54 protein-coding genes, 1 tRNA gene and 3 pseudogenes (1 of these 58 only partly in view) are annotated in these 55,215 nt (G+C 70.1%); 36 read left to right on the top strand and 22 right to left on the bottom strand.

The genetic code is table 11. From position 1 onward, the window contains the following. Positions 1 to 55 precede the first annotated feature (55 nt). The 3 genes from ACIP8W_RS05585 to ACIP8W_RS05595 form a co-directional block, all read right to left on the bottom strand. The gene (locus ACIP8W_RS05585; RefSeq protein WP_402202057.1) at positions 56 to 799 is read right to left on the bottom strand and encodes a lasso peptide biosynthesis B2 protein; all 744 of its coding nucleotides are present in this window, start codon (positions 797 to 799) and stop codon (positions 56 to 58) included. After that, a complete protein-coding gene (locus tag ACIP8W_RS05590; RefSeq protein WP_402202059.1) occupies positions 771 to 2,594 on the bottom strand; it encodes an albusnodin/ikarugamycin family macrolactam cyclase in 1,824 nt (607 codons plus the stop codon). Before ACIP8W_RS05590 ends, ACIP8W_RS05585 begins: the two co-directional genes overlap by 29 nt. An 81-nt stretch (positions 2,595 to 2,675) precedes the next feature. Then, positions 2,676 to 2,813, bottom strand: a complete 138-nt coding sequence (locus ACIP8W_RS05595) for an albusnodin family lasso peptide (protein ID WP_401946600.1) — start codon at positions 2,811 to 2,813, stop codon at positions 2,676 to 2,678. A 298-nt stretch (positions 2,814 to 3,111) separates the two neighbouring features. Between ACIP8W_RS05595 and ACIP8W_RS05600 the strand changes: the two genes are divergently transcribed. Next, positions 3,112 to 3,594, top strand: a complete 483-nt coding sequence (locus ACIP8W_RS05600; RefSeq protein ID WP_401946603.1) for a hypothetical protein — start codon at positions 3,112 to 3,114, stop codon at positions 3,592 to 3,594. Beyond that, a complete protein-coding gene (locus ACIP8W_RS05605; protein ID WP_401946606.1) occupies positions 3,579 to 4,361 on the top strand; it encodes a hypothetical protein in 783 nt (260 codons plus the stop codon). Before ACIP8W_RS05600 ends, ACIP8W_RS05605 begins: the two co-directional genes overlap by 16 nt. A 151-nt stretch (positions 4,362 to 4,512) precedes the next feature. Here the strand turns inward: ACIP8W_RS05605 and ACIP8W_RS05610 are convergent, their stop codons facing one another. Further along, a complete protein-coding gene (locus ACIP8W_RS05610) occupies positions 4,513 to 4,737 on the bottom strand; it encodes a DUF397 domain-containing protein (RefSeq protein ID WP_401946609.1) in 225 nt (74 codons plus the stop codon). A gap of 3 nt (positions 4,738 to 4,740) precedes the next feature. Beyond that, positions 4,741 to 5,616 carry a helix-turn-helix domain-containing protein gene (locus tag ACIP8W_RS05615; RefSeq protein WP_401946612.1) on the bottom strand — a complete coding sequence of 292 codons (876 nt, stop codon included), beginning with the start codon at positions 5,614 to 5,616 and terminating at the stop codon, positions 4,741 to 4,743. A gap of 283 nt (positions 5,617 to 5,899) precedes the next feature. On the opposite strand from ACIP8W_RS05615, the gene ACIP8W_RS05620 reads away from it, so the two are divergent. Together ACIP8W_RS05620 and ACIP8W_RS05625 are read left to right on the top strand one after the other, a co-directional pair. Next, a complete protein-coding gene (locus ACIP8W_RS05620; protein ID WP_401946615.1) occupies positions 5,900 to 6,292 on the top strand; it encodes an ATP-binding protein in 393 nt (130 codons plus the stop codon). A 53-nt stretch (positions 6,293 to 6,345) separates the two neighbouring features. Next, positions 6,346 to 6,555 (top strand): hypothetical protein, encoded by a 210-nt coding sequence (locus ACIP8W_RS05625; RefSeq protein WP_401946618.1) that lies wholly within the window; start codon positions 6,346 to 6,348, stop codon positions 6,553 to 6,555. A 342-nt stretch (positions 6,556 to 6,897) separates the two neighbouring features. On the opposite strand, the gene ACIP8W_RS05630 is transcribed toward ACIP8W_RS05625, so the two are convergent. Together ACIP8W_RS05630 and ACIP8W_RS05635 are read right to left on the bottom strand one after the other, a co-directional pair. Further along, positions 6,898 to 6,969, bottom strand: a tRNA-Arg gene (locus ACIP8W_RS05630). Between the two features lie 101 nt (positions 6,970 to 7,070). Further along, positions 7,071 to 7,988 carry a Ku protein gene (locus ACIP8W_RS05635; protein WP_402202063.1) on the bottom strand — a complete coding sequence of 306 codons (918 nt, stop codon included), beginning with the start codon at positions 7,986 to 7,988 and terminating at the stop codon, positions 7,071 to 7,073. Positions 7,989 to 8,038: 50 nt separating this feature from the next. Here ACIP8W_RS05635 and ligD point away from each other — a divergent pair, with 50 nt between their 5' ends. Both ligD and ACIP8W_RS05645 read left to right on the top strand, forming a co-directional pair. After that, the gene (ligD, locus tag ACIP8W_RS05640; protein WP_401946624.1) at positions 8,039 to 8,953 is read left to right on the top strand and encodes a non-homologous end-joining DNA ligase; all 915 of its coding nucleotides are present in this window, start codon (positions 8,039 to 8,041) and stop codon (positions 8,951 to 8,953) included. 82 nt (positions 8,954 to 9,035) lie between these two features. After that, positions 9,036 to 9,320, top strand: coding sequence for a zinc-ribbon domain-containing protein (locus ACIP8W_RS05645; RefSeq protein WP_401946626.1), 285 nt, complete (start codon positions 9,036 to 9,038; stop codon positions 9,318 to 9,320). Here the strand turns inward: ACIP8W_RS05645 and ACIP8W_RS05650 are convergent. Continuing rightward, on the bottom strand, positions 9,297 to 9,998 hold the full coding sequence (locus ACIP8W_RS05650) for a FadR/GntR family transcriptional regulator (RefSeq protein ID WP_401947406.1): 702 nt from the start codon (positions 9,996 to 9,998) through the stop codon (positions 9,297 to 9,299). The two genes, ACIP8W_RS05645 and ACIP8W_RS05650, sit on opposite strands and share 24 nt — an antisense overlap. Positions 9,999 to 10,205: 207 nt before the next feature. Between ACIP8W_RS05650 and ACIP8W_RS05655 the strand changes: the two genes are divergently transcribed. The 13 genes from ACIP8W_RS05655 to ACIP8W_RS05715 all read left to right on the top strand — a co-directional run bounded on the left by ACIP8W_RS05655 (position 10,206) and on the right by ACIP8W_RS05715 (position 23,943). After that, a complete protein-coding gene (locus ACIP8W_RS05655; RefSeq protein WP_401946629.1) occupies positions 10,206 to 11,276 on the top strand; it encodes a sugar ABC transporter substrate-binding protein in 1,071 nt (356 codons plus the stop codon). Continuing rightward, on the top strand, positions 11,273 to 12,778 hold the full coding sequence (locus ACIP8W_RS05660) for a sugar ABC transporter ATP-binding protein (protein ID WP_402148678.1): 1,506 nt from the start codon (positions 11,273 to 11,275) through the stop codon (positions 12,776 to 12,778). Before ACIP8W_RS05655 ends, ACIP8W_RS05660 begins: the two co-directional genes overlap by 4 nt. Then, complete coding sequence (locus tag ACIP8W_RS05665; RefSeq protein ID WP_401946635.1) at positions 12,771 to 13,796, top strand: ABC transporter permease; 1,026 nt, start codon at positions 12,771 to 12,773, stop codon at positions 13,794 to 13,796. Before ACIP8W_RS05660 ends, ACIP8W_RS05665 begins: the two co-directional genes overlap by 8 nt. A gap of 96 nt (positions 13,797 to 13,892) precedes the next feature. Beyond that, entirely contained in the window at positions 13,893 to 15,266 is a 1,374-nt protein-coding gene (locus ACIP8W_RS05670; RefSeq protein ID WP_401946637.1) for an L-fuconate dehydratase, read from the top strand. Next, on the top strand, positions 15,263 to 16,018 hold the full coding sequence (locus ACIP8W_RS05675) for an SDR family NAD(P)-dependent oxidoreductase (protein ID WP_401946641.1): 756 nt from the start codon (positions 15,263 to 15,265) through the stop codon (positions 16,016 to 16,018). Before ACIP8W_RS05670 ends, ACIP8W_RS05675 begins: the two co-directional genes overlap by 4 nt. Continuing rightward, on the top strand, positions 16,015 to 17,025 hold the full coding sequence (locus ACIP8W_RS05680) for an aldo/keto reductase (protein WP_401946643.1): 1,011 nt from the start codon (positions 16,015 to 16,017) through the stop codon (positions 17,023 to 17,025). The genes ACIP8W_RS05675 and ACIP8W_RS05680 overlap by 4 nt, the downstream gene beginning before the upstream one ends. Beyond that, the gene (locus tag ACIP8W_RS05685; protein WP_401946646.1) at positions 17,022 to 17,336 is read left to right on the top strand and encodes an L-rhamnose mutarotase; all 315 of its coding nucleotides are present in this window, start codon (positions 17,022 to 17,024) and stop codon (positions 17,334 to 17,336) included. Before ACIP8W_RS05680 ends, ACIP8W_RS05685 begins: the two co-directional genes overlap by 4 nt. Before the next feature lie 26 nt (positions 17,337 to 17,362). Beyond that, entirely contained in the window at positions 17,363 to 18,217 is an 855-nt protein-coding gene (locus ACIP8W_RS05690) for an amidohydrolase family protein (protein WP_401947408.1), read from the top strand. A 105-nt stretch (positions 18,218 to 18,322) separates the two neighbouring features. After that, positions 18,323 to 19,072, top strand: a complete 750-nt coding sequence (locus tag ACIP8W_RS05695; RefSeq protein ID WP_402202067.1) for a hypothetical protein — start codon at positions 18,323 to 18,325, stop codon at positions 19,070 to 19,072. Continuing rightward, positions 19,069 to 20,352 carry an ATP-binding protein gene (locus ACIP8W_RS05700; RefSeq protein WP_402202069.1) on the top strand — a complete coding sequence of 428 codons (1,284 nt, stop codon included), beginning with the start codon at positions 19,069 to 19,071 and terminating at the stop codon, positions 20,350 to 20,352. The genes ACIP8W_RS05695 and ACIP8W_RS05700 overlap by 4 nt, the downstream gene beginning before the upstream one ends. A 187-nt stretch (positions 20,353 to 20,539) precedes the next feature. After that, complete coding sequence (locus ACIP8W_RS05705) at positions 20,540 to 20,953, top strand: SH3 domain-containing protein (RefSeq protein ID WP_401946655.1); 414 nt, start codon at positions 20,540 to 20,542, stop codon at positions 20,951 to 20,953. A gap of 162 nt (positions 20,954 to 21,115) precedes the next feature. Next, a complete protein-coding gene (locus ACIP8W_RS05710; RefSeq protein ID WP_401946657.1) occupies positions 21,116 to 22,489 on the top strand; it encodes an FtsW/RodA/SpoVE family cell cycle protein in 1,374 nt (457 codons plus the stop codon). Beyond that, complete coding sequence (locus ACIP8W_RS05715; protein WP_401946660.1) at positions 22,486 to 23,943, top strand: penicillin-binding transpeptidase domain-containing protein; 1,458 nt, start codon at positions 22,486 to 22,488, stop codon at positions 23,941 to 23,943. Before ACIP8W_RS05710 ends, ACIP8W_RS05715 begins: the two co-directional genes overlap by 4 nt. Before the next feature lie 201 nt (positions 23,944 to 24,144). Here ACIP8W_RS05715 and ACIP8W_RS05720 read toward each other — a convergent pair whose 3' ends face one another. Continuing rightward, positions 24,145 to 25,044: an ADP-ribosylglycohydrolase family protein gene (locus ACIP8W_RS05720; RefSeq protein ID WP_401947411.1), complete on the bottom strand. Its 900-nt coding sequence runs from the start codon at positions 25,042 to 25,044 to the stop codon at positions 24,145 to 24,147. A 127-nt stretch (positions 25,045 to 25,171) separates the two neighbouring features. Between ACIP8W_RS05720 and ACIP8W_RS05725 the strand changes: the two genes are divergently transcribed. From ACIP8W_RS05725 to ACIP8W_RS05740, 4 genes are all read left to right on the top strand, one after another. Next, positions 25,172 to 26,137: an alpha/beta fold hydrolase gene (locus ACIP8W_RS05725; protein ID WP_402202072.1), complete on the top strand. Its 966-nt coding sequence runs from the start codon at positions 25,172 to 25,174 to the stop codon at positions 26,135 to 26,137. Positions 26,138 to 26,235: 98 nt separating this feature from the next. Further along, positions 26,236 to 27,171 carry a diiron oxygenase gene (locus ACIP8W_RS05730; RefSeq protein WP_402148654.1) on the top strand — a complete coding sequence of 312 codons (936 nt, stop codon included), beginning with the start codon at positions 26,236 to 26,238 and terminating at the stop codon, positions 27,169 to 27,171. A 255-nt stretch (positions 27,172 to 27,426) separates the two neighbouring features. Next, positions 27,427 to 27,735: a hypothetical protein gene (locus tag ACIP8W_RS05735; protein WP_402202074.1), complete on the top strand. Its 309-nt coding sequence runs from the start codon at positions 27,427 to 27,429 to the stop codon at positions 27,733 to 27,735. A gap of 214 nt (positions 27,736 to 27,949) precedes the next feature. Beyond that, complete coding sequence (locus ACIP8W_RS05740) at positions 27,950 to 28,363, top strand: hypothetical protein (protein WP_402202076.1); 414 nt, start codon at positions 27,950 to 27,952, stop codon at positions 28,361 to 28,363. Positions 28,364 to 28,426: 63 nt separating this feature from the next. Here the strand turns inward: ACIP8W_RS05740 and ACIP8W_RS05745 are convergent, their stop codons facing one another. Both ACIP8W_RS05745 and ACIP8W_RS05750 read right to left on the bottom strand, forming a co-directional pair. Continuing rightward, a complete protein-coding gene (locus tag ACIP8W_RS05745; protein WP_402202078.1) occupies positions 28,427 to 28,642 on the bottom strand; it encodes a hypothetical protein in 216 nt (71 codons plus the stop codon). Between the two features lie 244 nt (positions 28,643 to 28,886). Beyond that, positions 28,887 to 29,210, bottom strand: coding sequence for a hypothetical protein (locus tag ACIP8W_RS05750; RefSeq protein ID WP_402202080.1), 324 nt, complete (start codon positions 29,208 to 29,210; stop codon positions 28,887 to 28,889). A 178-nt stretch (positions 29,211 to 29,388) separates the two neighbouring features. Here ACIP8W_RS05750 and ACIP8W_RS05755 point away from each other — a divergent pair, with 178 nt between their 5' ends. After that, positions 29,389 to 30,243, top strand: coding sequence for a helix-turn-helix domain-containing protein (locus tag ACIP8W_RS05755; protein WP_402202082.1), 855 nt, complete (start codon positions 29,389 to 29,391; stop codon positions 30,241 to 30,243). A 14-nt stretch (positions 30,244 to 30,257) separates the two neighbouring features. Beyond that, complete coding sequence (locus ACIP8W_RS05760) at positions 30,258 to 30,455, top strand: DUF397 domain-containing protein (protein ID WP_402202083.1); 198 nt, start codon at positions 30,258 to 30,260, stop codon at positions 30,453 to 30,455. Between the two features lie 83 nt (positions 30,456 to 30,538). Here the strand turns inward: ACIP8W_RS05760 and ACIP8W_RS05765 are convergent, their stop codons facing one another. Continuing rightward, on the bottom strand, positions 30,539 to 30,835 hold the full coding sequence (locus ACIP8W_RS05765; RefSeq protein ID WP_401946675.1) for a hypothetical protein: 297 nt from the start codon (positions 30,833 to 30,835) through the stop codon (positions 30,539 to 30,541). Between the two features lie 216 nt (positions 30,836 to 31,051). On the opposite strand from ACIP8W_RS05765, the gene ACIP8W_RS05770 reads away from it, so the two are divergent. Both ACIP8W_RS05770 and ACIP8W_RS05775 read left to right on the top strand, forming a co-directional pair. Next, positions 31,052 to 31,330 (top strand): hypothetical protein, encoded by a 279-nt coding sequence (locus tag ACIP8W_RS05770; protein WP_401946678.1) that lies wholly within the window; start codon positions 31,052 to 31,054, stop codon positions 31,328 to 31,330. Between the two features lie 121 nt (positions 31,331 to 31,451). Then, complete coding sequence (locus ACIP8W_RS05775) at positions 31,452 to 32,717, top strand: NlpC/P60 family protein (protein ID WP_402202086.1); 1,266 nt, start codon at positions 31,452 to 31,454, stop codon at positions 32,715 to 32,717. Between the two features lie 75 nt (positions 32,718 to 32,792). Here the strand turns inward: ACIP8W_RS05775 and ACIP8W_RS05780 are convergent, their stop codons facing one another. The 5 genes from ACIP8W_RS05780 to ACIP8W_RS05800 form a co-directional block, all read right to left on the bottom strand. Then, positions 32,793 to 34,031 (bottom strand): styrene monooxygenase/indole monooxygenase family protein, encoded by a 1,239-nt coding sequence (locus tag ACIP8W_RS05780; RefSeq protein WP_401946683.1) that lies wholly within the window; start codon positions 34,029 to 34,031, stop codon positions 32,793 to 32,795. A gap of 64 nt (positions 34,032 to 34,095) precedes the next feature. Beyond that, positions 34,096 to 34,749 (bottom strand): GTP-binding protein, encoded by a 654-nt coding sequence (locus tag ACIP8W_RS05785; RefSeq protein ID WP_401946686.1) that lies wholly within the window; start codon positions 34,747 to 34,749, stop codon positions 34,096 to 34,098. Next, the gene (locus ACIP8W_RS05790) at positions 34,730 to 35,143 is read right to left on the bottom strand and encodes a DUF742 domain-containing protein (RefSeq protein ID WP_401946688.1); all 414 of its coding nucleotides are present in this window, start codon (positions 35,141 to 35,143) and stop codon (positions 34,730 to 34,732) included. The genes ACIP8W_RS05785 and ACIP8W_RS05790 overlap by 20 nt, the downstream gene beginning before the upstream one ends. Continuing rightward, positions 35,143 to 35,628: a roadblock/LC7 domain-containing protein gene (locus ACIP8W_RS05795; RefSeq protein ID WP_401946691.1), complete on the bottom strand. Its 486-nt coding sequence runs from the start codon at positions 35,626 to 35,628 to the stop codon at positions 35,143 to 35,145. Before ACIP8W_RS05795 ends, ACIP8W_RS05790 begins: the two co-directional genes overlap by 1 nt. After that, positions 35,625 to 38,444, bottom strand: a complete 2,820-nt coding sequence (locus ACIP8W_RS05800; protein WP_402202089.1) for a nitrate- and nitrite sensing domain-containing protein — start codon at positions 38,442 to 38,444, stop codon at positions 35,625 to 35,627. Before ACIP8W_RS05800 ends, ACIP8W_RS05795 begins: the two co-directional genes overlap by 4 nt. 587 nt (positions 38,445 to 39,031) lie before the next feature. On the opposite strand from ACIP8W_RS05800, the gene ACIP8W_RS05805 reads away from it, so the two are divergent. Further along, positions 39,032 to 39,820 carry a protein phosphatase 2C domain-containing protein gene (locus ACIP8W_RS05805; protein ID WP_401946697.1) on the top strand — a complete coding sequence of 263 codons (789 nt, stop codon included), beginning with the start codon at positions 39,032 to 39,034 and terminating at the stop codon, positions 39,818 to 39,820. A 204-nt stretch (positions 39,821 to 40,024) separates the two neighbouring features. Here the strand turns inward: ACIP8W_RS05805 and ACIP8W_RS05810 are convergent, their stop codons facing one another. After that, positions 40,025 to 40,522 carry a MarR family winged helix-turn-helix transcriptional regulator gene (locus ACIP8W_RS05810; protein ID WP_401946699.1) on the bottom strand — a complete coding sequence of 166 codons (498 nt, stop codon included), beginning with the start codon at positions 40,520 to 40,522 and terminating at the stop codon, positions 40,025 to 40,027. A gap of 209 nt (positions 40,523 to 40,731) precedes the next feature. On the opposite strand from ACIP8W_RS05810, the gene ACIP8W_RS05815 reads away from it, so the two are divergent. Next, positions 40,732 to 41,520, top strand: coding sequence for a lysozyme (locus tag ACIP8W_RS05815; protein ID WP_402202091.1), 789 nt, complete (start codon positions 40,732 to 40,734; stop codon positions 41,518 to 41,520). Between the two features lie 19 nt (positions 41,521 to 41,539). On the opposite strand, the pseudogene ACIP8W_RS05820 reads toward ACIP8W_RS05815, so the two are convergent. Next, positions 41,540 to 41,949: pseudogene (locus tag ACIP8W_RS05820) on the bottom strand (S16 family serine protease); the annotation flags it as partial. Positions 41,950 to 42,654: 705 nt separating this feature from the next. On the opposite strand from ACIP8W_RS05820, the gene ACIP8W_RS05825 reads away from it, so the two are divergent. Next, a complete protein-coding gene (locus tag ACIP8W_RS05825; protein ID WP_402202093.1) occupies positions 42,655 to 44,310 on the top strand; it encodes an L-lactate permease in 1,656 nt (551 codons plus the stop codon). Positions 44,311 to 44,400: 90 nt separating this feature from the next. Here ACIP8W_RS05825 and ACIP8W_RS05830 read toward each other — a convergent pair. Continuing rightward, positions 44,401 to 45,198: pseudogene (locus tag ACIP8W_RS05830) on the bottom strand (rhomboid-like protein); the annotation flags it as partial. A gap of 163 nt (positions 45,199 to 45,361) precedes the next feature. On the opposite strand from ACIP8W_RS05830, the pseudogene ACIP8W_RS05835 reads away from it, so the two are divergent. From ACIP8W_RS05835 to ACIP8W_RS05855, 5 genes and pseudogenes are all read left to right on the top strand, one after another. Beyond that, positions 45,362 to 45,658, top strand: a pseudogene (locus ACIP8W_RS05835) (RNA polymerase sigma factor); the annotation flags it as partial. Between the two features lie 638 nt (positions 45,659 to 46,296). Next, positions 46,297 to 47,019 (top strand): spermidine synthase, encoded by a 723-nt coding sequence (locus ACIP8W_RS05840; protein ID WP_402202095.1) that lies wholly within the window; start codon positions 46,297 to 46,299, stop codon positions 47,017 to 47,019. A 104-nt stretch (positions 47,020 to 47,123) separates the two neighbouring features. Beyond that, positions 47,124 to 47,861: a response regulator transcription factor gene (locus tag ACIP8W_RS05845; RefSeq protein WP_401946710.1), complete on the top strand. Its 738-nt coding sequence runs from the start codon at positions 47,124 to 47,126 to the stop codon at positions 47,859 to 47,861. Positions 47,862 to 48,395: 534 nt separating this feature from the next. Then, the gene (locus ACIP8W_RS05850; RefSeq protein WP_401947416.1) at positions 48,396 to 49,457 is read left to right on the top strand and encodes an ATP-binding protein; all 1,062 of its coding nucleotides are present in this window, start codon (positions 48,396 to 48,398) and stop codon (positions 49,455 to 49,457) included. Positions 49,458 to 49,784: 327 nt separating this feature from the next. After that, positions 49,785 to 53,603, top strand: coding sequence for a multifunctional oxoglutarate decarboxylase/oxoglutarate dehydrogenase thiamine pyrophosphate-binding subunit/dihydrolipoyllysine-residue succinyltransferase subunit (locus tag ACIP8W_RS05855; protein WP_401946713.1), 3,819 nt, complete (start codon positions 49,785 to 49,787; stop codon positions 53,601 to 53,603). A 98-nt stretch (positions 53,604 to 53,701) separates the two neighbouring features. Here the strand turns inward: ACIP8W_RS05855 and ACIP8W_RS05860 are convergent, their stop codons facing one another. Both ACIP8W_RS05860 and ACIP8W_RS05865 read right to left on the bottom strand, forming a co-directional pair. Then, positions 53,702 to 54,370: a lantibiotic dehydratase gene (locus tag ACIP8W_RS05860; protein WP_402202098.1), complete on the bottom strand. Its 669-nt coding sequence runs from the start codon at positions 54,368 to 54,370 to the stop codon at positions 53,702 to 53,704. A gap of 98 nt (positions 54,371 to 54,468) precedes the next feature. Next, complete coding sequence (locus tag ACIP8W_RS05865) at positions 54,469 to 54,627, bottom strand: FxLD family lanthipeptide (protein WP_401946718.1); 159 nt, start codon at positions 54,625 to 54,627, stop codon at positions 54,469 to 54,471. A gap of 125 nt (positions 54,628 to 54,752) precedes the next feature. Between ACIP8W_RS05865 and ACIP8W_RS05870 the strand changes: the two genes are divergently transcribed. Continuing rightward, positions 54,753 to 55,215, top strand: partial view of a tetratricopeptide repeat protein gene (locus ACIP8W_RS05870; RefSeq protein ID WP_402202100.1) — the beginning only. 926 nt of this gene lie beyond the right edge of the window; 463 of the gene's 1,389 nt are visible here — the first part of the coding sequence; it begins with the start codon at positions 54,753 to 54,755; its stop codon lies off the right edge, out of view.

Here is a 55,215-nt window from a genome sequence, read left to right on the forward strand (position 1 = left end):
GGGGAGATTATCTGGCCGCCACCAGGGACACCCACGAGGCCACCAGCGGGGAAGATCACTGGCCGCCCACGGGGAGCACTACGAGGCCGTTGACAAGCGTTGAAGGCGGCTCTGCGACAGGGCTGCCGTCCACAGTCTGCACCCACGCATGCAGACGTACGGGGTCGGAGGCAATGCCGTGGCACCAGATGACGGCGCGTCGGCGTGACGCAAGGAGAAGAGCTGCTGCGGCGGACTCTTCCAGGCATGCGGTGCGGCCCGGTGAATACCAGCCCGCATATCGAACAGCGACGACAGCGGCTTCTGCCTGAGATGGGGTGGCAGCCAGACGACAGGAGGCTGTGGCTGCTCTCAGCAAAGTGATGACACGGTGCATCACAGCTGTGTCATCTCCAGCGTGCTTGACGACGAAGACAGTCGCCAGGGCGGCTGCTGCGGCGATACCGGATCGGGCAGGAACATGCGGGGGACAGTCTGTTCCCGCGAGATGCTCAGCGCTCCCCCAACTCGCGGGGGCGGGCTCTGCTGTCAGCACATCGGGCCACGGCCTCGGAGCTGCTGTGGGGATCAACAGACCTGTGCCGAGAAGCCGTACGGCCAGGGCAGGGGCCATGTCGCCCAGGTCACCGGTGACAGCTGTGGCACGCCACAGGTTTGCAGCGGCGGGCAGCAGACACTGGACGTGGCCGCTGCGGTAGTTGATAAGGACCAGAATGTGCCCAAAGTCCAAGGCCCGCACATGGTGTGGAGAAGTAGCGAAGCGCGGGAGGTCAAGCATGTGTGCTCCTCGCCGGTTCATCGGTCCAGGCCGGTCCCCGATCCTCGGAGTGTGCGCGCAGCCAGGCTTCGGAGCTCAGGGCCTGTTCGATAGTGGCCAGCGACATGGGGATGCCTGCGGCGGCCTCGCGCAGATGCCGACGCAACCTGTCGGGGGCGATAATCCCGAGGCCGGCGAGCTGACCGTCTGCGAGGCTCAGAAGATCGGGAAGATTGGCGCGCAATCCGGTGTAGTGGTCGGAATTGAAACTGCCTTTGGTGGTACGGGCCGCGACTGCGGGAGGCAACAGGTGCCGCATCGCGCGACTGAGCACCGGTTTGTAGGTGTGGACCGAGGGACGAAGGTCGATCGGAGTCCGCAGTACGGCGTCCATGACACGCGGGTCGAGGAACGGATTATACAGGTCGATACCACATGTGGCAGCGATTTCATTGTCAGCAGCGGCAGTTCGGGCAACCTCTCGGATCTCGTCCACGAGAGTTCGCACCGAGGCATCGAGACCTGGTAGAGGGTCTTCGGCGTCAACTGCCTCACTTGCCGCGTCAGCCAGCAATTTCACTGCCGCAGGCTCGGCCCAGGTCGGTATCGGCAGGAGTGTGAACCAGGCGACACCACCTCGGTCAGCACCACGGGGAATCGGATGGGCAAAGCCTCGGGCCACCCTGGTCAGCGCATCGCGTCGGCCAGTTCGGGCCATGACAGCGGCCTCGCGTAGGAGCGAAGCCACGGAGCGGTGCCGCAGGCGGGCCCACCCGAGAGTCTCGTTCACTGCCCGCAGCAACTTGCGGTGACGGATGAGATCCGAGAGATGAGCCGGCGGCTGAAACAGAACGCTGTCACCCCCATCACCCGTCAGATGGGTCCGGCTGCCCAGATGCTGGTGCATCCAGTGCAATTGGCTGGTCGGTCTGGAGTGGGTGAGAGTCGAAGGCGCGGGCTCATCGGTAGCCGGTACAGCGCTTATCCGCGTGTAAGGCAAATGCTGGGACGTCAGCGGTAAGAGGTGGTGATTGATGCGGTCGGGGTAAGCAGCCGAGGCCAGCTGGGCGTAACGGAGATCCGCCCCGTTCTCGTTGCCTGCGGGATGAATGGTGACGGCATCAAGACGTTGTCCGCCGGATAGGGAGGATGCGGCCAGAACAGTAACCGTGGTCGAGTCCAGGCCGCCGGACAGATCACAGGACAGACCGGGGGCGGTGTCCACTCGCAGAGCCACCGCCGCCGACAGGGCGTCTCGCAAGCGGCGATCCGGCGGGCCGGGAATCACGTCGGGACGCCACCTGGTACTGCACCGCAGGCTGCCGCCGTTCGTGGGCAATTCGATCCGGCTGCCGGGGGCCAGTTGCTTCACCCCTGTGAAAAAAGTACGTGAGCCCGCAAGAGCCGGCACCGACGGCGAGAGTACGGAGCAGGCGATCCGCTGTGTGTCCACACCCGTCGAAATAAGACGAGCGAGCCTCCGAGCCGAGGAGGAGCAGACCCAGCCGCGCCGCCAAACAGTCACGTAAATGGGCAGGGCAGCACTGGGTTCCGTATGTAACACCACACCGCGAGGTGTCTCTTCGGCAACCGCATACAGCCCCGGCCAGCGCCAGGCGATATCGGTCGGCAGCCTGTCGTCGGTCAGACAGCTCAGCTCGGAGGCAGTCGCGCCACACCAGCCCAGAACCAGAACGTGCCGGTGACCACCCTGAGATGCGGCAAGGCGTACGGGAACACCACCCATCCTCCAGACAGACGATTCGTCACTGACCAACTCGGCACCTTCGGGGCGCACGCTGTCACACCGGGGAACGGTAGAGCCGCCGAAGATCATGTGTCCTCCATGGGGGTGCTCTCCAGATGGGATGTGGTGCGGCCCCTGGCTCCCGGGGCCGCACCACATCGTGCGAGCAGGTCAGCTGTTGTAGGCGCGACGTTTGTCTTCGCTGCTGCCGCCGCCCTGGCCCTCGGTCAACTTGGCGGCGTCACCGAGTTCGACCGGAAGCAACTCGTTCTCGTCACTGCTATCGGCATGACGCAAGTCGTTGTCCATCGTGATTCCTTTCTCCAGAGGTGCAGAGTGGCTCATGCGCTGTTCCGTCCGCTCTCGACATACGCGGACGAGAGTTGGGCATGAGGGAGCTGTCATAGCCGGAAGGGTTCGGTCCCGTCCGTCGCTCACTTGGCCCGACGCACAGTCAACTCGTTCTCTCAAGGTTTCTCGGGTGCCGGAAAAGGGTGCGTTTCCACACAAGGGGGCCGCTCGGGGTACCAGGATTGGGTACGAGGGAAATCAGACGCTTGAGGGAGCGGCATGATGGCATCAGAGGGCATCAGAGGGCATCGGCGCCATGCTGAGGGAGATTCGCGAAGAGGCCAACCTCACCCGCGAGGAACAGGCCCAGATCCTGGCAAAGATTCAGGGCAACCAGTGGTTCGATCCGGAGAACCTGAAGCGCTGGGAGACCGAGCGCCGTCTACCCACCCCGAGATGGCACCAGTTACTGGCCGACGGCTATGGACGATCAATGGAGGAAATCCTCCAAGCGGTAGCGGCTTCCAAGCATCGGCGCAGGTCTGAGCGCCAAACATCCCGCATCGAGGAAGAGGAGGTTACGGCAGTGGACCGAAGGAAGTTTCTCGGCGCGGCGGCGCTGGCGACAGGGGGCTTGCGCTGCCCGGAATCTCGGAGGCACGGCAGGGCATCAACATCGGCCTGTCCGGCTCCGATGCCGGCGATCTCGCCTACCTCAATAGTGCGTTCGAACGTCATAGGGGCGGGTACCACGGGCGTTCACCGAGCGTTGTCCTTGCGCAGATGTACGACGACCTGAACCTCCTGCGCGATGTCCTCGGGCGTCCGCACCCCGCCGCCGTCCGCGCGGACCTGGCCCGCACCGCCACCGGAATCACCGGACTGGTTGCGATCATCCAGCACGACCGGGGCGATCAGCGTGACTCCCACGGCTGGTTCGCCAGCGCCGAGCAGGCAGCCCGAGAGTCCGGCGACCGGCAGATGCTGGCCTGGGTCCTGGCTCGGCATGCGATGCTCCCGCTCAACTACGGTGCCCCGAACGCCGCCGCGCACCTTGCCGCGCGTGCCAGGGCCGAAGCCGGCCGGACCCCGAACGCTGTCGCCGCGCTCGCGGCAGCGGTTGCGGCGCGATCACTCGCCTCGGCCGGTGACCACAAGGGCGCCCTCCGAGCGGTAGCCGATGCCCGCTCCGTAGCGGAACGCCTGAACACCGCCCAGTCGGCCGACACCTGGTTCAGCTATCCCCTTCAGAAACATCACGTCCATCTCTCCCAGGCGTTCACGCTGATGGGCCGTACCCGCGAGGCACACGCCGAGCAGGAGGCCGCACTCACACTCACCGTGTCCCAGTCCGTCATGACGCGCGCCCTCCTCGCGATGGACGCCGCGACCTGCCTCCGTAAAGACGGTGACCACACAGCCTCTGCGGACATGGCGGTAGACATCTGGCAACGGCTTCCCGAGGGATATCTCGACGGACTGGTCCGATCCCGTGCCGAAGCTCTGCATCAGACGCTTTCCGGCAGAGCCCGGACACAACTCGGCGAAGCTCTCGGCTGTCGTTAGCAGTCTGTCGGGAACCCCTTGGCGGCCTCCGGCTCGACGGCACAGTGAGGAGACCGACAGAACGGCTCGCGTTAGTGGCCAGTTGAGATAGTTCTAATCCAGCTGGCCGCTGTCAGCTCGTACCAACCGCTGGCAGACGGGCAGGCGACGACTACAGGTTGTCGAAGTCCCCCGCCGCCATGCCCGACTTGAACGCCCGCCACTCACCGGGGGTGAAGCAGAGATGCGGACCGGAGGGATTCTTCGAGTCGCGGACGGCCACACCACCACCGGGGAGGGTGGCCAGCTCGAAACACTGACTGTCGCCTGCGGTGAAGCTGCTCTTCTGCCAGGAGAGCGTGGTGGGGTCTATCGAGTAGAGATCGGCCTTCTCCATCAGTCAATCTTCCTTGTTCTTGATACCGGCGATCAGGTCGCGGCTCTTGTCGGGATCGAGTGCCGCCCCGGAGAGGTTGTTGAAGATGCGGTGCAGGCGCCGCAGGTCCCGCGGGTCATCCAGCGTCAAGTTACCAGCGACAGATTCACCGAAGGCGATGTCAGGCACATCATCATCAGAGAACCGGAAGACCTGGAACGCGGCGATCTGTGCACCTTCTTCCCCCTTCTCGTAAGGAATTACCTTCAGTTCGACGGTCTCGCGCTCCGACTGCTCCAAGAGGTGCCGAAGCTGCTCCCGATGCCCCTGCACTCCACCCACCTGAAACTCCAGGGCCGCCTGCGTCACTACGTAGTGGCACACCAGCGGCTGGTCGGTCTCCAGCAACCGGTGACGCTGGCGCAAGTCACGAACCTCAACAAGTGCGTCGATCTGGTCGGGCCCCAACGAGGCGAACCCGGCCCCGATCACCGCACGCGCATAGCGTTCAGTCTGCAACAGCCCAGGAATCACGCCCACTTGATATTCACGCACGACCGATGCCGCAGCCTCGAAGCCGAGGAAACGCTCGTACTCGGCCGTGATGACCTCGCCGTACCGCGCCCACCAGGGTTGGCGCCGCTCCCGCGTGGCGGTGTGCAACTCGGCAAGGCCCACCCGCTCAGGTTCTGAGACCTCGTAGAGATCCATGAGCTTGGCGAAGTGTTCGTGTGAGCAGTTGCGCTTACCCAGCTCTATGCGGCTGATCAGGGAGATGTCGCAGCCGATGGCCGTTGCGACATCCGCGAGGGTCAAGTGATTGACCTCGTCGCGAAGGCGGCGTAGCGCCCGGCCAAGAGTGACACGAGACATCAGTGGCGTACTGCTGGCGGCAGACATGAGGCTCCTCTACTGACCGGTCGATCACGAGATTAACCCGCTCGACCACGCCCCGTTACCGAAAGTCGATTCGAACTGACGATTGGCCTGTCAATTGGACAGGCCAATAGCTTGACCTTTCTCTACAGCGAGTGCCACCTTGACATCGTCACAGAACACACTCAGGAGAACGCCGAGTGTGTTCACGTCTCGCGCGGCCAAGCCGTGCCGGGCAACTGATCGACGAGCAGATGCCCGTACTCATCCGGGAGTTCGGACCGCTCGCGAATCGGTAGGAGCTGTCATGGGTGAACCGAACGAAGTGAGCTTCAGGCTGACCCGTCGCCGCAGCAGCGTCCCCAGAGCGCGGGCGACGCTGCATGCGGCGCTCGGGGGCCGGGCCGTGGGTCAGGACACGCTGGACGAAGCGGAGTTGGTGCTCTCCAAGCTGGTGACCAACGCCCTGCGCGTACCCGTACCGAGTGACCGGCAGGTCGGCGTACGGATCGCGTGGCTGCCGGACGAGAGCCTCGTTCGTCTGGAGGTGAGTGACGCGGGGTCGGGCAAACCGGAGGTTCAGGTGCCCGGCGAGGACGAGACGGGCGGGCGCGGGCTCCTGCTCGTGGAGGCGCTGGCGCACCGTTGGGGCGTGGCGGAGCGCGAGGGCGGCGTCGGGAAAACGGCTGGGCGGAGCTGAACGCCCCGGTCGTCGTACCGGCCCCCACTCCCCCGGCCGAGGTCCCCGCCGCGATGGTTCTGCCGGGTCACTGCGTACGGATGTGGGGATCCTGGCGTACCGCCCTCGGCGTACGCGGCGAACTGGACGCGGACGGAGCGCTCCACGTCGTCATCGACTTCGACGAAGGCCCCGCGCTACGGGTCCACTCGCGCGAGCCCCTGACGGTACGGAAGGCAGGCGCGCCCACCCCGCCCAGAGCCACCGAGACCGTGCCGGGGTGATCGGCTCCGGCGGCCCGCCGCGTTCCGGCGGCCCCGGCGCGGCCGGAACCATAGCCCGGCGGCACCCCCGGGCTATGCACATTTCTGCAAGATCCTCGAACAGGTCGCGACCGGCGAGGAAGTCGTGATCAGCAAGGCGGGAGAGCCACAGGACGACTGCCCGCCCACCACCGGGATCCCTTCGACCGGATACTCGTCGAGCGACTCCGAAAGCGGGTAGATCCTGGATGCGACCTACGGGGCTCCGCCTCGCGGCTCTCCGTCCAAGTTGGCCGTGTGCGTTGCGACAACAACAAAAAGGCGCTGACCTGTGTTTCCACAGTTCAGCGCCTTGATCCGGAGTGCCCCCGGCAGGATTCGAACCTGCGCACCCGGCTCCGGAGGCCGATGCTCTATCCCCTGAGCTACGGGGGCGTGTCGCCGGTTTGCTTGGCGACGAGGGAAACACTACCAGCTTCTACGGGGTGGCTGTGAACGGGTATTTCGGGGCGGGGGTGGGGTGGGGACGGGGGAGGTCAGGCCGAGGCGCGTTTGGTTTTGGTGGGTGTGGTCTTCTTCGCGGCCCGCTTCTTGGCCGGGGTGGTCTTCCGCGCCGCCTTCTTCGCGGTCTTCTTGGCCGGGAGCCTCGTGACCTCGGCGACGGGTTCGTCCGTGGCGCGGGCCTCCTTGGCCGCGCGGACGCTGTTCTCCAGGGCCGCCATCAGGTCGAGGACCTTGCCGCCGCCCTCGGTGGGGGTGGTCTGCGGGGCGACCGGTTCGCCGTCGGCCTTGGCCGCGATCATCTCCTCGACGGCCTCGCGGTAGTCGTCGCGCAGGGTTTCCAGGTCGACCGTGCCCAGGGTGTCCATCAGGGCGTCGGCCAGGTCGAGTTCGGCTTCGCGTACGGTCACCGGGGTCTCCGGGGCGACGCCCTCGGGGGTGCGGATCTCGTCGGGCCAGAGGAGGCCGTGCATGGCGATGACGTCGTCGACGACACGGAGCATGCCGAGCCGTTCGCGTCCCCGCAGGGCGAATTTGGCGATGGCGACCTTCTGGCTGCGCTTCAGCGCCTCGCGCAGCAGGGTGTACGGCTTGGCGGCGGGGACGCCGCTCGCGGAGAGGTAGTACGCGGTGTCCATCTGGAGGGGGTCGATCGAGGCGGCCGGGACGAACGCGACGATCTCGATCGTCTTCGCCGTGGGCAGCGGCAGCCCGGCCAGGTCCTCCTCGGTGATCGGGATGATCGAGCCGGTCGCGTCCTCGTACCCCTTGCCGATCTCCGCCGTCGTCACCTCCTGGTCGTCCAGTTCGCAGACCTTGCGGTAGCGGATCCGGCCGCCGTCCGTCCGGTGGACCTGGCGGAAGGAGACCGAGTGGTTCTCGGTGGCGTTGACCAGCTTGATCGGGATGCTGACCAGCCCGAAGGAGATCGCGCCGTTCCATATGGATCGCACGTTTCATCCCTTTCATCAGCAGTGAGCGGTATGTGTGGGATTCTTATCGTATGACGCCTCTCACGGAGGTGGAGGGGCGGCGCCTCGCGCTCAGCAACCTCGACAAGGTCCTCTACGCCGCCACCGGCACCACCAAGGGCGAGGTCCTCCACTACTACGCCCGGACGGCGGCCCCCCTGCTGGCCCATCTCGCCGACCGTCCCGTCTCCTTCCTGCGCTATCCGGACGGCCCCGGCGGCCAGCACTTCTTCACCAAGAACCCGCCCCCCGGCACCCCGTCCTGGGTGCGGCTGGCCGACGTGCCCCGAACCACCACGCAGACCGGCCGGCAGGTGGTCGTGGGGGATCTGGCGACGCTGATGTGGGCGGCCAACCTGGTCGTGGAGTTCCACACCCCGCAGTGGCGGGCCGGCGCACCCGGGCTGGCCGACCGGCTCGTCCTCGATCTGGATCCCGGCGCCCCGGCCGGGGTCGCGGAGTGCTGCGCGGTGGCCCTCTGGCTGCGCGAGCGGCTGCGGGCGGACGGCCTCGACGCGTACGCGAAGACCTCGGGGTCCAAGGGGCTGCATGTGCTCGTACCGCTGGTACGGACGGACTCGGCGGCCGTCTCGGCGTACGCGAAGGGGCTGGCCGTCGAGGCCGAGGAGGCGCACCCCGAGCTGGTGACGCACCGGATGCGGCGTTCGCTGCGGGCGGGGAAGGTCTTCGTCGACCACAGCCAGAACGCCGCGGCCAAGACCACCGCCGCCCCCTACACCCTGCGCGCCCGGCCCGAGCCGACCGTCTCCACCCCGGTGACCTGGGACGAGGTCGGGAGCTGCGGGGACGCCGGACAGCTGGCCTTCCGGCTGGACGACATCCCGGAACGGCTCGAACGGTACGGAGACCTCCTCGCCCCGCTCCTCGACCCCGCCCCGGCCGGGCGGCTGCCGCCCCCGCCGCCGGACTCACCGCCGCCGCCCTGACCGGCGCCCCGGCCGTATCCGGCCCCTTTGTCGGTGCGGTGCGGCACACTCTCCTCAGGACCCTCACGCTTTAAGGACCCTCATGATCATCTTCGGCACCAAGGGCTATCTCTACCAGCTGGCGATACTCACGCTGGTCTGCGGCCAGTGCGGCAACCCCGCCGCGCACACGCTCAAGAAGCGGGTCACGAAGTTCACGCTGTTCTTCATCCCGCTGTTCCCGTTCTCCACGAAGTTCGCCACGCAGTGCACCTTCTGCGGCGCCGAGCAGAGCGTGTCCAAGGAGCAGGCCGATCAGCTCCTGGCCGCCAACGCCGGCCGGCCCGGCCCCGACCAGAGCGCCTCAGCCCGCCAGCTGCGCTCGTAGCCACTCCTCCACCTCGCCCACATGCGCGGCCGCCGCCGCTCTGGCCGCCTCCGGGTCGCGGGCGACCAGCGCGCGGTAGATCGCGGCGTGCTCGCGGCGGGTCCGTTCGAACGCGTCCTCCTCCTGGTAGCCGCGCCAGACCCGGGCGCGGAACGTCCGCGAGGACAGGCCCTCCAGGATCGCCGCCATGGTGTCGTTGCCCGCGGCGGCCACGATCTCCCGGTGGAAGGCCAGATCGTGGGCGAGGATCTCCTCCGGGTCGTCCGTGGCGACCATCGCCAGCAGGTGCTTCTCCACCTCGGCGAGCCGCTCCGGGCCGATCCGCGCGGCGGCCAGCGCGGTCGCGGTCGACTCCAGGACGCGCCGTACCTCCAGCAGCTCGACCAGTTGCGGACCGCGCGACAGATCGGCCACGACGCCGAAGGTCTCCAGCAGGTCACCGGCCTCCAGCCGGGTCACATAGATCCCCGAGCCGTGCCGGGCCTCCAGGACGCCCAGGACGGTGAGCGCCCGGATCGCCTCGCGCATCGAGCTGCGCGACATGCTCAGCTGCGCCGCCAGATCCCGTTCGGTCGGCAGCCGCTGGCCCGGTTCCAGGCGGCCCTCGCCGATCATCTCCTTGATCCGGTCGATGGCGCGCTGCGTCACCGTGCCCTTGTACGGAGCGGTCGCCGTCACCCTGGGTGTGGTCTCGTCCACGCCACTCCTTCTGTCGCCGGATGCGCCGCAGTCTAACCAGCCAGTGGTCGGACCACTGGTGCCGGAAGCAGGACGGAAGCAGGGAAATTCTCGCTCCTGAGGGTGTTGCACGCATGAAGTGGTCTGATAAATATGCCTGGATCCGCTCGACCACGATTGTGTTCACGCTCGATGAGGAGCCGCCAGATGCCCGGCAGAACAGTGCGGAAGAGGAACCGGTCGAGGACCGTCGGCGCGGTGGCTGCGGCAGCCTGCGTCTCCCTCGTGCTCACCGCGTGCGGCAGTACCAAGGACAGCGTCGCCCCGGGCGGTGGCGGGGACGGCACCGGGCAGGTCGGGGTGATCCTGCCCCTGCTCACCTCACCGTTCTGGCAGTCGTACAACGCCTACGTGCCGAAGCTGGCGAAGTCCGAGGGCGTCGACGCGCTGAAGACCGTCAACTCCAACAGCGATCCCTCGCAGCAGATCACCGACATCAACAACCAGCTCAACCAAGGGGTGAAAGGGCTGGTCGTCGCCCCGCTCGACAGCGCCGCCATCGAAGCGGGGCTCGACCAGGCCGAGCGCAAGGGCGTGCCCGTGGTCGCCGTGGACGTGGCGCCCGAGAAGGGCAGGGTCGCGATGGTCGTACGCGCCGACAACGTGGCGTACGGCGAACAGGCATGCCAGTACCTGGGCAAGCAGATCCCGTCCGGCAAGGTCGTGCAGATCATGGGCGACCTCGCCTCGGTCAACGGCCGGGAGCGCTCCGAGGCGTTCCGCTCCTGCGTCGGGAAGGACTTCCCCGGGCTGAAGGTCCTGGAGATCCCGGCGAAGTGGGAGTCCGACGCGGCGGCCGCCAAGCTCGACACGCTCCTCAACGCCGACCCGGACATCAAGGGCATCTACCTCCAGGCGGGCGGCGTCTATCTCGCGCCCACGCTCCAGACCCTCAAGTCCAAGGGGATGCTGAAGAAGGCGGGCCGGGCCGGGCACATCACGATCATCTCGAACGACGGGATCCCGCAGGAGTTCGACGCCATCCGCAAGGGCGAGATCGACGCGACGATCTCGCAGCCCGCCGACCTGTACGCGAAGTACGGCATGTATTACATCAAGGCCGCCATGGCAGGGAAGACGTTCACCCCCGGGCCGACCGACCACGGCTCCGAGATCGTGAAGCTGCCCAGCGGCATCCTGGAGGACCAGTTGCCCGCCCCGCTGGTCACCAAGGACAACGTCGACGACCCCGCGCTCTGGGGCAACACGGTCGGATGAACACTCCCACCCCGACCCCACTGGTGGAGGCCCGGTCCATCGTCAAGCGGTACGGGCCCACCGTCGCGCTCCGGGACGGCCGGCTCACCGTACTGCCCGGCGAGTCCCACGCCCTCGTCGGCCGCAACGGCGCCGGGAAGTCCACCCTGGTCAGCGTCCTCACCGGCCTCCAGGCCCCCGACGAGGGCACGGTCCGCTTCGACGGCGAGCCCGCGCCCCCGCCGGCCGACCGGGACGCCTGGCGCCGCAAGGTGGCCTGCGTCTACCAGAAGCCCACGGTCGTCCCCGAACTGACCGTCGCCGAGAACCTCTTCATCAACCGGCAGCCGAAGGGCCGCGGCGGCCTCATCAACTGGCGCAGGCTGCGCACCGAGGCCGCCGACCTCCTCTCCACCTGGGACGTACACGTCGACCCCGAGGCGCGCACCGCCGACCTCAAGGTCGAGGACCGCCACATGGTGGAGATCGCGCGGGCGTTGAGCTTCGGCGCCCGGTTCATCGTCCTCGACGAACCGACCGCCCAGCTCGACAACCGCGAGATCGAGCGGCTCTTCACCCGCATGCGCGCGCTCCAGGAGTCCGGCGTCACCTTCCTGTTCATCTCGCACCACCTCCAGGAGGTGTACGAGGTGTGCCAGACGGTCACCGTCCTGCGGGACGCCCGCTGGATCACCACCGCGCCCGTCGCCGAACTCCCGCGCCGGTCACTGGTGGCGGCCATGGCGGGCGAGGCCATCGCCGAACAGGCCGTACCGCTCAAGGCGGTCGCGCCGGACGCGCCGGTGCTGCTCCGGGCCGAGGGGCTCACCTCGGAGGCGTACGAGGACATCGACCTGACCGTCCGCCGGGGCGAGGTCGTCGGCCTCGCCGGGTCCAGCGGCAGCGGCAAGACGGAGCTGGCCGAGTCGTTCGCCGGGCTGCGCACGCCGACCGGCGGAACGGCCCGGCTGGACGGCGAGCGGCTCCCGTTCGGGGATGTGCGGGCCGCGCTGGAGGCGGGCGTGGGCTGTGTCCCGCGCGACCGGCACGAACAGGGCCTGGTCGCCGGGATGAGCGTCGGCGACAACGCCACCCTGAGCGTCCTGGACCGGCTCGGGCGGTACGGATTCGTCGGCACCGACCGTAAACGCCGCTTCGCCACCGCCCTCGTCGAGCGCCTCGACATCCACACCGAGGGCCCCGAGCAGCCCGTCTCCGATCTGTCGGGCGGCAACGCGCAGAAGGTTGTCATGGCCCGCGCCCTCGCCTCCGACCCCAAGCTGCTCGTCCTCATCAACCCCACCGCGGGCGTCGACGTGAAGTCCAAGGAGTCCCTGCTCGCCCGCGTGGACAGCGCCCGCGACGACGGCACCGCCGTGCTCGTCGTCTCCGACGAACTCGACGACCTGCGCCGCTGCGACCGCGTCCTCGTCCTCTTCCACGGCCGTGTCGTCGCCGAATACCCGGCGGGCTGGCGCGACCCCGAGCTGATCGCCTCCATCGAAGGAGTGGACCATGGCTGACACCAAGGCGCCGCCGCTCGCCCCCCTCCGGACTCCGGGCGCCCGCCCGGCCAAGGCCGTACTGCTCCGTCGGGCCCGCGAACTGGCGCTCGTACCGGCCCTGTTGCTGCTCATGGTGCTCGGCTCCGTGGTCAACGACGCGTTCCTCACCGAACGCAACCTGATCTCGGTCCTCGGGGCCTCCGCCGCCCTCGCCATGGTCGTGCTCGCCGAGTCGCTCGTCCTGATCACCGGCAAGTTCGACCTGTCCCTGGAGTCGGTCGTCGGCGTCGCGCCCGCCGTGGGCGCGCTGCTCGTGCTCCCGGCGGCGCAGTCCGGGTGGGGGACGGAGTTCCCGGCCGTGTTCGCGCTGTGCGCCGTTCTCGTGGCGGGCGCGGCCGTCGGCGCCCTCAACGGCGTCCTCGTGGTGAAGTTCAAGCTCAACGCGTTCATCGTGACGCTCGCGATGCTGATCGTGCTGCGCGGGCTGCTGGTCGGCGCGACCGAGGGCAAGACGCTCTTCGGCATGCCGGACTCCTTCTACGCCCTGGCCACCACCACCTTCCTCGGCGTCCCCCTGTCGGTGTGGCTGGCCGGTGTCGCCTTCGCCGTCGCCGGACTGGTCCTGAAGTACCACCGGATCGGCCGCGCCCTGTACGCGATCGGCGGCAACGCGGACGCGGCCCGCGCGGCCGGTATCCGGGTCGAGCGCGTGATGCTCGGCGTGTTCGTCGTCGCGGGTGTCCTCGCCGCCGTCGGCGGGATCATGCAGACGGGGTACGTCGGCGCGATCAGCGCGAACCAGGGCAACAACATGATCTTCACCGTCTTCGCGGCGGCGGTGATCGGCGGCATCAGCCTGGACGGCGGCAAGGGCTCCATGCTCGGCGCCCTGACCGGCGTACTGCTGCTGGGTGTCGTACAGAACCTGCTCACCCTCGCCCAGGTCCCGTCCTTCTGGATCCAGGCCATCTACGGAGGGATCATCCTGGTAGCCCTCATGATCGCGCGGGTCACCACGGGCCGCGCCCAGGACTGACCCGCGCGCACCACCGAGGACCCGCGCCACCCCGCGCCCGCGCCACCGAGGACCCGCACCACCGAGGACCCCCTGCCCCTGACCGAAAGGCATTCCGTGTCCCCGACCCCCGCCGCCCGCGTCATCGCGGTCGACACCCATGACATCCGCTTCCCCACCTCGCGCGAGCTGGACGGCTCCGACGCGATGAACCCGGACCCCGACTACTCGGCGGCCTATGTCGTCCTGCGTACCGACGCGGCCGACGGCCACGAGGGGCACGGCTTCACCTTCACCATCGGGCGGGGCAACGAGGTGCAGGTCGCCGCGATCGACGCGTTGCGCGGGCACGTGGTCGGCCGGTCCGTCGACGAGCTGTGCACGGACCCCGGCTCCCTGAACCGCGATCTGATCGGCGACAGCCAACTGCGCTGGCTCGGACCCGAGAAGGGCGTGATGCACATGGCGATCGGCGCGGTCGTCAACGCGGTGTGGGACCTGGCCGCCAAGCGCGCCGGACAGCCCCTGTGGCGACTGCTCGCCGAGGCCGAACCGGAGTGGCTGGTCAGCCAGATCGACTTCCGCTACCTGACGGACGCGCTCACCCCCGAGGAGGCGCTGGAGCTGCTGCGCCGGGGCCGGGAGGGCGCGAAGGAACGGGCCGCCACCCTCCTGACCCGGGGCTTCCCCGCCTACACCACCTCGGCGGGCTGGCTCGGCTACGACGACGAGAAGCTCACCCGGCTCGCCGCCGGGGCCGTCGCCGACGGCTTCGGGCAGATCAAGCTCAAGGTCGGCGCCGATCTGGAGGACGATGTACGGCGCTGCCGCGTCGCCCGTTCCGTCATCGGCCCCGGGATCCGTATGGCGATCGACGCCAACCAGCGCTGGAACGTCGACGAGGCGATCCGCTGGACGGAGGCGCTCGCCGAGTTCGACCCGTACTGGATCGAGGAGCCCACCAGCCCCGACGACATCCTCGGCCACGCGACGATCCGCCGGGGCGTGGCGCCCGTCAAGGTCGCCACCGGCGAGCACGTCCAGAACCGCATCGTCTTCAAGCAGCTCCTCCAGGCCGACGCCATCGACATCCTCCAGATCGACGCGGCCCGGGTCGGCGGCGTCAACGAGAACCTCGCGATCCTGCTGCTCGCCGCCAAGTTCGGCGTGCCGGTCTGCCCGCACGCGGGCGGTGTCGGCCTGTGCGAACTCGTCCAGCACCTGTCGATGTTCGACTACGTGGCGCTGGCGGGCACGACCGAGAACCGGGTCATCGAGTACGTCGATCATCTGCACGCCCACTTCCTCGATCCGGTGGTGATCCGCGAGGGTCACTACATGGCACCCACCACACCCGGTTTCTCGGCCACCATGCGGCCCGGGTCGATCGCGGAGTTCACGTTCCCCGACGGCACCTTCTGGGCGGCCGACCTCGCGGGGACATCCACGGACCAGGCCGGGCAGGACGGACAGAAGGAGCACACGGCATGACGGACTTCGCAGGGCTCAGGGCGCTGGTCACCGGCGGCGGCTCCGGTATCGGCCGGGCCACCGCCGAGCTGCTCGCCGAGCGGGGCGCCGAGGTCGCCGTACTCGACCTCGACCCGTCGTCGGTCGGGAAGCCGCTGCGCGGCTACCGCGCCGATGTCGCCGACGACGCCTCCGTCCGTACGGCCGTCGCCGCCGCCGTCGCCGATCTCGGCGGCCTCGACGTGCTGGTCAACAACGCGGGCATCGGCGCCCAGGGCACGGTCGAGGACAACGACGACGAGCAGTGGCACCGCGTCCTCGACGTCAACGTCCTCGGCATCGTCCGCACGACCCGGGCCGCGCTGCCGCACCTGCGGGCATCGGCGCACGCGGCCATCGTGAACACCTGCTCCATCGCCGCCACCGCCGGGCTGCCGCAGCGCGCCCTCTACAGCGCGAGCAAGGGCGCCGTGTACTCCCTCACCCTCGCCATGGCCGCCGACCACGTCCGCGAGGGCATCCGCGTCAACTGCGTCAACCCCGGTACGGCCGACACCCCGTGGATCGGCCGCCTCCTCGACTCCGCCCCCGACCCGGCGGCCGAACGGGCCGCCCTGGAGGCCCGCCAGCCCACCGGACGCCTCGTCAGCGCCCCCCAGGTCGCGGGCGCCATCGCCTATCTGGCGAGCCCCCTCTCCGGCGCCACCACCGGCACCGCGCTCGCCGTCGACGGCGGCATGCAGGGGCTGCGGCTGCGCCCGGCGGGCCGGTGAGCGCCCTCGGCCGGAACACCCTCGGCCAAAGCGGTGTCGCGGTCAGCGGGCTGGCCTTCGGCGCGGCGGCCCTCGGCAACCTCTTCGCCGAGGTCACGCAGGAGCAGGCGTACGACGCCGTCGGGGCCGCCTGGGACGCGGGCATCCGCTCCTTCGACACCGCGCCGCACTACGGCCTCGGCCTGTCGGAGCGCCGGCTCGGCGCGGCGCTGCGCGAGCGCCCGCGCTCGGCGTACACCGTCTCCACCAAGGTCGGCCGCCGGCTGGAGCCCGCGGCGGCCGGGGAGGCCGTGGGCGACGACCTCGCCCACGGCTTCGCCGTACCCGCCACCCACCGCCGCGTGTGGGACTTCGGCGCGGACGGGATCCGCCGCACCCTGGACGCCAGCCTGGAGCGGCTCGGCCTCGACCGTGTGGACATCGTCTACCTCCACGACCCCGACGACCACGCCGAACAGGCGCTCCGCGAGGGCTATCCGGCGCTGGAGAAGCTGCGTTCCGAGGGGGTCGTGGGCGCGATCGGCGCGGGCATGAACCGGACCGGGCTGCTCACCCGCTTCGTCCGCGACACCGACATCGACGTGGTGCTGTGCGCGGGCCGCTACACCCTGCTCGACCACGACGCGCTGGCCGGGCTGCTCCCCGCCGCACAGGAACGCGGTACGTCCGTGGTGATCGGCGGCGCCTTCAACTCCGGGCTGCTGGCCGACCCGAGGCCGGGGGCGACGTACGACTACGCCGAGGCGCCGAAGGAGCTGCTGGACCGCGCCCTGGCCCTCAAGGCGGCGGCCGAACGCCACGGCACCACCCTGCGCGCCGCCGCCCTGGCCTTCTGCTCCGCCCATCCGGCGGTGGCGAGCGTCCTGGTCGGCGCCCGTACGCCGGACGAAGTCCGCGACTGCGCCGAGCAGTTCACCGCGCCCGTACCGGCCGCCCTCTGGCAGGAGCTGCGGGACACGGGTCTCCTGCCCGCCGGGGCTCCCGTACCCGACGGGGGGCCGTCATGAGGGTCGCGCTGCACACCAAGGTCCGCGCGGACCGCGTCGACGCCTACGACGCCGCCCACCGCGAGGTCCCCGCGGAGCTGACGGCCGCGATCCGGGCCGCCGGGGCGCGCTCCTGGACGATCTGGCGCAGCGGCACCGACCTGTTCCACGTCCTGGAGTGCGAGGACTACGCCCTGCTCCTCGCCGAGCTGGCGAAACTGCCGGTCAACGTCGGCTGGCAGGCCCGGATGGCGAATCTCCTCGATGTCGTGCACGACTACTCCGACGAGGGCGCGGCGGCGGGCCTGCCCGTGGTCTGGGAGCTGCCATGAACACCGACACCATGAACACCGGGACGATGAGCATCGTCGACGCGCATCACCATCTCTGGGACCTCTCCGTCCGGGACCAGGACTGGATCACCGGCCCCGGACTCCTGCCCATCCGGCGGAACTTCGGCGTCCCCGACCTCGTGCCCGAGGCGCGCGCGGCCGGGGTCGGCCGGACGGTCCTGGTGCAGACGATCACCGTGGCCGAGGAGACCCCGGAGTTCCTGGCGCTGGCCGCCGAGCACGAGCTGATCGGCGCGGTCGTCGGCTGGACCGACCTCACGCACCCCGGCATCGCCGACGAGCTGGCCCGGCTGCGCTCCCTCCCCGGCGGCCGGTATCTGAAGGGCGTACGCCACCAGGTCCAGGGCGAGAGCGACCCCCGGTGGCTGCTCCGCGCGGACGTGCGCCGGGGACTGGCCGCCGTCGCCGACGCGGGCCTCGTGTACGACCTGCTGGTCACGGACGCGCAACTCCCGGCCTGTGTCCGGGCCGCCGAGGACCACCCCGGCCTCACCTTCGTCCTGGACCATCTCGGCAAGCCGCCCATCGCCACGGGCCGGCGGGACCCCTGGGCGGCGGCGGTCCGGGCGCTCGCCGCGCTCCCCAACACCGTCTGCAAGCTCTCCGGCATGGTCACGGAGGCGGCCCCCGGCTCCTGGACCGTCGACGACCTGCGCCCGTACGCCGACACGGTCCTGGACGCCTTCGGCCCGGACCGGCTGATGTTCGGCTCGGACTGGCCGGTCTGCACGCTGGCGGCGACGTACGCGGAAGTGGTCGGCGTGACAAGGAAGTTGACGAGCGGGCTGGGCGACGGTGAGCGCGGGCTGATCCTCGCGGGCACCGCGACCCGCGTCTACGGCCTCCGATCCGGCCTCTGACGCTCCCCGGACGCGACGACGACCCCACCCGATCCGCAAAGACGGTGAAAACGCCCCATCCCGCCATAAGGTGCTCCTGGAACGGCCGATCGTCCCAGGAGCACCTTGTCGTCTCGTCGCCGCATCGCCGCCGCAGTACCGGCCACCGTCGCCACGCTGGCCCTCGCCCTGTCCGCGTGCGGCGGCGAGGGCGGACTCAGCAGCGCGGGCCCCACCCCCACGGCCATCGGGCCCGTGGAGCTGTGGCCCGACCTGCCCGCGATCTCCTCGCCGCCCCTCGGCCTCGACGCGAGCAGCCGCGAGCGTGTCCCCGGCGTCGAGGTCGCCCCCGGCCGTATCGGCACCCTGGACCCCGTCGCCGTCGTCCGCGCCGAGACCGCCGCCTCCCCGGAGGACGCGTCGGGCATCGACGGGCTCCCCCGGCAGACCGCCGCCCGCCTCGCGAGCTGCGACGGAACGCCCGTCGGACCCGCCGGACCCACCGGACCCACGGTCCCGGCCGCCCCCTCGGACTGCCCGGTCCTCCGCGCGTACCACCACGACCTGACCGGGGACGGGCGCGACGAGCTGATCGTGGCCGTCCGGCTGCCGTACCAGCGGCTCGCCGTCCGCTGCTACACCGCCGAGAAGGGCGGGCTGACCCGGATCATGTCCACCTCCGACCGGGTCATCGGCGCCGAGCTGGCGGGCCGGGGGCTGATCCTGCGCGTGGCCTCGGCGGGCATCCCCGGGTACGAGTACCGCACGACCTGGTCCTGGGACCGCCGCCGGGGGACCATGGTCCCCACCCGCGGCGAGATCGCCCCCGACACCACCCGCACCCCCTGGCCGGCGCCGACGGGCCTCCTGCCATGAGCCCCCGGCCGCCCGCCTGGACCGCCACGCTCACCTGGAAGGCCGCCGTCTTCATCACGGTGATGTGCTGCGCGCTCGCCGCGCTGCTCGGCGCGCTCGTCCACGTATCGGTGACCCGGCAGACCGTCCACTCCGTACGCGAGAAGGCCCTCTCCCGACTGTCCGAGGCCGTACAGGCGTACGAGGCGGGGCAGCCGCTGCCCCGGTTCGCCGGGGTGGACACGCCGGGCCTGCCCGAGCCGCTGCGGGCGCTCGCCACGAGCGGGCGGCGCGGCACCATGGTCGGGGACCGGAACGGCCTGCCCATCATGTGGGCGGCGGGCCCCGCCGACGGCCACACGCTCGTGGCCCAGGTCGACTACAGCCTCAGCCGGAGCACCATCACCCACCTCGACCGTTCGATCCTGGCCTCCTCCGCGCTCGCCATCGGCGCCACCCTCCTCGTCGGCGCCTTCGCGGTCACCCGGGTCACCCGGCGGCTGCATCTGACGGCGCGGGTCGCGGGGCGGATCAGCGCGGGCGATCTCGACGCCCGCGTCAACGACCCGCACACGAAGGGGCGTTCGCGGCCGCAGGACGAGGTGGCCATCGTCTCGGGCGCGCTGGACGCGATGGCCTCGACGCTCCAGGACAAGCTGCTGAGCGAGCAGCGCTTCACCGCCGATGTGGCCCACGAGCTGCGCACCCCGCTGACCGGCCTCTCCGCCGCCGCCGAGCTGCTGCCCGAGGGCCGGCCGACCGAGATGGTGCGCGAGCGGGTACGGACGATGCGGACCCTGACCGAGGACCTGCTGGAGATCTCCCGGCTGGACGCCCGTACGGAACGGGTGGACCTCGCCGTCCACACGCTCGCTCCGCTCGTCGAGGGGGTGGTACGGGCCTCGGGCGCCGACCGGGCGTCCCGGACGGAGGTGCGGATCGTCCGGGACGCCCGGGTGGAGACCGACCGGCGGCGGCTGGAACGGGTGCTCGGCAACCTCCTCGCCAACGCACACCGGCACGGACAGCCCCCGGTGGTGGTGACGGTGGACGGGCCGACCGTGACCGTACGGGACCACGGCGTCGGCTATCCGGCGTATCTGCTGGAGCACGGGCCGCAGCGGTTCCGCACGGAGGGGAGCGGGAAGGGCCACGGGCTGGGGCTGACCATCGCCGTGGGCCAGGCCACCGCGATCGGGGCGGAGCTGTTCTGCCACAACGCGCCGGACGGCGGGGCGCTGGCGCGGCTGACGCTCCCCGCGTACGTACGGTCCGCACCGCACGACGACGACGCGGGCTGAGACGGCGCGCGGACCGGAGAGGACACGCGGGCCGGGCGACACGCAGGGTGAAACACGCGGACCCTGAGTAGCGAACCCCGCGGGACGGATCTAGCGTGAAAACCGCGAGCCACATGCCGGAAATGACCGGCTTCGCACCCGCACTACGTCAGAACGCCCACCACAGCACTCGAAGCAGGAGAGTCACATGCCCGTGCGTTCCCTCGGCCGTACCGCCGCCGCCCTCGTCGTCTCCGCCGTCACCGCAGCCACCCTCGCGACCGCCGTCGTCGCGCCCGCCACCGCCGCGCCGAAGGCCGCCGACCCGACGCCGACGGTCGCCGACCAGGCGCCGGCGCCGGACGACACCTCCCACCACAGCGTGGGCCGGTACCGCGGCGAGGTCATCGCCAAGACCGGGCTGAACCTCCACGACAAGCCGTACCGCAGCGCACGGATCGTCGGCTCGCTCGAATACGGAACGATCGTGCGCATCTTCTGCCGGGTGTCCAGCGACCCCGTGGACAACACCAGCCAGTGGTACCTGCTCGCGGACGGCAGCTGGGCCTGGGCCACGGCCCGCTACATCCGGGACCTCGGCGAGGAGCCGCACGAGTGCTGACCGGCACCCGTACGCACCACCCGGCACATGTGACGCACTGAGCGCATGGTGACGCACAGGTGACGCAGTGAGCCGGGGCCGCGCGCCCCGGCACCCCCGGCGGCATGCCCCACGTACGCCATAAGCGGATATAAGGCATGCCGCCTTGCTAAGTTGCCGCGCATGACCGCACCGACAGCGGACGCGTCCCCGCCAGGTCCCCCTGGGCTCCCCGGGCCCCCCGGACCGCGCGTCCCCAAGCGCCGGGGCGTCGAACTCTCGCTCCTCTTCTGCGCCGTTCTCGTCTGCGTCCTCGGCTATGTCGCCGTCGGGCTCGGCAGGAACGGCGCCGTGCCGCCCGACGTGGCCCGTTACGGCGGCGGGCTCGGCGCGCTCGCCCTGCTCGCGCATCTCGCCGTCCGGCTGTGCGCCCCGTACGCGGATCCGCTGCCGCTGCCCATCGCGGTGCTCCTCAACGGCCTCGGGCTGGTGCTGATCTACCGGCTCGACCTGGAGACCCCGCACCAACCGGCCGCGCCCGCCCAGCTGGTGTGGTCGACGCTGGGGGGCGCCCTGTTCATCGCCGTCGTCGTCCTCCTGCGCGACCACCGGGTCCTGGCGCGGTACGCCTATCTCTCGGTCGCCACCGCGCTGGCGCTGATGATCGTGCCGATCTTCTTCCCCGCCGTGAACGGCGCGAAGATCTGGATCAGGGCCGGCGGATTCTCCATCCAGCCGGGCGAGTTCGCCAAGATCCTGCTCGCCGTCTTCTTCGCCGCGTATCTCGCCGCCAACCGCCACGCCCTCGCCTTCACCGGCCGCCGGTTCTGGCGGATCCAGCTCCCCACCGGCCGGGTGCTCGGTCCCCTGGTGGCGATCTGGCTGCTCAGCGTCGCCGTCCTGGTCCTGGAGCGCGATCTGGGCACCTCGCTGCTCTTCTTCGGCCTCTTCGTGATCATGCTGTACGTGGCGACCGGGCGCACCGGCTGGATCGCCGTCGGGCTGCTGCTCGCGGCGGTCGGCGCGTTCGCCGTCGGCTCGCTGGAGCCGCATGTGCACGGCCGGGTGGAGGACTGGCTGTCCCCGTTCGCCTCCATCGAAGCGGGGCGCGGGCCCGGCCAGCTCGCCCAGTCGCTGTTCGCGTTCGCGGCGGGCGGGCTGCTCGGCACGGGGCTGGGGCTCGGCCACTCGGTCCTCATCGGTTTCGCCGCCAAGTCCGACTTCATCCTGGCCACGGCGGGCGAGGAGCTGGGCCTGGTCGGGCTGACCGCCGTCCTCCTGCTGTACGCGCTGCTGGTGGCCCGGGGGCTGGGCACCGGGCTGGTGCTGCGCGACCCGTTCGGCCGACTGCTCGCCGTAGGGTTCGCCTCGATCCTGGGCCTCCAGGTCTTCGTCATCGCGGGCGGGGTGATGGGGCTGATCCCGCTGACCGGGATGGCGATGCCCTTCCTGGCCCAGGGCGGCTCGTCCGTGGTCACCAACTGGGTCATGGTCGCGCTGCTCGTACGGCTGAGCGACTCCGCGCGCCGGCCGCACCCCGGGGAGGTGGCCCGGTGACCCGCCACATCCGGTGGACCGCCGCCTTCTTCCTGGTCCTGCTGGCCGCGCTGCTGGTCAACGCGGCCAGGATCCAGGTCCTCGACGCGGACTCGCTCGACAACAACCCGGCCAACCGCCGCGACGCCGTCGCCCGTTACTCGCAGCCGCGCGGCGCCATCCTGGTCGACGGCGAGTCCGTCACCGGCTCCCGGGACTCGCGTCAGCAGTTGCGTTACGAGCGCACGTACACCCAGGGACCGCTGTACGCGCCCGTCACCGGCTACGCCTCCCAGACGTACGGCACGACCCTGCTGGAGAACGCCGAGGACCCCATCCTCTCCGGTACGGACCCGATGCTCGCCCCGTTCCCCTTCTGGCACGACATCACCCGTGGCCGCCGCCCCGGCGGCAAGGTCGCCACCACCATCAGCGCCCCGATGCAGCGCGCCGCCTACGAAGGACTCGCCGGACGGCGGGGCGCGGTCGCCGCGATCGAGCCGTTCAGCGGCCGGATCCTGGCGCTGGTCAGCAGCCCGTCGTACGATCCCGGACTGCTCTCCGGTACGGGCACCCGGACCATCGACGCCTGGACCCGGCTGACCGGCGACGACGCGCAGCCGATGCTCAACCGGGCGATCCGGCAGACCTATCCGCCGGGCTCCGCCTTCAAGATCGTGACAGCGGCGGCGGCACTGGACGCCGGGGTGGTCACCGATATCGACGAACCGACCGGCATCCCCGACCCGTACGTCCTGCCGGGGACCTCGACCACGCTCCCCAACGAGGCGGAGGGCTGCGACCGGGCGTCGCTGGCGTACGCGATCCGCTGGTCGTGCAATACGGTCATGGCCGGGCTCGGGGTGGAGACCGGGCTCACCAGGATGCGGGAATCGGCGGAGAGGTTCGGCTTCAACGACGACGGGATCCGCATCCCCTCGGGTGTGGCCGCCTCCCACTTCGACACCGAGATGAGCGACGATCAGCTCGCGCTCTCCGCCATCGGCCAGTTCGACACCCGGGCGACCCCGCTCCAGATGGCGATGGTCGCGTCCGCCGTCGCCAACGGCGGCGACCTCAAACGCCCCTATCTGGTGGACCGGACCCTGGCCTCGGACGGCACCACCGTCTCCCGCGACGGCCAGCGCACCTACCGGCGCGCGATGAACCCGCTGACGGCGCAGCGGCTCCGGGAGCTGATGATCGAGGTCGTCGAGGACGGTACGGGCACGAACGCGGCCATCGACGGCGCGACGGTCGGCGGCAAGACCGGAACGGCGCAGCACGGGGTGGGCAACTCCGGTACGCCGTACGCCTGGTTCATCTCCTGGGCGCAGTCCGGCACCTCGGGCCGCCCGGCGGTCGCGGTGGCGGTGGTCGTGGAGGACGCGGCGGCGGACCGCGCGGACATCAGCGGCGGGGGCGACGCGGCGCCGATCGCGCGGGCGGTGATGGAGGAGGCGCTGCGGGACTGAGGGCTGCCCTCGGTGTCCGCCTATCCAGGCCGGAACACCTGATGGCACATGTACGAGCGGCACGGGTTCGCGGCGGAGGACGAGGACCCGATCGATGTCCTCATGGTGCGACACCCATCGGGCCCGAACATCTCTCGGTAGGACGACAGCGGCTCGGTGGTGCTACGACAGCGGCTCGGCAGGGCTACGAAAGCGGTAGCGCTACGACAGCGGCTCGCGCCGTTCCCGCCAGGCCGCCGGGACCGCCCCCGTACCCGTGCGGGCCGCGACGATGCCCGCCGTGATCGCGCAGGTGGTGTCGACGTCGCCGAAGCCCTCCGCCGTGGACCAGAGCGCGGCGGCCAGATCGTCCCGGTGGCGGGCGGCGGTCCAGACGGCGAACGGCACGGTGTCGTCGGCGCGGATCCGCTGCCCGTTGCCCAGCAGGTCGGCCGCCTTCCAGGGCTCGGTGGCGAAGGGCAGCTCCGCCGCCCGCGCCAGGCCCTCGCGCACCGTGCCCTCCGGGGTGGCCTCGGCCACCGCCTCGACGGTCAGTTCGGCCCGTACGGAGAGCCCGGCGGCCACCGCGACGGCCACCGCGCCCGCTATGCCCTGGGGGTGGGCGTGGGTCACCTCGGCGGAGAGCGTGGCCTGTTCGGCCGCGTGGTCGAGGTCATCGGCGAACCGGGCGCCGAGCGGGGCCACCCGCACCGCCGCGCCGTTGCCGAGGCTGCCGCCCTCGAACAGTTGCGGGGCGAGGGTGCGCCAGCTCTCGGGCTCGGTCAGCAGCGCGGGTAGGAGCATATGCATGCCCTGGCCGTAGCCCCGGCCCGGATCGGTCTCGTAGGTGAGGGCGAAGATCGCGGCCAGCCGGTCCTGGTCGATGGTGCCGCACTCGTCGAGGACCCGTTGGATCGCGAGGGCCATGGCGGTGTCATCCGTCCAGTACCACTCCAGCTCCTGTGGGGTGACCCGCGCCCTGATCTCGGCGAGCGCGCGCCTGCGGTCACGGAAGAGAGGAAACCAGCGTTCGCCGAAGGCATCGCCCAGGGCGAGCCCCTCCAGACTGCGGCGCGCGGCTTCGTGGTCTGTGCCTGTGCGTTGAGCGGTCATACGCGCCATGGTGCCGTGCGGGACAGCGGGGCGAGGCATGATTTGGTCGTATATCCATGATGAAGCCACAGCGGGGCCGATTACCTCCTTCTGCCGGACGATTTCAACGGCCCGAGGCAGGTCGTACCGTACTCGCATGCCTCCCCGACCCCACCCTTCAGCCCACACCCATGCCCACACTCCCGTCCACACCCATGTCCGTGACCACGGTGGCGACGGTCCGCCGCTCGTCCTCCTGCACGGCGCCGGGCGCTCGCTCGCCGACTGGGACGCGGTCGCGCCGCTGCTCGTACCGCGCCACCAGGTGCTCGCCGTCGATCTGCCGGGCCACGGCCGCTCCCCACCCCTGGTCGGGCCCTGGTCGTTCGACGCGATGACAGAGGTGCTCGCGGATGTCCTGCGGTCGTACGGAATCCCCGACGCCGTACCGGTCGGGCACTCCCTGGGCGGGATGATCGCGCTGCGGTACGCGGCCGGACACGCCCCGGTGACCCCGGGCGCCATCAACCTCGACGGCTTCTGGTGGGGCCGGCCCGTGCAGTACCCGGACCTCGACCCGGCGGTCGTCGAGCAGGGCCTCGCCCGGATCGGCGGGATGACGCGCGCGGCGGTCAGCGGAATCGCGCCCGCCGAGTACGTGGAACAACAGGTCGCGTACGCGGCCCTTTTCGGCATCCCGCCCGAACGCGCCGAGGCCACCACCCGCGCCTCGGTGCGCGAACTCCCCGACGGAAGATTTCAGTTGCTGCCCGAGCGTGCGAGCGCGCTGGAGATGTACGACGCGCTGGACGCCCTCGACCTGATGGCACTGCTGCGGGCCATGCCCTGCCCCGCGCTCTGTGTACGGGGCCGCCGGGCGCAGCCCCCGATGCCGGGCCTCGCATGGCTGGACGAGCTGTTCGGCGCGTACGCGAAGGGGCTCGACCGCGACCTGGCCCGGATCGCACAGACCCGGCCCACCACCGCACCGCTCACCGTCGAGGACCTGGACGCGACGCACGCGATGCTGCTGGAGGAACCGGAGGAGGTGGCGGCGAGGGTGCTGGCGTTCACGGAAACGCTGGGTGGCCGGCCCAAGGTCCGGAACAGCCACGGGGATTGACGTCCTTACTGACTGGCAGTCTCATAAGAAACAAGGGATGACCGCCGGCAGCCAGGGCGATAGCCGGCACAGCGACCAGCCGTGAGGTGCGCGCAGCCATGACGCCAGTGACCGAACGCGACGTACAGATGCTCCATGACGCCCTCGGCCCGCTCAAGGACCGCGAACAGGTGGCCGCACGCCTGCTCGAATCCTCCGCCGAGCACTCCTTCGACCCCGACACCGAACTCGACTGGGCGGCCCCGGCCGAGGACGACAAGTGGTTCTGGCCGCCGGAACTGGTCTCCCTCTACGACACCCCGCTCTGGCGGACGATGTCCGAGGACCAGCGGATGGACCTGTCCAGGCACGAGGCCGCGTCGATCGCCTCGCTCGGCATCTGGCTGGAGATCATCCTGATGCAGCTGCTGGCCCGGCATATCTACGACAAGCCCGTGACCAGCAATCACGTCCGTTACGCGCTCACCGAGATCGCCGACGAGTGCCGGCACTCGATGATGTTCGCGCGGATGATCCAGAGCCTGGGCACCCCGGCGTACCCGGTGCCCGGGCTCCACCACAACCTCGCCCGCGTCCTGAAGACCATCTCCACCACCCCGGGCTCCTTCGCCGTCACCCTCCTCGGCGAGGAGATACTCGACTGGATGCAGCGCCTGACCTTCCCGGACGAGCGCGTCCAGCCCCTGGTGCGCGGGGTGACCCGCATCCACGTCATCGAAGAGGCCCGCCACGTCCGCTACGCCCGCGAGGAACTCCGCCGCCAGATGGCGACCGCCCCCCGCTGGGAACGCGAACTCACCCGCCTCAACTCCGGCGAGTCCGCCCGGATCTTCTCCAGCTGCCTCATCAACCCACAGGTGTACGAGAACGTCGGCCTGAACCGCCGCGAAGCCGTGACCCAGGTCAGGGCAAGCGGCCACCGCCGAGAGGTCCTGCAGTCCGGCGCCACACGCCTGACCGACTTCCTGGACGACATCGGCATCCTCCAGGGCCCGGGGCGTCGCCTCTGGAGGTCCTCGGGGCTGCTGGCCTGAGCGGTTCAGGGCGTGAGTGATGGTTCGTCGGCATGCCCGGTCGGTTCATCTTACGGCGGCGCACATATATGGAAGTATGCGAAAGAACAAGTTGAGGAACAGGTCGCACAATGAGACGAGCCATGGCGGATATCGCGCTGGACGCCTTGCAAGTAGGCATGCTTCAGCCCACGTCAGGAACCCGGAACTCTCTGCCCATTTCCCTCGCCGAAGGGCCTGTCGCCGCCGATGTCTGGATTGAAAACAATCTTGGGCTTGCTCTACTCATCCACCGCCGCAGTGACCCTCATCTACACGGGGCGCAACGACGCGGAGGAGGAGGGATACGAATCTACGCGCGCTGTAACGGTTCTGGTCGGCAGCAAGGTGGATCTCATCGAGATCGAGGACCTGTCGCAGGTCATCACGGCGCGGAGTGGGCGTTTCACCACAGACGTCAAGTCTCCCCTCATGCTGCTCGTTCTGCGGCCTGGACAGAAGTTGCGTGTATCGGCCCTACGACACGAGGGCTCCTCCTTGGTCAAGATTGGCAGCGCCATGAAGTTGTTCTTTGCCGAGCGATGAGCTCGTATCCATGGACTTCCCTCACGTGCAGTACTACCGGGGCGGCAAGAGGTACGGAAAACGGGCCTACCGGCCCGGCCTCCGGCACATCTACCGTGCCTGGCGTTCCCGAAGTGGCCGACCGCTCCCCGTGAGCTGACATGAAACTCGGGGGTGTGGGACGGGCTTCGCCCCGCCTCACACCCCCGAGTGTCGCAAAACGAAAGGCTGTTCCATGTGGAGTGGCTGCACACCCATCCTGAAAGAGGAGCCCGACCCGTCCGGGCGGGAGATCTCGGGCTGGCGCGTTCCGGGCATCGGCGAGATCGACATCGAGTCCGCAGGGTTCCGGATGTCCGTGCTGCCCACGGGCAAGACCCTGCACATGGAGCTGACGTTCGCCGGCGCGTACGCCGAGTCGGAGACAGAGCCCTACCGCCCCTTGGGGCCTGCGGCACTGTCACTGGAGGGCGTGCGGTCCATCGCCCTCGACACACTTGGAGCACCTGCCGAACCGCTGTGGAAGCAGGTGCTGCGCGGGGATCCACACGACGAAGTCCTATGGATGGCATGGGACGAGGAAAACGATGTCCTGCATGTACGGGACGGGGGAGCCGCCCTCTCCTGCCGGGGTGGCACCTGGCGCTGACTGATTGAGGAATTTCATCCCAATTCCCCCTGATCAAAAGATTTTACGAGGAGACTGTCAGGATCAGCACGACTGCTCGATATAGAGAAGATCGCGACCGTCCGCGGAATTGAATTGGTACGGCCGATAACTCGGCAGGTCGTCGCTGTCGATACGGTCCTTGATACCGGCCCACGCAGCATCCCTCTCCTCTGCGGGCACGCACCACAGACGGTCGCTGGCACCCTCGCCGATGATCATCACATCGGCAGCGCGGACAAGCCGCTTCGCCAGTCGCACGTCCAAGGGACCCCTGCGGACAGTCCATCGGCATCCGTCAGCGTCGACAAGCTCCCCCGCGCCCGCAGGCGACAGGACAAAAGGACCCTCGACAGGTTCCGCCGGCTCCAAGGACGACAGCACCGCGGCAAAGCTCACGTTTCCAGGACACTTCTTAGCCATAGAACGAGCCTCTCATTTCGCGCGCGCAAGGACGAAGATGTACCGCGGGGGCCGGACCGGGTCCGGCCCCCTTCATACATACTCAGGCCGCCGGGGTGGTCAACTCCGGCTCCAGCCAGACCACTCGGGACGACTGGCCGTCCTCCCGCCCGAAGTACCGCGTTACGTTCTCCGGCGCCGCCAGCCGCAACCGGCCGCCGGTACCCACCCGCGTGACCTCGGCCGGGCCACCCTCGTGCGCCAGCCCCCAGGCGACGACAGCGGCGTCCTGGCCCAACGCCCCTTCCCCGTCGCGGTACTCCACGACGACGGCGAAGAGACGGGGCGCGGTGTCGTGCACGAGTTCGTACAACTCCCTCTCGTAATCGAACGAGTTCAGGGCAGAGTCCTGCGGCGATACGGTCATCACGATCCCCTTCGGTAGACACACCCGTCCGCCCGGCCAGGACGCGGCAGGGCACGGCGGAGCGAAGACGCCTTACGGCGGGGCCACTTGGTCTGTGGCGTGCTTCACACCGTACCCCCGAAGGATAGGATGCATGCCGTCATCTCGACGCGATACACCCGAACGAGAAAGGGAACCCATGCCACGAAAGAGCGTCCCGCCAACGGTTCGGCAACGGCGCCTCGGCGCTGAACTGCGCAGACTCCGCGAGTCGGTGGACTTGTCCGCGACTCAGGCGGGCGCCCTCCACGGCACTTCCCAACCACGCGTCAGCAGCATCGAAGCAGGCACTTACGCGGTGGGCGCGGACCGGGTCCGGGCGATGGCCCGGAGCTACAGCTGTACCAATGAGGCGTACATCGACGCACTCACCGAGATGACTGGCGGCAGGACGCGCGGGTGGTGGGACGAATACCGCAGCCTGCTTCCGCCCGACGCCATCGACGTTGCCGAGCTCGAACACCACACCTCGTCGATGCGAACCTCAACTTTGGGTCACATGCCAGGACTGCTTCAGACCAGAGCGTATGCCCACGCCGTCATTAGCGATGTTGTGCCATCGTTCGCACCTCACGAGGTGGAACACCGGGTCTCATTCCGGATCAAGCGGCAGGTGGCGGTGTACGGAGAGAATCCGAAGCCACTGACGGCAATCCTCCACGAAGCCGCCTTGCACATGGGGTTCGGCGGCCCCGAGGTGACCCGCACACAGCTCAAGCACTTGCTCGAAGTGAGCGAGTTGGAGCACGTCGCGATCTTGGTCATCCCCTTCGGTGCTGGCACCTTCCCCAGCGCCGGAACCGGCATCTACTACATGGCTGGCGCAGTTCCGGCCCTGGACACAGTCCAGCTCGACACAGATCACGGCCTCACATTCCTTGACGCCCAACCAAAGTTGGTGAAGTACCGAACAATCCTGGACTACATCGAGCGCTGTACCCTCAAACCAGGGAAATCCCGGGATCTGATCCGCCGCGTCGCAGCAGATTTGTAAGGAAGGAAAGGTATATGTCCGCCCTCCACTGGCAGAAGTCCTCATACAGCGGTGAGGGGAACGGCTGTGTCCACCTCGCCGCTGCCGACGACGGCAGCATCAAGCTCGTCGAGAGCGACGACCCGAAGGTGATCGTCACCACCACCCCCGCCAAACTCCACACCTTCATCCTCGGCGTCAAAGCCGGAGAGTTCGACCGTTTCACCGCGTAAGTCGGCACCCTCGGGTCGGAACAGACGACGACGGGGGCGGCCCGCCGGTGTCCGGTGGGCCGCCCCCGAGGGCGCGCGGTAGGTCAGCCGCCCTGGGGGGCGCCGAGGCAGGTGCCCCTGTAGACGGACCTCCACGACCCGTTGGAATTCTGCGTGTCGCTCCACGTGCCGGTGACGCCGTTGTTCGCCGCGCACTGGTTCGCCGCGGCGCTCTGGGCGTTCGCCCGCGCAGCCCCGCGCTGACTGTCCGTGGCGGTGCCCGTCACGGACCCACCCGCCGGCACAGTGCCTGCGGCGAACGAGGTGCCGCCCGTCGCGAGCAGGGCGCCGCCTGCGAGGACAGCGGCCGCCAGGGCCTTTGCGCTCAGAACCTTCACCATGCACCTCTCATGTCCGGGGCTGCCCGATCCGGCAGCCGCCGTCCAAAGCCTTGCCTGTGGTGATCCGCGAATGATAGAGGCAGATCACCTCAATCCTTGGTCCAGGAGGTTCCGGGGCTACGGACGCGGCAGCGACCTGACCAGCATCGACGTCACCGGCCCGCCCCTGCGGCCCCGCTCCGACCCGCCCCCTGTCCCGCGGGCGAGACTGGACCCATGAGAAGCGAAGACACCCCCTTTGTCGGCGGGCCGCTCGACGGTCGCGTCCTGCCCGTCCTGACCGGCGCCACCGGGCATCCGCCGAAGTGGTACAAGGTGCCGGTGCCGGATGCGAAGGGTGGGCCACCCACCGTGTTCGCGTACCGGCGCGTACCCGCCGGGTACAGCAAGCGGCTCGGGATCCAGCGTGGCTGGAAGTACGAGTACGCGCCCGAGGGGCATGTGCGCGAGCCGCTGCGGTGGCCCTGGTCGAAACCTGCTCGCCCGAAGGAGTGATGTCGTTGCGCCACTCCGGCCATTAGTGCGTTAGTCGGACGAGTCGGGGGCCTTTGGCGCCCCATCATCCCGTAGGGCTGGACTCCTCAGTTCGCTCCAGTTCGCCACCGGAGGTGATGTCGTGCCAGGCAGAGTGCTGCGATCCAGCTGTACGGCGGCGGCGCTGGCCGCCGTGACCGTCCTCGCGGGCGTGCCGTTCGCCCCGTACGCCACGGCGGAGCCCGTACCCGTAACCACGGCGGAGCCCGTACCCGTACCCGTACCCGCAGCGGAGCCCGTACCCGTAGCGGAGCCGACGCCTGTGCCCACGTCCGACAACACGTCGGCGAGTGGCCCCGCGGACACCAGCGTCTCCGCGCTGCTCACCCGGCTCCAGCGGCTCTACCGGGAGACCGAGGAGGCCACCGAGGCGTACAACGCCACCGAGGTGAGTCTCCAGCGGCGGCTCGCCGAGACCAAGCGGCTGACCGCCGATCTCGCGCGCGCCCGTAACGCCCTGAGCCTCAGCCGTGGGGCGGCCGGGCAGTTGGCGCGGGAGCAGTACCGGGGGGAGTCGGAGCTGTCCGGCTATCTGCGGCTGCTCCTCGCCCCCGACCCCCGGCGCGCCCTGGACGAGGGGTATCTGCTGGAGCGCGCCGCCCGTGCCCGGCTGGACACGATGCGGAAGCTGGCGGGGGGCGAGAAGCGGGCCGCCGCGCTGGCCACCGCCTCCCATGACGCCCTGGCGGAGCAGGAGGCGCTGGCCGCGCGGCGGAAGGAGCAGCGCGATACGGTCACGGCCGGGCTCCAGGAGGTCGAGAAGCTGCTCGCCTCGCTCAGCAGCGATCAGATCGCCGCGCTGACCGCTCTGGAACAGGCGCATGCGGACAAGGCCCAGGAACGGTTGGTCGCCTCCGGGGCCTTGGGCGAACCCGCCACCAGCATCCTCAAGGCCCCCTCCCCCGCCGGTTCCGCCGCGCTGGAGTACGCCGCCGAGCAGATCGGCAAGCCCTACGAGTGGGGCGCCGAGGGGCCCGGGGCGTTCGACTGTTCCGGGCTGACCTCGCGGGCCTGGGCGCGGGCCGGGGTCACCATCCCCCGTACCAGCCAGGAGCAGTGGAACGAACTCCCCCGGGTCTCCCTGCGCGAGCTGCGCCCCGGCGATCTGGTCGTCTACTTCCCGAAGGCCACGCATGTCGCGATCTACCTGGGCGAGGGCCGGGTCATCCAGGCCCCGCGCCCCGGGGCGCGCGTCAAGGTCTCGCCGCTCGCCGCGAACCCGCCGCTCGGCGCCGTACGTCCGGATCCGCGCGCCGCCGCGCTCGCCCCCGGCGCGTACGAGCCGCCCGCGCTGCCCAAGGGCGCGACGGACGGCTCGGATCTGGGGTACGGCGGGACGCGGCGGTAAAGGACACGGCGGTCAAGGACGCGGCGGTAAGCGGGGCTCCGCGGTAAAGCCGGGCCGTCGGACCGCGCCGGGACGTCAGACCGCCGCGCGCGCCTCCGCCAGGAACGCGTCCGTCTTCTCCGCCTCGTAGAAGAAGTTCTCCAGGTCCGCCGGGTCGTCGAAGCTGTTCGCGAACCGGTCGGCCACGCGGGGCAGTTCGCCCGCGCCGATCAGGTCGAGTACGTTCTCGGGCGGGGCGCCCAGCATGGCGCTCGACCACTTGGTGACGTGCTGGGCCGTGCTCGCCCAGAAGCGTTCGAAGGTGGCGCGCATCCACGCCTCGTCGAACTGCCCATCGCCGTGGTCCACGATGGCGTCCAGATACAGGGCGGCGCACTTGGCGGCCGAGTTGGAGCCCTGGCCGGTGATCGGGTCGTTGGTGACGACCACGTCGCCGACCCCGAGGACCATGCCGCCGCCGGGCAGCCGGCCCACGGGGTGGCGTACGGTCGGCGCGTACCGTCCGGCCAGGGTGCCGTTCGCGTCCGTCAGCTCGGCCTTGGTGGCGCGCTCGTACTCCCAGGGGACGAAGCGCTTCATCAGGTCCAGCGCCACCGCCAGGTGCTCGGCGGGGTCCTTGATGCCCTGGAAGGCGTCGAGCGGGCCGCCCGGTATGCCCTCCCAGAAGATGATGTCGGCGCGGCCGGAGGTGGTGAGGGTCGGCATCAGGAAGAGTTCACCGACGCCCGGCACCAGATTGCAGCGGAGCGCTTCGGTGTCGGGGTGCTCGGGGCGCGGGTCCAGCCCGTGGACGTAGCTGACGGAGAGGGCGCGCTGCGGGGCGTCGAACGCCGAGCGGGCCGCGTCGCGGCCGAACATCGAGACCAGCTCGCCCTTGCCGGCCGCGATCAGGACCAGGTCGTACGTACGGGAGAAGTAGTCCAGGTCGGAGACGGCCGCTCCGTGGATGACCAGTTGGCCGCCGCGCTGGGCGAAGGTCTCCATCCAGCCGGCCATCTTGACGCGCTGGTCGACGGATTGCGCGTAACTGTCGAGCGTGCCCAGCCAGTTGACGGCGCGCGAGGCGTCGGGGGCGGCGACCGAGACGCCGATGCCGGTGACGCGCGTGGCCTGCGTCTCCCAGAAGTCCAGGCGCAGATCGCGTTCGTGCTGGAGCGCGGTGTGGAACATGAGCTGCGTGGACATCACTCGACCTGTCCTGATCTCGTCCGCCGTGCGGTTGGACATCAGGGTGATCTCGTACCCCCGCGACTGGAGGCCGAGGGCGAGCTGGAGGCCGGACTGACCGGCTCCGACGATGAGTATCTTCCGCATGGGCGAGCAAAGCTCCCTTGGGTCCGTGCACGGCCTCGGGCGCGCCCGGGGCCGTGCACGGCAGTTACTCGGGAGAGACTGCGAGCGCGTGCCGCACCAGCGCGAGCAACGACTCGACAGCCGTGTTCTTCTTGCGTGCGTCCATGATCAGTACAGGGATGCTCCGCGGAATCGTCAAGGCGTCCCGTACGTCGTCCGGCTGGAACTCGGGGGTCCCCTCGAACTGGTTGACCGCCACGACGTACGGCAGGCCGCAGCTCTCGAAGTAGTCGACCGCCGGGAAGCAGTCCGGCAGCCGCCGTGTGTCGGCCAGGACGACCGCCCCGATCGCGCCACGCACCAGGTCGTCCCACATGAACCAGAAGCGCTGCTGACCCGGTGTGCCGAAGATGTACAGCACGAGGTCGTTGTCGAGCGTGATCCGGCCGTAGTCCATCGCCACGGTCGTGGTGACCTTGTCGGGCGTCGAACTGAGGTCGTCGGTGTCGGCGCTCGCCTCGGTCATCGTCGCCTCGGTCTGGAGCGGCGGGATCTCCGAGACCGCCGAGACAAAGGTCGTCTTGCCGACGCCGAAGCCGCCCGCCACCACTATCTTGGTGGCGATCGGCGCCCTCGTACGGTCCAACTGCCAGTCCTGGACCACCTCTTCGGGCTCGGCGGTCCGTGCGGCCGTAGCGGTCCCGGCCGCCATGGTGACGTCAGAGACGACGGAGTCCACTCAGCACCCTTTCGAGCAGCGCGTTGTCCGGCCTGCCACTGGCGTGGCCGGTCTCGTACACACGGATCCTGCCCTGGTCGGCGAGGTCGCTGAGGAGCACCCGCACCACCCCCAGGGGCATCTTGAGCAGCGCCGAGACCTCGGCGACGGTGCGCATCCGCCGGCACAGCTCGACGATGGCCCGCATCTCCGGCATGACGCGGGACGCCCCGCCGCCGTCCGTCAGCTCCTTGCGCTCGTCGCCCGGTTCGAGCGCGGCGACGAACGTCTCGACCAGCAGGACGTGGCCGAAGCGGGTACGTCCTCCGGTGAGCGAGTACGGGCGGACCCGGGCCGGTCTGCGGTCCGCGCCGCGTACGGGCAGTTTGCCGACGGGTTCGGCGGCGGAGGTCATCAACTGGCCTCCATCGACGTACGCAATTCGTCACGCAGCTCCGGGGTGAGCACGTGTCCGGCCCTGCCGACGAAGAACGCCATGTGGTACGCGACGACGCTCATGTCGCAGTCGGGCGTCGCGTGGACCCCCAGGAGCGAGCCGTCGCTGATCGACATGACGAAGACGCTGCCTTCCTCCATGGCGACCATGGTCTGTTTGACCGAGCCGCCGTCCATCAGCTTCGCCGCTCCCACGGCGAGGCTGCCGATACCCGAGACGATGGTGGCCAGATCCGCGCTGGAGCCCCGGGGGCCCTCTCTGCGGGTCCCTGCGTTCTCCGCCGCCTTGGCGTGCTGCCCCGGGTCGGAGGAGAGCAGGAGCAGTCCGTCGGACGATACGACGGCGACCGCGTGGGCTCCTGGCACCTCCTCGACGAGGTTGGTCAAGAGCCAGTGCAGGTTACGGGCTTCGCTGCTCAGTCCGAATGTGCCGGTCGCGGTCAACTGCGTGCCTCCTCGACTGTTCCCCCCGTGTCTTCGGTGCCCAGCTCTGTCCGGCCGGGGGGCGCCTGCCGCCCCGTGGAGTCCGTCCGGCCCTGCTGGTCCTGCTGGTCCTGCTTTTCTTCCCCGGTCGCCCCGGTTGCCCCGGTCTCTCCGGTCGCCCCGGTCTCTCCGGTCGCCCCGGTCTCTCCGGTCAGCTCGGCCTCGACATCGCGCCGGCCGTCCTTCGCTCCCTGGTGGAAGCCGCCCAGCCTGCGCCGCAGCTCCTCCGCGTCGACGCTGCCGGTGCGCCCGGTGGGCGCCTCGGCGGGCTTGACGATCTTGGGGGTGCGCTTGGGCAACCCCTTGTCGGTCACACGTGGCCGGTCCTCGGCGGTCTCGACCGGGGCCTCGGGCTGCTTGGGCAGCCGCATGAGGAAGGTGTCCTGGTCGGTTCCGGCCGTCCTCGGTTCGTCCTCGGCGGCGCGCTCGTGCGTCTCCGGGCCGATGTCGTAACGGCCGGGCGCGGGCACCGACTTCGCCGCGGCCGCCGCTTCCGCCGCCTCCGCCTTGCGGATCGCCGCCTCCGCCGCCACGACCAGCGGGTCGACCTCCTGCCGCGACGCGAGCGCCGGGGAGTCGTCCGCCGCCGGTACGGCCTCCGCCGGTACAGCCGCCGCCGGACGGGTCACGGACGGTACGGGGGGCCTCGGGACCGCCGGAAGCAGCGCCTTCGGCAGGATGACGACCGCCGCCACGCCCCCCTGCTGGTGCTCCCGCAGCTCCACGCGTACGCCATGGCGCGCCGCGAGCAGCCCGGCGACCCGCAGACCGAGCCCCTCGCTCTCGATGCCGGTGGCGGTCCGCCGGCGCGGTGTCTCGTACTCCTGCGGGCTGTCCGGGTCGGCGAGCCTCGCGTTCAGCTCGGCGAGCCGGTCGGCGGACATGCCGATGCCCTCGTCCTGTACGGAGAGCATCACCTCGCCGGTCTCCAGCAGCCAGCCGGAGAACTGGACATCGGCCTCCGGGGGCGAGAACGAGGTGGCGTTCTCCAGCAGTTCGGCGACGAGGTGGCTCAGGTCGTCGGCCGCGAAGCCCGCCACCTGGATGTGCGGGGGCAGCGACTGGATCGTCACCCGTTCGTACCGCTCGATCTCGCTGACGGCCGCGCGGGCCACGTCCACCAGCGGGACGGGGCCCGAGGCGCCGTGGCCGTGGTCGTGACCGGCGAGGACCAGCAGGTTCTCACTGTGGCGGCGCATGACCGTGGCCATGTGGTCGAGCTTGAAGAGGGTGGCGAGCTGCTCCGGGTCGCGTTCGCGCTCCTCCAGGCCCTCGATCACGCCGAGCTGGCGCTCCACGAGGCCGAGGGTGCGCAGCGACAGGTTCACGAAGGTGTGGTGGACGGTGTGGCGCAGCCGCTGGAGCTGGACGGCCAGTTCGGCCGTGCGCTCCTGGAGTTCGGCGCGCTGGACGTCGAACTTCTGGCGCGCGCCGATCAGGTCGCTGCGGTCGCCGTCCAGCTCCCGGGTACGGGAGCTGAGGCCGAGCAGTTCGCCGTGGAGGGCGTTGACGGACCGTACGACCTGGGCGAACTCGTCGTTGCGGCCGGTGAAGCGGATCGGTTCCTCGGTGGCGGGCGCCGCCGCGAGCCGGGCCGCGCCGATCCGTACGACGGCGAGCGGGCGGGTGAGCGTACGGGCGACGGCGGTGGAGATGCCCACGGCGACGATCAGGCAGCCGCCGAGGAGGGCGAGGCTCAGCTCGAACGCGGTGACCTCGTCGTCGCGCATCGTCTCCAGCCGCTCGACCTGGCTGGAGCCGAGGCCCGACTCGACGCCGCGCATCTGGTCGATGCGGGCGGAGAGCGCGGCCTCGACCTTGTCGGCGTCGACCGCGCGGTCCTCGGTGGAGAGTTCGGGCCGGTCGGTGAGGCGGGTCAGATAGGTCTCGGCGGACATGACCTCGGGGCCGGTGACGCTGGCGGTGAGGGACTCGCGCGCCTCGCCGGTCGCGGTCTGGTCGAAGTCGGCCAGTGCGGCGAGTTCGCGGACGCGGGACTTCTGGGCGTCGGCGCTCAGCTCGTCGCGGAGCTGGTCGTTCTTCTCGCTCTCCGCGCTGACCGGGGCGGCGACGTAGCCGCCGGTGATCGGGTCGTACACCTGCCCGGCGGAGACGGAGGCCGGTACGGCGAGGGCGGCGAGCAGCAGTCCCCGGGTGGCGGACGCCTGCTCGACGGCGCGGCCGAGGGCGGCGGGCCCCCGGGAGCCCCGGGCGGCCTCGGCGGGGGTCCGCTCGGCCAGCTCGTCGGCGAGCGTCTGGAGCTTGGCGATGATCTGGGAGTACGCGCGGTACGCCTCCATCGCCGAACCCTTGCCGGTGAGGGCGGTACGGCGGACGGAGGGAACGGTCGCGAGGTCGCGCAGCAGCTCCGGGGAGGCGGAGCCGTCGGCGCGGATCTCCTTGATCTGACGGTCGACCCGGGCGCTGCGGGTGTCGGTGATCCCGTGCTCGCCCTGGCCCTTCCCGCCCGTCTGGTCCTCACGGCCCGCGGCGATATGGACGAGGACCTCGTCGCGCTCGTCGGCCAGCGAGTGGGAGAGCGCGACGGCCTGCTGGTCCAGCTCGGCGAGGGTCGCCAGGTTCTGGGCGTCCTTCAGCTCGGTCGAGGCGCTGAGGATCGCGGGGGCGCCCGCCGCTATGACGGTGACGCCGATGAGGGCGACACCGACGACCAGCCGGTTGCGCACCCGCTTGCGGCGGCCCTCCTTCTCGGGGGGACCGCCTGCCGGGGCGCCGCCGGCCCGGGGGGCCGCCGTTCCCGTACCGTTCGCTCCCATGGCCGGGGCCGGGGTCGCACCCGGTGTGCCGCTGAGGTCACCCGGAGCCTGGGGCCCACTCGGTGTCCGGCTGTCACCCGGGGCTCCGCCGCGCGTGACATCCGTGACATCTTTGCCCCGAGGCCGCTTCTTCTGCACCGGTGCTCACATTCTTGACTCGTCCACCCATGAAGCAGAGGTGACGACCGGTCACAGCGAGAGAACCCCCACCCCTGGCACGGTTTTCGACCATTCCAGCGCTTCTTGGGAGGGGGCGCGCATCGGCCGCTCCGCCACCTGAACGAGTGAACATCACGAAGGAGTTGGCGAACAACTCTTCCCGCCACACGCCGTGCTCGAACCTGGCGTGCCGGGTGGACCTACGGCGCGGGCTTTGGCAGGATGCCCGCCCGCAGCTTTCCGGACGCGCCAACGGCCGGTCACGGCTCCCCGAATCGTGCCGTCCGGCGGCTCCCCGCCGCTCCCTCAGGACCGCGATCTGACCGAAACCCGGCGGTTGGACCGGCCCTACGGCCAGATCGTCACCCCGTGCAGGCCCCGTGAAGGAGTCATGCGGGTGATCGGGAGGATCGTGCAGACTGCACCGCATGCGTATCGAACTGGCCACCGCACCCGGTGACGCGCTCCGCCCCAATGAGGACTGGACGGCCGTGGTCCTGCCCGCCGCGGGCGAGGGCGGTGCGCTGGTGGTGCTGGACGGGGTGACGCCTCCGGCGGGCGACGACGGTTGTGTGCACGACGTGCCCTGGTTCACGGCGGGACTGGGCGGCGCGCTGGCCGATCTGTCCGGTTCTCGAAGGGATATGCCGCTGACACGGATCCTGGCCGCCGCGATCGGCCGTACGGCGGACTCCCACCGCGCAACCTGTGACCTTTCTCACCCGCGCACCCCGCAGGCGACGGTCGTCCTCGCGCGCTGGGGCGCCGCCGAGGTCGAATATCTGGTGCTATCGGACTCCGCCCTGCTGCTGGAATCGGCGGACGGGGAGGTGCGGGCGGTGCTCGACGACCGCCTCGACCGCGTCCCGCGCGAGGTGCTGCGCTCACTCACCGCTACCGACGCCCTGCGCAACACGGAGGGCGGGTTCTTCACCGCGGCGGCGGATCCGGCCGTCGCCGCGAGGGCGGTCACGGGCCGCGTCCCGGCCGGGGAGGTGCGCTCCCTGCTCGCCCTGACCGACGGCGCGACCCGCTGGGTGGAGATGTTCCGGGAGGGCGGCTGGGCGGACTGCCTGGCGCTGGTACGGAAGAACGGCCCGCAGGAACTGATCGACCGGGTCCGGGCGGCGGAGTCGGCACCCCCGGACGCGCCGGGTGCGGGCGCCCGCCGGGGGAAGCGGAGCGACGACGCGACGGTGACGTACGTGGAGCTGTGAGCCCGCGCGCGGCGACGGGACCGCCGGGGGATCGCGGGGGGATCGCCGGGGGATCGCCGGGGCGGCCGGTCCCGCACCCGACGGGACCGCCCGGGGATCGCCGACGGGAGCACCGGGGAGGGACCCCCGGGACCGCCCGTGGAGCACCCGGGAGAGACCGCCCGGGACCGCCCGTGGAGCACCCGGGAGAGACCGCCCGGCCGGTCAGCTCTCCGCGCTGGTGTTCAACTGGTGGAGCAACCGGGCCAGTTCGGCGATCTCCGCCCGGTCCCAGTCGGCCAGCTTCTGTACGTACACCTCACGGCGCGCGTCCCTGACGCGCCGGAAGCGGGCCCGGCCCTCGTCGGTGATCCGGATGAGCGAGGCGCGGCCGTCCGCCGGGTCGGGCTCGCGGGTGACCAGGCCCAGATCCTCCAGGGCGCGCAGCTGACGGCTCATCGTCGCCTTGCCGACCCCGAAGTAGCCGGCCAGCCCGGTGGCGCGCTCGGAGCCGGTCTGCTCCAGCCGTACGAGCAGTCCGTACGCGGCGGACTCCAGCTCGGGGTGGACCTCCCTGGCCATCTCGCCGGAGTTGGCGCGGGCCCGGCGCAGGAAGACCGCCAGCTCCCGTTCCAGCGCCAGGAATTCCTGGTGGACGTCTCTGTCGCCGCCCTCTGTCCCGGTTCCGGTTCCGGCTCGGCCCGTCCGCCCATCAGCACCCATCGTGCGCTTTCCCGCTCCCGAAAGTATTCCGCTTCCCAGGGCCATCGCCGTGGTGGGGCCAGTATTTCGCAGGTTTGTACCGTCGGCGGCGCGTGGCACCCTTCCGCCCCGCCGTACCGCGTGCGTAGCGTCAGGACGGCCGGTCGCTTTGGGGCTACTGGACCGGTATGACCGTACACATCCCTCACTTTCGGTACGGAGGCACGTCCATGCTCGCCGCCGCTCTCGCCCTTCTGCTCACCCTCCCCGGTACGGCGGCGACCGCCCCGGCCGACCCGTCTCCCGAGATCCCCGCCCGGGGCTCGGCCCATATGGGCATGGGGGTCGTCGCACACGACGGCCAGGGCGGCCGGCCGCCCTCCGACCGCGCCGCCCAGACCGAGGGGGTGGACGTCTCCAGCCATCAGCGCGCCGTCGACTGGCCCGCGCTGTGGGACAGCGACGTGCGGTTCTCGTACAACAAGGCCACGGAGGGGACCTCCTACCGGAACCCCTATTACACGCAGCAGTACGACGGCGCCCACGGCGTCGGCATGATCCGCGGCGCCTACCACTTCGCGACCCCCGACGACTCCAGCGGCGCCCGCCAGGCCGACTACTTCGTCGACGGCGGGGGCGGCTGGTCGCGGGACGGGCGGACGCTGCCGGGGGTGCTGGACATCGAGTGGAACCCGTACGGAGCACGGTGCTACGGCAAGTCGCGGACCCAGATGGTCGACTGGATCCGCGACTTCCTCACCACGTACCGCGCCCGCACCGGCCGCGAGGCCCTCATCTACACCGCCACCAGCTGGTGGAAGGAGTGCACCGGCGACTACCCGGGCTTCGGGGCGACCAATCCGCTCTGGATCGCCCGCTACAACACCACGGTCGGCGAGCTGCCCGCGGGCTGGGACGTCCAGACCATCTGGCCGTACACCTCCACGGGTCCGATCGTCGGCGACCACGACCGGTTCAACGGCTCCCTGGAGCGGGTGGTCGCCCTGGCCGACGGCTGAGAGCCGGCCGGGGCCGCCGTCACGCCGCCGCCGTGACCGGCACCTGGGCCGGGGAGAGCGCGATGGCGAGGACCCGACGGACATCCGTGACCGGATGGATCTCCAGCTCGCCGAGGATCTCGGCGGGTACGTCGTCGAGGTCGGCCTCGTTCCGCTTCGGGATCACGACGGTCGTGATGCCCGCGCGGTGGGCGGCCGGCAGCTTCTGCTCAAGGCCGCCGATGGGCAGGACCCGGCCGGTGAGGGAGACCTCGCCGGTCATGGCCACGTCCGTACGGCCCTGGCCGGTCATGGCCACGTCCGTACGGCCCTGGCCGGTCATGGCCACGTCCGTACGGCCCTGACGGTCACTCAGCAGGGAGCCGGCGCCGTCGTCAGGGTGCTGCCAGTGCCGGGGCCGTCCTCGGGGACCTCGCCCGCCGGGAAATTCGACGTGTTCCTTGGCCTGATTCCGGGGGTTCCGGCCCGGGTCGTCCGGCCCTTCCGGGGGCTTCCTGCTCCAACGCGCTGTGCGGGCACATGTGCCCGTCGTACCGGCGCTCCACAGGCGTTCGGCGTCTCCGCCCGTCCAGTGTCGACGATTCGGCGTCCTTCGAAGAGGACGTCGCGGCTTGCGTTGTGGTCACGGTCGTGCACGGTGGCGCACTCGCCGCACGTCCGCTCCCGGACGTGCGGGGGTTGGGGGCCGTCCCGGAATCGAGCGGTTCGAGCGTGAGCGCGAGCCGGTCGGCGCAGGCCGAGCAGACCTGAGAGACGGGAAGACACTCGCAGCGGTAGCCCCGGCATGCCTCTGTTCAACACCACTTGGCAGATTCAGGGCATGAGTCCAATCGATTCGTTCATCGACCAGTCCAGCGGCAGATGACGATGCGACAACACACTTCACCGGACACCACTCTGGGGCTCATCACGGAGAAGGCACGGGCCTCGGCGGATGCCGGGCTCTCCCGCAGCGAAGGCAGACGCCCTTGATTGGCGTGTGTACCTGCCTTACAAGTTGACGAGTGTTTCCCGTGTCCCGTGTCCCGTGTCCCGCGTTCCACTCTCCGCGCTCCACGACACACGAACCTTTTCGCTCCACGGCACACGAACCTTTTCGCTCCACGCGCCCATGTCGCCGCCCCGGGAGGTTCCATGTACCGCCAGGTTCTCGACCCGCTGGCCGGATCGCTGCTCTGGTCCGCGCTCTGCGCGTCCTTACCCCTGCTGACCATGTTCGTACTGCTCGGTGTCTTCCGGGTCAGGGCGCAGATCGCCGCGGTCGCCGCGCTGGCCCTCGCGCTCGCGCTCGCCGTACTCGTCTGGGACATGCCGGTGTCGCAGGCGCTGTCCGGCGCCGCCGAGGGCGGTTTCTACGGGCTGTTCCCGGTCCTCTGGATCCTGGTGAACGCGCTGTGGATCTACCGGCTGACCGAGATCACCGGCTGGTTCGCGGTGCTGCGGCGGTCGTTCCGCAGCGTCTCCACCGACCAGCGGGTCCAGGGCATCCTGATCGCCTTCTGTTTCGGCGCGCTGATCGAGGCGCTGGCGGGCTTCGGCGCCCCGGTCGCCATCACCGCGGTCATGCTCGTCGCCGTGGGCATCGCCCCGCTCAAGGCGGCGACCGTGGCGCTGGTGGCCAACACCGCGCCGGTCGCCTTCGGCAGCATGGCGGTACCGCTGACCACCCTGGCCGGGGTGACCGGGCTGCCGCTCGACGAGCTGGGCGCGATGGCCGGCCGGCAGACCCCGCTGATCGCCGTCCTCATCCCGCTGGTCCTGGTGTTCCTGCTCGACGGGCGGCGGGGCGTCAGGGAGTCCTGGCCGGTCGCCGTGGTCGCGGGCCTGGCCTTCGGGCTCGCCCAGTTCGTCTCCGCGAACTACATCAGCGTCGAGGTGACCGACATCATCGCGGGCGTGGTCGCGCTGGCCGCCGTGCTCGGCTTCCTCCGGGTCTGGCAGCCCGTGCAGTCCGTCCAATCCGTGCAGCCCGTCCAGCCCGTCCAGCCCGTGCAGCCCGTCAGCGGGGACGAATCCGTACGGGAGGAGCCGCTCCCGGAGGAGCCCGCCGCGGGCGGTGCCCTGATGGCCTTCGCCCCGTACCTGATCATCGTGGCCCTCTTCGCACTCACCCAGTTCGGCCCGGTCAAGGAGTGGCTGGGGGTGCACGGCCTCGTGCGGTTCACCTGGCCCGGTCTGGACGTCGAGACCGCCACCGGGCAGCCCGCCGGAGCCATGACCTTCAAGCTGGAGCACCTCAAGGCTGCGGGCACCATCCTGCTGGTCGCGGGGCTGCTCACCACGGCGCTCTACCGGATCGGCCCCGGCCGCGCGGCGAAGGCGTACGGCGCGACGCTCCACCAACTGCGCTGGACCTTCGTCACCGTGACCTCGGTGCTCGCGCTGGCCTGGGTCATGAACCTGTCCGGCCAGACCGTCACCCTGGGCACCGCGCTGGCCCGGACCGGCACGGCGTTCGCGCTGTTCTCCCCGGTCGTGGGGTGGCTCGGCGTCGCCGTGACCGGCTCCGACACCTCGTCCAACTCACTCTTCGGCGTGCTCCAGGTGACCGCCGCGCACCGGACCGGCCTCGACCCGGTCCTCCTCGCCGCCGCCAACTCCACCGGCGGCGTCCTCGGCAAGATGCTCTCCCCGCAGAACCTCGCCGTCGCCGCCGCGTCGATCGGCATGGCGGGCAGCGAGAGCGTCATCTTCCGCAAGGTCCTCGGCTGGAGTCTGGGCATGCTCGCGGTGTTCGCGGTGCTCGTCTACCTCCAGTCCACCCCCGTCCTGGGCTGGATGACCGTCTGACCCGCTCCCCCACCCGAACTTCCCCCGCGTGTCCGCGCACCCTCGGAAGCGGCCGGCGCGCGTCGCGGTCCCCACGAAGGACCGCAGCCCCGGCCAGCACGCGACACCGATGAGCAGCGCCAGCGGATGGCCCCAGTCGGTGATCGGGTCCGCGAAGGCCAGCAGGTCCTGGAACAGCAGCAGCCCGACCACCCCGATCAGGGACCATCGGAACAGCGGTGCGAGCAGACCGGCCAGCGCCCCGATGCTCGCCATGAGCCCGAAGCTGATGCCGTAGTCCAGCCGGTACAGGGACGACTCGGGCAGATGCCCGACCGCCACGGCGACCCCGACCGGGATCTCGGTCAGCAGCGTCGCCAGCACATGCCCGAGCAGAAAGACCCCGGCCGCCCGCAAGCCACCGACGCGTCGCTCCAGCGCGGTCAGGACGAGGACGAACCCGATGGTGTACGGGGAGAGCAGACCGCCCGCGACCCACAACGCGCTGGCGACGAGCACGAGCATCGGGGTGCTGGAGAGGTGGTCCACGTCCGTGCTGGAGTCCCGCAGGAGCGCGGAGACGGTGGCGGGCTCGGCGTACTCGGCGAAGAGCGCGGTCCCGAGCAGGACGAAGCCGTACCAGAAGGTGAACGGGGTGCGGCGGGGGGAGGGGAGCAGTCGGACCGCGATCCGGATGCTCCGGGCGCTTCGGGAGAAGCGTCGTTTCTTGGGGGCGGGTACGTCGGTGGGGGTGGGGGCGAGCGCGGTCGTGACTACGTCCGCCTCCGGCTCGTACATGACCTCCGGCTCGTACGTGACCTCCGGTTCGTACGCGACCTCCGGCTCGCGCGGAGCTTGCGGCTCGTACGTCTGTGGTTTCTGGAGTCCGCGCGCGTCCAACCGATTCATCGCGTACGACTCCTTTCACCACCGGAGAATCCGCCACCCACATAACGCGACCCCGGATCACCGCGTCTATGACGTACAGCACACCTGTCAACCTTCACAGCTTTCCCTGTGAACCGCCGGGCCCCTTCCCGGCGATAGGGAGAGTGTGAGACTGCCGCGCCCCATGGGGGGACACCGGAAGGACGAGGCGCTGCTGCGTGCTGTCGCCCAGGGGGACACGGAGGCACTGGCCGAACTCTACGACCGGCACGCCGGTTGGCTGTTCGGCCGGTTGTCGCGGCGGTGCGGGGACCCGGAGACCGTCCGGGAAGTGCTCCAGGACACCTTTCTGACCGTCTGGCGTTCGGCCGCGACGCACCGCGGCGGGGAGGCGGGCGGCTGGCTGTGGGTGATCGCCGCGCGGCGGCTGGTCGACGCGCAGCGGGTACGGGCGCGGGCCGGGCGGGTGCTCTCGCGGCCGCCTACGCGGCGTCCCCGGCGCACCCGCCCGCTGGGGCGACGGCCCGAACGCCCCCGTCCAACGGAGCGAGGTGCAGTTACCCAACCAGGTCGACAGCTCCACCCGGGGGCAGTTGCCCGTCTCCCTCTTCTTATGTCTACTCGGCGGCCACCTGTCTTTCCTATCGCGGAGGAGTGCGACACCGCCGACGACGAAGCCCCGCGCCCGACCGCGCGCCTCCGAGATCCAAGAAGCCGTGCACCAGTGACTGGCTCCCAGCACCTACTTCACCCGGTACTGGTCCGACGACGCCAAGAGGTACGCCGAGCGGCTGGCGCGATGAACGATCAGCAGGGGTGCGTCTGTCTGACCCACCATCTGGCCGCCGACCGCTGCCGACCCGACGAGGTGCCCGCCCCATGAATCGAGGTACCCGCCCCACGAGCCCGAGTGCGCGTACGGCCCGTCGTCCCTCGCCTGGGTGACAGCCGTCGCCCTGTACGTGGGTGGCGCGGCCCTGTACGCGGGGCTCGGGGCCCGCGCCGAGGGGACCTAAGGGTGGGCGGGAGCCGTCCCGTAAGGGAAAAACCGGATTGTTTCCGCCCTCCCCCGACCACCAGGATGGCGGTGGCAGCAGCCGTCGAACGAGAGGCCCCGACATGTCCGCGCCCACGCTTCCCACCTGCCTCGGCGTCCCCGCCGCGTCCGACGCTCTCGCCGCGCCCGTCACGCTGGACCGGCGCGTCGGGCCGTACGGCGAAATCGTTCTGCGGCGGCGCGGGGAGTTACTGGAGATCATCGCCAACGGCTGCTTCCTGATGGACACCTCGGACGGCCGCTCGGAGCGGCTGCTGATCGACGCGGCCAGGGACCTGCTCCCGCCCGAGCGCGAGGCCCCGGCCGTGCTCGTCGGCGGGCTGGGGGTCGGTTTCTCGCTCGCGCACGCCGCCGCCGACCCCCGCTGGGGCCGGATCGTGGTCGTCGAGCGGGAGCGGGCCGTCATCGACTGGCACAGGTCAGGGCCGCTCGGCGGGGTCTCCGGGGCGGCGCTGAGCGATCCGCGCACTGTGATCCTGCACACCGACCTCGTGGAATACGTACGGACGACCACGGACCGTTACGACGCACTCTGTCTCGATATCGACAATGGCCCCGACTGGACCGTCACCGAGGACAACGGAAACCTCTACACGCCGAGCGGACTCGCCGCCTGCCGGGCGAGGTTGAATACCGGTGGTGTACTGGCCGTTTGGTCCGCGAACCCCTCCTCCGCCTTCGCCGATACGTTACGGAATGCCGGATTCGGCGACGTAAGGTCCGAAGAGGTGCGAGTTGCCCGGGGCGTACCCGATGTGGTCCATCTCGGGGTTCGCACTGCGTAGCCGGGACCCCTTCAGTGCATCTACGCTGCTCCCGACACACGGATCTACATCTACACATGCAGATCGCGGAACAAGGATCGCGGAACGCGTACCAGGGGCGGGCGATGGAGCAGACACAGACCAGCCACAGCGGAGTCGCCGCGACGCCCGGCGCCCAGCGCCGGGTCCTCGTGGTCGAGGACGACGCGACGATCGTCGACGCCATCGCCGCGCGGCTGCGGGCCGAGGGTTTTCTCGTGCAGACGGCACTGGACGGACCGGCGGCCGTGGACGCGGCCGAGGCGTGGCAGCCGGATGTGATGGTCCTCGATGTCATGCTGCCGGGCTTCGACGGCCTGGAGGTCTGCCGCCGCGTCCAGGCGCAGCGGCCGGTGCCGGTGCTGATGCTGACGGCGCGGGACGACGAGACCGACATGCTGGTGGGCCTCGGGGTCGGCGCCGACGACTACATGACCAAGCCGTTCTCGATGCGGGAGCTGACGGCGCGCGTGCATGTGCTGCTGCGCCGGGTGGAGCGGGCGGCGCTCGCCGCGGTGACACCGCGCAGCGGCATACTGCGCCTCGGCGAACTGGAGATCGACCACGCGCAGCGCCGGGTGCGGGTGCGGGGCGAGGATGTCCATCTCACGCCGACCGAGTTCGACCTGCTGGTCTGTCTGGCGAACACCCCGAGAGCGGTGCTCTCCAGGGAGCAGCTGCTCGCCGAGGTGTGGGACTGGGCGGATGCCTCGGGCACCCGTACGGTCGACAGCCACATCAAGGCACTGCGCCGGAAGATCGGCGCCGAGCGGATCCGCACCGTGCACGGTGTCGGGTACGCCCTGGAGACCCCGGCACCCTGATCCGGCCGGCTGATCCCGGCCGGGACACGGGTACGGAGGGGTACGAGCACGGAGGGCAGCGGTGTGGCGGGCAGGGACGCGGACATCAGAGGGGCGGAGCGGGACCAGGTCGACCCGACATGGCCCGAACCGAGAACGGACTCCGGACCAGAAGCGGGCGCCGGGGCCGGACCGGGCACCGGGTACGAGGCGGAGACCTGGGCCTGGGCCGGCAGCGAGGTCGGCGCCGTGCGGCCCCCGGCCCTGCCCGGCACCGTAAAGCCCAGAAGCGCGAGATACGACACAGTACGCGCCGGAACTGGGACCGGAGCCACTCCCGGCCCCGGCGCCGGAGCCACTCCCGGACCCGGTGCGGGGAGATCCTGCGCGACCGGCCCCGCGAAACCCAACGGCCCCGGGCCCGCACCCGAGACCGGGACGGAAACCGGACCCGGCACCAGTGCGGGCGCAGGCGCGGGCGCCGACCACGGCACCGTGGGGCGGCTCTGGGACGAGTTCCGGCGGGCGGCGCTCAGCCGGTCCGCCGGCGCCCGGCTGCGGCTCTCCATCAACGCCAAGCTCGGCACCCTGGTCGTCGTCTCCGTCTTCATCACCACCGGGCTGCTGCTGGTGGCCCTGCGCACCGAGACCGAACTGCGCTTCATCACCGTCTTCTCGGTGATCGCGACCCTGTTGATCACCCAGTTCGTGGGGCACGGGCTGACCGCGCCGCTGGACGAGATGAGCATCGTCGCCAAGAGCATCTCGCACGGCGACTACACGCGCCGGGTGGGCGGCGCGGGCCGCCGGGACGAGCTGGGCGACCTCGCCGCCACGATCAACCGCATGGCCGACGACCTGGAGGCCGAGAACCAGCACCGCAAGGCGCTGATCGCCAATGTCTCGCACGAGCTGCGCACGCCGATCGCCGCGCTGCGCGCCGTACTGGAGAACGTGGTCGACGGGGTGTCCGCCGCCGATCCGGAGATGATGCTGACGGCGCTGCGGCAGACGGAGCGCCTCGGCAGGCTGACGGAGACACTGCTCGATCTGTCGCGGCTGGACAACGGGGTCGTACCACTGCGGGCGCGCCGTTTCGAGGTGTGGCCGTATCTCTCGGGGGTCCTCAAGGAGGCCAGTCTCGCGGCCTCGCAGCGCCGGCCCAGCTCGGGGGTCTCGGGGTCGGTGAACCACACCCGTACCGATGTCCATCTGCATCTGGACGTGTGTCCGCCCGAGCTGACCGCGCACGCGGACGCGGAGCGGCTGCACCAGGTCGTGGCCAATCTGATCGACAACGCGGTCAAGCACAGCCCGCCGCACGGCCGGGTGACGGTACGGGCGCGGCGCGGCCCGCTGCCGGAGTCACTGGAGCTGGAGGTCCAGGACGAGGGGCCCGGCATTCCGGAGCAGGAGCGCCACAAGGTCTTCGAGCGGTTCAACCGGGGTGCCGCGCCGTCCCCGCACGGCCCCGGCAGCGACGGCGGTACGGGACTCGGCCTGGCCATCGCCCGCTGGGCCGTGGATCTGCACGGCGGGCGCATAGGCGTGGCCGAATCCGATCACGGATGCTTGATCAAGGTCACCCTTCCGGGCCCACCCCGACCTCGGGTTTGACGTAGAGTTCGAAGAGTTCAAACAGAGTTCAAAGCGACAACGCACGATCTTCAGCAGCATCTCCAGCACGAATGTCCAGCACGAATCTCCAGGTACGGAGTCGGGGACGGGCGGAGAGCAGGCCGGCGACCGGTCGTCGACGGGGCGCGACGCGTTCCCGGCGCAGCGGAACCCGGCATGTTTCCCGCCATTTCATACGCCGAAACCCGCTGTCCGATGTGACTTGCACGACGATGGCACGCCCGGTCTGCACGTGTCGGCCCGGTAGGCGTAGCCTTGATTCCCGCTGTCCATCACCTTGTGAAGCGGAAGAGGGCGGTTCACGCCGTGTCGTCTCAGTCCCCCAGTAACGCGAGCATCTCGACCGACGAAGACGGGCCGGGCAAGAACCCTGCCGCGGCCTTCGGCGCCAATGAATGGCTTGTCGACGAGATCTACCAGCAGTACCTTCAGGATCCGAATTCGGTCGACCGTGCCTGGTGGGACTTCTTCGCCGACTACAAGCCGGGCACGTCCGGTAAGGCGGGCAGGTCCGACGAGGTCCCGGCGGCGGTACCGGCTCCCCCGGCGCCCGCTCCGGTGAAGGCCACGGCCCCGGCCGCGGCGCCCGTCGCGGCCCCGGCCCCGGTGGCCCCCGTACAGGCGGCTCCAGTGGCCCCGGCGCCCGCGCCCGTCGCGGCTCCGGCCCCGGTGGCGGCGAAGCCCGCCGTAAAGCCCGCGGCCGCGCCGGTCGCCAAGCCCGCCGCGAGCGCCGGTGAGGCGACCGAGGCCCCGGCCGGACCGGAGTACGTGACGCTGCGCGGCCCGTCCGCCGCCGTCGCGAAGAACATGAGCGCCTCGCTGGAGGTGCCCACGGCGACCTCCGTGCGCGCGGTCCCGGTGAAGCTGCTCTTCGACAACCGCATCGTCATCAACAACCACCTGAAGCGCGCGCGTGGCGGCAAGATCTCCTTCACGCACCTCATCGGGTACGCGATGGTGCAGGCGATCAAGGCCATGCCGTCGATGAACCACTCCTTCGCGGAGAAGGACGGCAAGCCGACCCTCGTCAAGCCGGAGCACGTCAACTTCGGTCTCGCCATCGACCTGGTGAAGCCGAACGGCGACCGTCAGCTCGTCGTCGCCGGCATCAAGAAGGCCGAGACGCTCAACTTCTTCGAGTTCTGGCAGGCGTACGAGGACATCGTCCGCCGCGCCCGGGGCAACAAGCTGACGATGGACGACTTCACGGGCGTCACCGTCTCGCTGACCAACCCCGGCGGCCTCGGCACGGTCCACTCCGTACCGCGTCTGATGCCCGGACAGTCGGTCATCATGGGCGTCGGCTCGATGGACTACCCGGCGGAGTTCCAGGGCACGTCCCAGGACACGCTGAACAAGCTGGGCATCTCGAAGGTCATGACGCTGACCTCGACCTACGACCACCGGGTCATCCAGGGCGCCGCCTCCGGCGAGTTCCTGCGGATCGTCAGCCAGCTGCTGCTCGGCGAGGGCGACTTCTACGACGACATCTTCAAGTCGCTGCGCATTCCGTACGAGCCGGTCCGCTGGCTCAAGGACATCGACGCGTCGCACGACGAGGACGTCACCAAGCCCGCCCGGGTCTTCGAGCTGATCCACTCCTACCGGGTGCGCGGCCATGTCATGGCCGACACGGACCCGTTGGACTACCTCCAGCGCAAGCACCCCGACCTGGACATCACCGAGCACGGACTCACGCTGTGGGACCTGGAGCGGGAGTTCGCGGTCGGCGGCTTCGCGGGCAAGTCCATGATGAAGCTGCGCGACATCCTGGGCGTGCTGCGCGACTCGTACTGCCGTACGACCGGCATCGAGTTCATGCACATCCAGGACCCGAAGCAGCGCAAGTGGATCCAGGACCGCATCGAGCGCGGCGCGCACGCCAAGCCGGAGCGCGAGGAGCAGCTGCGGATCCTGCGCAGGCTGAACTCGGCCGAGGCGTTCGAGACGTTCCTCCAGACGAAGTACGTCGGCCAGAAGCGCTTCTCGCTGGAGGGCGGCGAGTCCGTCATCCCGCTGCTCGACGCGGTCATCGACTCGGCCGCCGAGTCGCGCCTCGACGAGGTCGTCATCGGCATGGCCCACCGCGGCCGGCTGAACGTGCTGGCGAACATCGTGGGCAAGTCGTACGCCCAGATCTTCCGCGAGTTCGAGGGCAACCTCGACCCGAAGTCGATGCACGGCTCCGGCGACGTGAAGTACCACCTGGGCGCCGAGGGCACCTTCACCGGTCTGGACGGCGAGCAGATCAAGGTCTCGCTGGCCGCCAACCCCTCGCACCTGGAGGCGGTCGACCCGGTCCTGGAGGGCATCGTCCGCGCCAAGCAGGACATCATCAACAAGGCCGGTACGGACTTCACGGTCCTGCCGCTCGCGCTCCACGGCGACGCGGCCTTCGCGGGCCAGGGCGTCGTCGCCGAGACGCTCAACATGTCGCAGCTGCGCGGCTACCGCACCGGCGGCACGGTCCACATCGTGATCAACAACCAGGTCGGCTTCACCGCCGCCCCGGAGGCGTCGCGCTCCTCCATGTACGCCACCGATGTGGCCCGCATGATCGAGGCGCCGATCATCCATGTGAACGGTGACGACCCGGAGGCCGTCGTCCGGGTCGGGCGGCTCGCCTTCGAGTTCCGCCAGACGTTCAACAAGGACGTCGTGATCGACCTCATCTGCTACCGCCGCCGCGGTCACAACGAGGGCGACAACCCGCAGTTCACCAACCCGCAGATGGTCCGCCTGATCGACAAGAAGCGCTCGGTGCGCAAGCTCTACACCGAGTCGCTGATCGGTCGCGGCGACATCACGCTGGAAGAGGCGGAGCAGGCGCTCCAGGACTTCCAGGGCCAGCTGGAGAAGGTCTTCGCGGAGGTCCGCGAGGCCACCTCGCACGCCGGTCCCGCGCATGTCCCGGACGCGCAGGCCGAGTTCCCGGTGGCGGTGACGACCGCGGTCTCCCAGGAGGTCATCAAGCGGATCGCCGAGTCGCAGGTCAACATCCCCGACACGGTCACCGTCCACCCCCGGCTGATGCCGCAGATGCTGCGGCGCGCGGCCTCGGTGGAGGACGGCACGATCGACTGGGGCATGGGCGAGACCCTCGCCATCGGCTCGCTGCTGATGGAGGGCACCCCGGTCCGGCTCTCCGGCCAGGACACCCGCCGCGGCACCTTCGGCCAGCGCCACGCGGTCCTGGTCGACCAGGGCACCGGCGAGGACTACACCCCGCTCCAGTACCTCACCGAGGAGCAGGCCCGCTACAACGTCTACGACTCGCTGCTCAGCGAGTACGCGGCGATGGGCTTCGAGTACGGCTACTCGCTGGCCAGGCCGGACGCGCTGGTCATGTGGGAGGCCCAGTTCGGTGACTTCGTCAACGGCGCGCAGTCGGTCGTCGACGAGTTCATCTCCTCGGCCGAGCAGAAGTGGGGCCAGACGTCCGGCGTCACCCTGCTGCTGCCGCACGGGTACGAGGGCCAGGGCCCGGACCACTCGTCCGCGCGCCCCGAGCGCTTCCTCCAGATGTGCGCGCAGAACAACATGACGGTCGCCATGCCGACCCTGCCGTCGAACTACTTCCACCTGCTGCGCTGGCAGGTCCACAACCCGCACCACAAGCCGCTGATCGTCTTCACCCCGAAGTCGATGCTGCGTCTGAAGGCCGCGGCGTCCAGCGCCGAGGAGTTCACCACCGGCGGTTTCCGCCCGGTGATCGGCGACGCGGGCGTGGACCCGAACGCGGTCCGCAAGGTCGTCTTCTGCTCCGGCAAGGTCTACTACGACCTGGACGCCGAACGCCAGAAGCGCGGCGTCACGGACACCGCGATCCTGCGCCTGGAGCGCCTGTACCCGCTGCCGGGCGCGGAACTCCAGGCCGAGATCGCCAAGTTCCCGAACGCCGAGAAGTATCTGTGGGCCCAGGAGGAGCCGGCCAACCAGGGCGCGTGGCCGTTCATCGCGCTCAACCTGATCGACCACCTGGACCTGGCGGTAGGCGCCGACGTCCCCCACGGCGAGCGCCTGCGCCGTATCTCCCGCCCGCACTCCTCCTCCCCGGCGGTGGGCTCCGCCAAGCGCCACCAGGCGGAGCAGCAGCAGCTGGTCAGCGAGGTCTTCGACGCCTGACCCGCACCCCCTTGTACGACCCGGAGGGCCCGGCCCGCGAAGCGATTCGCGGGCCGGGCCCTCCGGCGTACGGGCCGGACCAACGACTCAGCCCGTTGTCACCAGCTGATGGTCAGGCAGGTCCCGGGCCGGGTGGCGCGGATGGGCGACCGAGCCGTCTCCCGGACCGTCTGCACGACCGGGATCAGCCGCACCGACACCTCGCCCTGCGGGCGGTCGGCGCCGGAATGGGGAGCCCAGGACACGACCAGTCGCTCACCGCGTACGACAGCCAGGTCGTTCATGACGACCGGCAGTCGCGACAGCAACTCCGCGCAGCCTTCGAGGCGGCTGATCACGTCGGCGAGCCACACCGCGTCCGCCCGGGTCCGTAGGTACTGGCGATCCGTCCACCGTACCGATGTACGCGGCCCGAAGTGTGCCGTGCTCACACCGGCGAAGGTCCCGAACGGAGTGGCACGGCGACGCATCCGCACCAGGTAGCGGGCGAGGGCAAGTGCCATGCGCCGTATCTGTCCGGGGCGGGTCGGCCGCCCGGAGAGGACGGCATCGATCTGCTCGGCGAGCACCGGACTGGCGATCCAGACGGCCTCGGCCATCGGGCGGTTGGCCCATGTTCCGGCGAGCCATCCGCTCCACTGCCTGTCATCTGCCTTCTGGAACATGCCTGGCCAGGTCGGCAGAGGCAGGTTGCCCGGGTGCACGGTCGCTCGCAGCATCGGTGCTTCGGTCGGCCGGTAGTACGGAATTCGCGTCTCTGCCTTCATACTCACGCCTCCGAACGGCTGTCTTTCGTGGTGCGACACGGCGCCGAGGAGGGTGCCTGCGGCGGGGACTCCCACCGCAGGCACCCCCGGCGCTCAGGTCAGCAGTCGCCGTTCTTCTGGGTGTCGCAGCCGTCGTCGGTGCTGCTCAGCAATGCCGCCGCCACAGGACCGGCGGTGACGATCCTGATGTCCAGGTCGAGGTCGACCATGTCGGTGGCCGGGACGGCCGCCTTGGTCTCGATAGCAATGGCGTTCATCGCACATCCTTCTGCTCGTAGGGGTGTTGCTCAGGCAGGTGGTGCTGGTGGCCTGTACGCGACGTCGCTTGCACTAGGCAACCAAGCGACTACTCACAGCGCTACGCTTGTCGCGGCGTGAAGACATGAAGAGTCTTGAGACCCGCTGTGAGGGGATCGGAACAGTGAGGGCGCTGGAGTCGAATACGGCACTGGAGCGGCTGTATCGGGAGAGCGGGTGGACGATGCGTCAGCTCGCCCAGGAGGTCAACCGCATCGGAACCGAGCGAGGGACACCGCTCAAGTATCGAGATCCATCGGTTCATCAGTGGCTGAAGGGCCACATGCCCAAGGAGGCCGTACGGCCGCTCATCCTGGAAGCGTTTGCCCGGAAGCTGCACCGCCCGATCACGTTTACTGAGGCGGGGTTCCCCTCACCGCCCGATCAGTTGAAACAACCCGCCAGTATGGTGGACGGTCTGTTCGACCTTGGGAGGCAGGACATGGACCCGGCCCGCAGGAGCGTTCTTGGTGTGGGACTTTTCTCCGTGGCACTCACCATTCCGGGCTGGCCCGATGTCGTAGGCCGGATGGAGGCCGTCAAGACGG

The organism is Streptomyces sp. NPDC088554, from assembly GCF_044752945.1.
Lineage (GTDB): Bacteria > Actinomycetota > Actinomycetes > Streptomycetales > Streptomycetaceae > Streptomyces.

Bases quoted from the DNA above. Each gene is read 5' to 3' on its own strand.
- ACIP8W_RS05585 (WP_402202057.1), bottom strand. From the start codon at position 799: ATGAACCGGCGAGGAGCACACATGCTTGACCTCCCGCGCTTCGCTACT.
- ACIP8W_RS05765 (WP_401946675.1), bottom strand. From the start codon at position 30,835: ATGGTGAAGGTTCTGAGCGCAAAGGCCCTGGCGGCCGCTGTCCTCGCA.
- ACIP8W_RS05705 (WP_401946655.1), top strand. From the start codon at position 20,540: ATGCCCGTGCGTTCCCTCGGCCGTACCGCCGCCGCCCTCGTCGTCTCC.
- ACIP8W_RS05605 (WP_401946606.1), top strand. From the start codon at position 3,579: ATGTACGACGACCTGAACCTCCTGCGCGATGTCCTCGGGCGTCCGCAC.
- ACIP8W_RS05725 (WP_402202072.1), top strand. From the start codon at position 25,172: ATGCCTCCCCGACCCCACCCTTCAGCCCACACCCATGCCCACACTCCC.
- ACIP8W_RS05755 (WP_402202082.1), top strand. From the start codon at position 29,389: ATGCCACGAAAGAGCGTCCCGCCAACGGTTCGGCAACGGCGCCTCGGC.
- ACIP8W_RS05750 (WP_402202080.1), bottom strand. From the start codon at position 29,210: ATGACCGTATCGCCGCAGGACTCTGCCCTGAACTCGTTCGATTACGAG.
- ACIP8W_RS05770 (WP_401946678.1), top strand. From the start codon at position 31,052: ATGAGAAGCGAAGACACCCCCTTTGTCGGCGGGCCGCTCGACGGTCGC.
- ACIP8W_RS05610 (WP_401946609.1), bottom strand. From the start codon at position 4,737: ATGGAGAAGGCCGATCTCTACTCGATAGACCCCACCACGCTCTCCTGG.
- ACIP8W_RS05865 (WP_401946718.1), bottom strand. From the start codon at position 54,627: ATGAACGCCATTGCTATCGAGACCAAGGCGGCCGTCCCGGCCACCGAC.
- ACIP8W_RS05840 (WP_402202095.1), top strand. From the start codon at position 46,297: ATGTCCGCGCCCACGCTTCCCACCTGCCTCGGCGTCCCCGCCGCGTCC.
- ACIP8W_RS05800 (WP_402202089.1), bottom strand. From the start codon at position 38,444: ATGGGAGCGAACGGTACGGGAACGGCGGCCCCCCGGGCCGGCGGCGCC.
- ACIP8W_RS05720 (WP_401947411.1), bottom strand. From the start codon at position 25,044: ATGGCGCGTATGACCGCTCAACGCACAGGCACAGACCACGAAGCCGCG.
- ACIP8W_RS05690 (WP_401947408.1), top strand. From the start codon at position 17,363: ATGAGCATCGTCGACGCGCATCACCATCTCTGGGACCTCTCCGTCCGG.
- ACIP8W_RS05815 (WP_402202091.1), top strand. From the start codon at position 40,732: ATGCTCGCCGCCGCTCTCGCCCTTCTGCTCACCCTCCCCGGTACGGCG.
- ACIP8W_RS05825 (WP_402202093.1), top strand. From the start codon at position 42,655: ATGTACCGCCAGGTTCTCGACCCGCTGGCCGGATCGCTGCTCTGGTCC.
- ACIP8W_RS05790 (WP_401946688.1), bottom strand. From the start codon at position 35,143: ATGACCTCCGCCGCCGAACCCGTCGGCAAACTGCCCGTACGCGGCGCG.
- ACIP8W_RS05730 (WP_402148654.1), top strand. From the start codon at position 26,236: ATGACGCCAGTGACCGAACGCGACGTACAGATGCTCCATGACGCCCTC.
- ACIP8W_RS05845 (WP_401946710.1), top strand. From the start codon at position 47,124: ATGGAGCAGACACAGACCAGCCACAGCGGAGTCGCCGCGACGCCCGGC.
- ACIP8W_RS05700 (WP_402202069.1), top strand. From the start codon at position 19,069: ATGAGCCCCCGGCCGCCCGCCTGGACCGCCACGCTCACCTGGAAGGCC.
- ACIP8W_RS05760 (WP_402202083.1), top strand. From the start codon at position 30,258: ATGTCCGCCCTCCACTGGCAGAAGTCCTCATACAGCGGTGAGGGGAAC.
- ACIP8W_RS05805 (WP_401946697.1), top strand. From the start codon at position 39,032: ATGCGTATCGAACTGGCCACCGCACCCGGTGACGCGCTCCGCCCCAAT.
- ACIP8W_RS05810 (WP_401946699.1), bottom strand. From the start codon at position 40,522: ATGGGTGCTGATGGGCGGACGGGCCGAGCCGGAACCGGAACCGGGACA.
- ACIP8W_RS05615 (WP_401946612.1), bottom strand. From the start codon at position 5,616: ATGTCTGCCGCCAGCAGTACGCCACTGATGTCTCGTGTCACTCTTGGC.
- ACIP8W_RS05685 (WP_401946646.1), top strand. From the start codon at position 17,022: ATGAGGGTCGCGCTGCACACCAAGGTCCGCGCGGACCGCGTCGACGCC.
- ACIP8W_RS05710 (WP_401946657.1), top strand. From the start codon at position 21,116: ATGACCGCACCGACAGCGGACGCGTCCCCGCCAGGTCCCCCTGGGCTC.
- ACIP8W_RS05600 (WP_401946603.1), top strand. From the start codon at position 3,112: ATGCTGAGGGAGATTCGCGAAGAGGCCAACCTCACCCGCGAGGAACAG.
- ACIP8W_RS05620 (WP_401946615.1), top strand. From the start codon at position 5,900: ATGGGTGAACCGAACGAAGTGAGCTTCAGGCTGACCCGTCGCCGCAGC.
- ACIP8W_RS05665 (WP_401946635.1), top strand. From the start codon at position 12,771: ATGGCTGACACCAAGGCGCCGCCGCTCGCCCCCCTCCGGACTCCGGGC.
- ACIP8W_RS05780 (WP_401946683.1), bottom strand. From the start codon at position 34,031: ATGCGGAAGATACTCATCGTCGGAGCCGGTCAGTCCGGCCTCCAGCTC.
- ACIP8W_RS05660 (WP_402148678.1), top strand. From the start codon at position 11,273: ATGAACACTCCCACCCCGACCCCACTGGTGGAGGCCCGGTCCATCGTC.
- ACIP8W_RS05655 (WP_401946629.1), top strand. From the start codon at position 10,206: ATGCCCGGCAGAACAGTGCGGAAGAGGAACCGGTCGAGGACCGTCGGC.
- ACIP8W_RS05595 (WP_401946600.1), bottom strand. From the start codon at position 2,813: ATGGACAACGACTTGCGTCATGCCGATAGCAGTGACGAGAACGAGTTG.
- ligD (WP_401946624.1), top strand. From the start codon at position 8,039: ATGACGCCTCTCACGGAGGTGGAGGGGCGGCGCCTCGCGCTCAGCAAC.
- ACIP8W_RS05645 (WP_401946626.1), top strand. From the start codon at position 9,036: ATGATCATCTTCGGCACCAAGGGCTATCTCTACCAGCTGGCGATACTC.
- ACIP8W_RS05625 (WP_401946618.1), top strand. From the start codon at position 6,346: ATGGTTCTGCCGGGTCACTGCGTACGGATGTGGGGATCCTGGCGTACC.
- ACIP8W_RS05590 (WP_402202059.1), bottom strand. From the start codon at position 2,594: ATGATCTTCGGCGGCTCTACCGTTCCCCGGTGTGACAGCGTGCGCCCC.
- ACIP8W_RS05860 (WP_402202098.1), bottom strand. From the start codon at position 54,370: ATGAAGGCAGAGACGCGAATTCCGTACTACCGGCCGACCGAAGCACCG.
- ACIP8W_RS05740 (WP_402202076.1), top strand. From the start codon at position 27,950: ATGTGGAGTGGCTGCACACCCATCCTGAAAGAGGAGCCCGACCCGTCC.
- ACIP8W_RS05675 (WP_401946641.1), top strand. From the start codon at position 15,263: ATGACGGACTTCGCAGGGCTCAGGGCGCTGGTCACCGGCGGCGGCTCC.